This window comes from Microbacterium sp. NPDC055357 (assembly GCF_053644835.1).
This window is the reverse complement of sequence record NZ_JBSHLZ010000010.1, coordinates 57,019-106,645: the sequence shown is the minus strand read 5'-3', so window position 1 is coordinate 106,645 and position 49,627 is coordinate 57,019. Positions and strand designations below refer to the sequence as shown.

The 49,627-nt window shown below is 68.2% G+C and carries 46 protein-coding genes, 3 tRNA genes and 1 other RNA gene (1 of these 50 cut by a window edge); 28 read left to right on the top strand and 22 right to left on the bottom strand.

Going from position 1 to position 49,627, the window contains the following annotated elements; translation table 11 throughout:
* Positions 1–99: 99 nt before the first annotated feature.
* The 3 genes from ACWICD_RS12700 to ACWICD_RS12690 form a co-directional block, all read right to left on the bottom strand.
* Positions 100–513, bottom strand: coding sequence for a DUF2255 family protein (locus ACWICD_RS12700; RefSeq protein ID WP_454140378.1), 414 nt, complete (start codon positions 511–513; stop codon positions 100–102).
* Between the two features lie 81 nt (positions 514–594).
* Positions 595–2,025: a DUF222 domain-containing protein gene (locus ACWICD_RS12695; protein ID WP_454140377.1), complete on the bottom strand. Its 1,431-nt coding sequence runs from the start codon at positions 2,023–2,025 to the stop codon at positions 595–597.
* A 172-nt stretch (positions 2,026–2,197) separates the two neighbouring features.
* Positions 2,198–2,827 (bottom strand): hypothetical protein, encoded by a 630-nt coding sequence (locus ACWICD_RS12690; RefSeq protein WP_454140376.1) that lies wholly within the window; start codon positions 2,825–2,827, stop codon positions 2,198–2,200.
* Positions 2,828–3,033: 206 nt separating this feature from the next.
* Here ACWICD_RS12690 and leuA point away from each other — a divergent pair, with 206 nt between their 5' ends.
* Entirely contained in the window at positions 3,034–4,794 is a 1,761-nt protein-coding gene (gene leuA / locus ACWICD_RS12685) for a 2-isopropylmalate synthase (protein ID WP_454140375.1), read from the top strand.
* A gap of 83 nt (positions 4,795–4,877) precedes the next feature.
* Here leuA and ACWICD_RS12680 read toward each other — a convergent pair whose 3' ends face one another.
* The gene (locus tag ACWICD_RS12680; RefSeq protein ID WP_376125630.1) at positions 4,878–5,564 is read right to left on the bottom strand and encodes a trimeric intracellular cation channel family protein; all 687 of its coding nucleotides are present in this window, start codon (positions 5,562–5,564) and stop codon (positions 4,878–4,880) included.
* 36 nt (positions 5,565–5,600) lie between these two features.
* Between ACWICD_RS12680 and recO the strand changes: the two genes are divergently transcribed.
* The 3 genes from recO to ACWICD_RS12665 are packed head-to-tail and all read left to right on the top strand — an operon-like array spanning position 5,601 to position 7,869.
* Positions 5,601–6,335 (top strand): DNA repair protein RecO, encoded by a 735-nt coding sequence (recO, locus tag ACWICD_RS12675; protein ID WP_376125632.1) that lies wholly within the window; start codon positions 5,601–5,603, stop codon positions 6,333–6,335.
* Complete coding sequence (locus ACWICD_RS12670; RefSeq protein ID WP_376125635.1) at positions 6,332–7,156, top strand: isoprenyl transferase; 825 nt, start codon at positions 6,332–6,334, stop codon at positions 7,154–7,156. The genes recO and ACWICD_RS12670 overlap by 4 nt, the downstream gene beginning before the upstream one ends.
* A 29-nt stretch (positions 7,157–7,185) precedes the next feature.
* Positions 7,186–7,869, top strand: coding sequence for a DsbA family oxidoreductase (locus ACWICD_RS12665; protein ID WP_454140374.1), 684 nt, complete (start codon positions 7,186–7,188; stop codon positions 7,867–7,869).
* Here ACWICD_RS12665 and ACWICD_RS12660 read toward each other — a convergent pair whose 3' ends face one another.
* Positions 7,870–8,373, bottom strand: coding sequence for a glutathione peroxidase (locus ACWICD_RS12660; protein WP_454140373.1), 504 nt, complete (start codon positions 8,371–8,373; stop codon positions 7,870–7,872).
* Between the two features lie 50 nt (positions 8,374–8,423).
* Here ACWICD_RS12660 and dusB point away from each other — a divergent pair, with 50 nt between their 5' ends.
* From dusB to ACWICD_RS12635, 5 genes are all read left to right on the top strand, one after another.
* On the top strand, positions 8,424–9,599 hold the full coding sequence (gene dusB / locus ACWICD_RS12655) for a tRNA dihydrouridine synthase DusB (RefSeq protein ID WP_454140372.1): 1,176 nt from the start codon (positions 8,424–8,426) through the stop codon (positions 9,597–9,599).
* Positions 9,589–10,935 carry a deoxyguanosinetriphosphate triphosphohydrolase gene (locus ACWICD_RS12650; RefSeq protein ID WP_454140371.1) on the top strand — a complete coding sequence of 449 codons (1,347 nt, stop codon included), beginning with the start codon at positions 9,589–9,591 and terminating at the stop codon, positions 10,933–10,935. Before dusB ends, ACWICD_RS12650 begins: the two co-directional genes overlap by 11 nt.
* Positions 10,935–12,791, top strand: coding sequence for a DNA primase (dnaG, locus tag ACWICD_RS12645; RefSeq protein WP_376125648.1), 1,857 nt, complete (start codon positions 10,935–10,937; stop codon positions 12,789–12,791). Before ACWICD_RS12650 ends, dnaG begins: the two co-directional genes overlap by 1 nt.
* 53 nt (positions 12,792–12,844) lie before the next feature.
* A complete protein-coding gene (locus tag ACWICD_RS12640; protein WP_376125651.1) occupies positions 12,845–13,630 on the top strand; it encodes an ATP-binding cassette domain-containing protein in 786 nt (261 codons plus the stop codon).
* 62 nt (positions 13,631–13,692) lie between these two features.
* Positions 13,693–13,765 (top strand) — tRNA-Asn (locus ACWICD_RS12635).
* A 91-nt stretch (positions 13,766–13,856) separates the two neighbouring features.
* On the opposite strand, the gene def is transcribed toward ACWICD_RS12635, so the two are convergent.
* Entirely contained in the window at positions 13,857–14,423 is a 567-nt protein-coding gene (gene def / locus ACWICD_RS12630; RefSeq protein ID WP_376125653.1) for a peptide deformylase, read from the bottom strand.
* Positions 14,424–14,474: 51 nt separating this feature from the next.
* Here def and ACWICD_RS12625 point away from each other — a divergent pair, with 51 nt between their 5' ends.
* The 9 genes from ACWICD_RS12625 to ACWICD_RS12585 all read left to right on the top strand — a co-directional run bounded on the left by ACWICD_RS12625 (position 14,475) and on the right by ACWICD_RS12585 (position 22,510).
* Complete coding sequence (locus ACWICD_RS12625) at positions 14,475–15,476, top strand: DMT family transporter (protein WP_376126114.1); 1,002 nt, start codon at positions 14,475–14,477, stop codon at positions 15,474–15,476.
* Between the two features lie 122 nt (positions 15,477–15,598).
* Positions 15,599–15,672 (top strand) — tRNA-Ile (locus tag ACWICD_RS12620).
* 273 nt (positions 15,673–15,945) lie between these two features.
* Entirely contained in the window at positions 15,946–16,908 is a 963-nt protein-coding gene (locus ACWICD_RS12615) for an ABC transporter substrate-binding protein (protein WP_454140370.1), read from the top strand.
* A 6-nt stretch (positions 16,909–16,914) separates the two neighbouring features.
* On the top strand, positions 16,915–17,529 hold the full coding sequence (locus tag ACWICD_RS12610; protein WP_376125659.1) for a TetR family transcriptional regulator: 615 nt from the start codon (positions 16,915–16,917) through the stop codon (positions 17,527–17,529).
* Position 17,530: 1 nt separating this feature from the next.
* Complete coding sequence (locus tag ACWICD_RS12605) at positions 17,531–18,388, top strand: ABC transporter permease (protein ID WP_376125662.1); 858 nt, start codon at positions 17,531–17,533, stop codon at positions 18,386–18,388.
* Positions 18,385–19,161 (top strand): ABC transporter permease, encoded by a 777-nt coding sequence (locus ACWICD_RS12600; protein ID WP_454140369.1) that lies wholly within the window; start codon positions 18,385–18,387, stop codon positions 19,159–19,161. Before ACWICD_RS12605 ends, ACWICD_RS12600 begins: the two co-directional genes overlap by 4 nt.
* Positions 19,158–20,276, top strand: a complete 1,119-nt coding sequence (locus ACWICD_RS12595) for an ABC transporter ATP-binding protein (RefSeq protein ID WP_454140368.1) — start codon at positions 19,158–19,160, stop codon at positions 20,274–20,276. Before ACWICD_RS12600 ends, ACWICD_RS12595 begins: the two co-directional genes overlap by 4 nt.
* On the top strand, positions 20,273–21,670 hold the full coding sequence (locus tag ACWICD_RS12590; RefSeq protein ID WP_454140367.1) for a 3-hydroxyacyl-CoA dehydrogenase NAD-binding domain-containing protein: 1,398 nt from the start codon (positions 20,273–20,275) through the stop codon (positions 21,668–21,670). Before ACWICD_RS12595 ends, ACWICD_RS12590 begins: the two co-directional genes overlap by 4 nt.
* Positions 21,671–21,673: 3 nt before the next feature.
* On the top strand, positions 21,674–22,510 hold the full coding sequence (locus ACWICD_RS12585) for a 3-keto-5-aminohexanoate cleavage protein (RefSeq protein ID WP_454140366.1): 837 nt from the start codon (positions 21,674–21,676) through the stop codon (positions 22,508–22,510).
* Between the two features lie 96 nt (positions 22,511–22,606).
* On the opposite strand, the gene ACWICD_RS12580 is transcribed toward ACWICD_RS12585, so the two are convergent.
* The 6 genes from ACWICD_RS12580 to ACWICD_RS12555 all read right to left on the bottom strand — a co-directional run bounded on the left by ACWICD_RS12580 (position 22,607) and on the right by ACWICD_RS12555 (position 29,154).
* Positions 22,607–23,356: an anti-sigma factor gene (locus ACWICD_RS12580; protein WP_454140365.1), complete on the bottom strand. Its 750-nt coding sequence runs from the start codon at positions 23,354–23,356 to the stop codon at positions 22,607–22,609.
* Positions 23,343–23,921 carry an RNA polymerase sigma factor gene (locus ACWICD_RS12575; protein WP_376125676.1) on the bottom strand — a complete coding sequence of 193 codons (579 nt, stop codon included), beginning with the start codon at positions 23,919–23,921 and terminating at the stop codon, positions 23,343–23,345. Before ACWICD_RS12575 ends, ACWICD_RS12580 begins: the two co-directional genes overlap by 14 nt.
* 3 nt (positions 23,922–23,924) lie before the next feature.
* Positions 23,925–24,578, bottom strand: coding sequence for a class F sortase (locus ACWICD_RS12570; RefSeq protein WP_376125679.1), 654 nt, complete (start codon positions 24,576–24,578; stop codon positions 23,925–23,927).
* 11 nt (positions 24,579–24,589) lie between these two features.
* Positions 24,590–25,414, bottom strand: coding sequence for a DUF4397 domain-containing protein (locus ACWICD_RS12565; RefSeq protein ID WP_454140364.1), 825 nt, complete (start codon positions 25,412–25,414; stop codon positions 24,590–24,592).
* Positions 25,415–25,517: 103 nt separating this feature from the next.
* Complete coding sequence (locus tag ACWICD_RS12560; protein WP_454140363.1) at positions 25,518–27,071, bottom strand: SDR family oxidoreductase; 1,554 nt, start codon at positions 27,069–27,071, stop codon at positions 25,518–25,520.
* A gap of 70 nt (positions 27,072–27,141) precedes the next feature.
* Positions 27,142–29,154 (bottom strand): DUF262 domain-containing protein, encoded by a 2,013-nt coding sequence (locus ACWICD_RS12555; protein WP_454140362.1) that lies wholly within the window; start codon positions 29,152–29,154, stop codon positions 27,142–27,144.
* A 215-nt stretch (positions 29,155–29,369) separates the two neighbouring features.
* Here ACWICD_RS12555 and ACWICD_RS12550 point away from each other — a divergent pair, with 215 nt between their 5' ends.
* Complete coding sequence (locus tag ACWICD_RS12550) at positions 29,370–30,143, top strand: hypothetical protein (protein ID WP_376125688.1); 774 nt, start codon at positions 29,370–29,372, stop codon at positions 30,141–30,143.
* 183 nt (positions 30,144–30,326) lie between these two features.
* Positions 30,327–30,830: a DUF3145 domain-containing protein gene (locus tag ACWICD_RS12545; protein ID WP_376125691.1), complete on the top strand. Its 504-nt coding sequence runs from the start codon at positions 30,327–30,329 to the stop codon at positions 30,828–30,830.
* Positions 30,831–30,960: 130 nt separating this feature from the next.
* Here ACWICD_RS12545 and ACWICD_RS12540 read toward each other — a convergent pair whose 3' ends face one another.
* The 6 genes from ACWICD_RS12540 to aceE all read right to left on the bottom strand — a co-directional run bounded on the left by ACWICD_RS12540 (position 30,961) and on the right by aceE (position 38,538).
* Positions 30,961–32,199 (bottom strand): beta-ketoacyl-[acyl-carrier-protein] synthase family protein, encoded by a 1,239-nt coding sequence (locus ACWICD_RS12540; RefSeq protein WP_454140361.1) that lies wholly within the window; start codon positions 32,197–32,199, stop codon positions 30,961–30,963.
* Between the two features lie 59 nt (positions 32,200–32,258).
* Positions 32,259–32,507 carry an acyl carrier protein gene (locus ACWICD_RS12535; protein ID WP_039399213.1) on the bottom strand — a complete coding sequence of 83 codons (249 nt, stop codon included), beginning with the start codon at positions 32,505–32,507 and terminating at the stop codon, positions 32,259–32,261.
* Positions 32,508–32,578: 71 nt separating this feature from the next.
* Complete coding sequence (locus ACWICD_RS12530) at positions 32,579–33,580, bottom strand: beta-ketoacyl-ACP synthase III (RefSeq protein ID WP_454140360.1); 1,002 nt, start codon at positions 33,578–33,580, stop codon at positions 32,579–32,581.
* Entirely contained in the window at positions 33,577–34,491 is a 915-nt protein-coding gene (locus ACWICD_RS12525) for an ACP S-malonyltransferase (protein WP_454140359.1), read from the bottom strand. Before ACWICD_RS12525 ends, ACWICD_RS12530 begins: the two co-directional genes overlap by 4 nt.
* 97 nt (positions 34,492–34,588) lie before the next feature.
* Positions 34,589–35,800, bottom strand: a complete 1,212-nt coding sequence (locus tag ACWICD_RS12520) for a PucR family transcriptional regulator (protein WP_376125703.1) — start codon at positions 35,798–35,800, stop codon at positions 34,589–34,591.
* An 8-nt stretch (positions 35,801–35,808) separates the two neighbouring features.
* Positions 35,809–38,538: a pyruvate dehydrogenase (acetyl-transferring), homodimeric type gene (gene aceE, locus ACWICD_RS12515; RefSeq protein ID WP_454140358.1), complete on the bottom strand. Its 2,730-nt coding sequence runs from the start codon at positions 38,536–38,538 to the stop codon at positions 35,809–35,811.
* A 153-nt stretch (positions 38,539–38,691) separates the two neighbouring features.
* Here aceE and ACWICD_RS12510 point away from each other — a divergent pair.
* From ACWICD_RS12510 to ACWICD_RS12490, 5 genes are all read left to right on the top strand, one after another.
* A tRNA-Val gene (locus ACWICD_RS12510) sits at positions 38,692–38,764 on the top strand.
* A 337-nt stretch (positions 38,765–39,101) separates the two neighbouring features.
* Complete coding sequence (locus ACWICD_RS12505; protein WP_454140357.1) at positions 39,102–39,881, top strand: hypothetical protein; 780 nt, start codon at positions 39,102–39,104, stop codon at positions 39,879–39,881.
* Positions 39,882–40,416: 535 nt separating this feature from the next.
* The gene (gene mgtE, locus ACWICD_RS12500) at positions 40,417–41,763 is read left to right on the top strand and encodes a magnesium transporter (RefSeq protein ID WP_376125709.1); all 1,347 of its coding nucleotides are present in this window, start codon (positions 40,417–40,419) and stop codon (positions 41,761–41,763) included.
* 37 nt (positions 41,764–41,800) lie between these two features.
* Positions 41,801–42,532 carry a zinc ribbon domain-containing protein gene (locus tag ACWICD_RS12495; protein ID WP_454140356.1) on the top strand — a complete coding sequence of 244 codons (732 nt, stop codon included), beginning with the start codon at positions 41,801–41,803 and terminating at the stop codon, positions 42,530–42,532.
* Between the two features lie 3 nt (positions 42,533–42,535).
* On the top strand, positions 42,536–44,248 hold the full coding sequence (locus ACWICD_RS12490; RefSeq protein WP_376125714.1) for a bifunctional 3'-5' exonuclease/DNA polymerase: 1,713 nt from the start codon (positions 42,536–42,538) through the stop codon (positions 44,246–44,248).
* A 7-nt stretch (positions 44,249–44,255) separates the two neighbouring features.
* Here ACWICD_RS12490 and ACWICD_RS12485 read toward each other — a convergent pair whose 3' ends face one another.
* The 3 genes from ACWICD_RS12485 to ACWICD_RS12475 form a co-directional block, all read right to left on the bottom strand.
* Positions 44,256–45,950, bottom strand: a complete 1,695-nt coding sequence (locus ACWICD_RS12485; RefSeq protein ID WP_376125717.1) for a DUF4012 domain-containing protein — start codon at positions 45,948–45,950, stop codon at positions 44,256–44,258.
* A 73-nt stretch (positions 45,951–46,023) separates the two neighbouring features.
* Positions 46,024–46,698 carry an LPXTG cell wall anchor domain-containing protein gene (locus tag ACWICD_RS12480; protein WP_376125720.1) on the bottom strand — a complete coding sequence of 225 codons (675 nt, stop codon included), beginning with the start codon at positions 46,696–46,698 and terminating at the stop codon, positions 46,024–46,026.
* 142 nt (positions 46,699–46,840) lie between these two features.
* Positions 46,841–47,515 carry an LPXTG cell wall anchor domain-containing protein gene (locus ACWICD_RS12475; protein WP_376125723.1) on the bottom strand — a complete coding sequence of 225 codons (675 nt, stop codon included), beginning with the start codon at positions 47,513–47,515 and terminating at the stop codon, positions 46,841–46,843.
* 144 nt (positions 47,516–47,659) lie between these two features.
* On the opposite strand from ACWICD_RS12475, the gene rnpB reads away from it, so the two are divergent.
* Positions 47,660–48,029, top strand: an RNA gene (gene rnpB, locus ACWICD_RS12470) — RNase P RNA component class A.
* A 133-nt stretch (positions 48,030–48,162) separates the two neighbouring features.
* On the opposite strand, the gene ppgK is transcribed toward rnpB, so the two are convergent.
* Positions 48,163–48,924 carry a polyphosphate--glucose phosphotransferase gene (gene ppgK / locus ACWICD_RS12465; protein ID WP_376125726.1) on the bottom strand — a complete coding sequence of 254 codons (762 nt, stop codon included), beginning with the start codon at positions 48,922–48,924 and terminating at the stop codon, positions 48,163–48,165.
* 110 nt (positions 48,925–49,034) lie between these two features.
* Here ppgK and ACWICD_RS12460 point away from each other — a divergent pair, with 110 nt between their 5' ends.
* Positions 49,035–49,262, top strand: a complete 228-nt coding sequence (locus ACWICD_RS12460) for an SPOR domain-containing protein (RefSeq protein WP_376125729.1) — start codon at positions 49,035–49,037, stop codon at positions 49,260–49,262.
* Positions 49,263–49,264: 2 nt separating this feature from the next.
* On the top strand, positions 49,265–49,627 hold the 5' portion of the coding sequence (gene glnA, locus ACWICD_RS12455) for a type I glutamate--ammonia ligase (RefSeq protein ID WP_376126117.1). It continues 975 nt past the right edge of the window; the window shows 363 of its 1,338 coding nt (coding positions 1–363); the start codon lies at positions 49,265–49,267; its stop codon lies off the right edge, out of view.

Here is a 49,627-nt window from a genome sequence, read left to right as displayed (position 1 = left end):
GATCAACGACCACTGAGCATCCGAAAGCAACTGGAACCGCGACACGCGTCCAGACTCTCAGCCCACCCTCGAACAATTTGTCAGACACGCCCTAGGCGCTCAGCGCGCTTCCTCGACGCGCAGAGTGCATGCGCGCGCGTCGGCGCTCAGCATCATCCGCACCGAGTCGGGGCTCGAGGCATACTTGCGCCACAGCTCGTCATCGATCTCGGCCTGCACCGCGTCGTCGGCGGGAACATACGAGGTGGTGACCTCCTCGCGCTCGAGAGCCAACGCGGCGACGCGATCCCGCTCGGCGATCGATCCGTCACCGAGCGCGAAAGCGACCGGCCGGCCAGCACGAACATGGCGATACCACGCGGCCTCGGGGCCGTTGACCGATCGGATGTACGGCACGCCGTCGATCACCATGGACCAGATCGGGGTGGCGACCGGCTGCCCGTTCGCCTTCGTCGTGACCACGGCGACGACCGCGGTCTCATCCAGTACCTGCAGGATGTTGTCGAAGCTCATGCTGCCGAAGCTACCCCACCCGATGACGCGTCGCGTCAGCCCGGTCGAGTCGCGGCACTCCAGCCGAGCCACGACCGCGTGTCATGTGCGCCGGCCGCCGATGAGATCGAGAATCCGGGTCGGAGATTTCGTGACCGCTCGCCATCGAGGTCGGGTCTCGATCCAGTCGGGTGCGAGCACCTCGGGAACGCCCCTGTTCATGCGGATCCGCCACCCGATGTGGCCGAGGAACCGATGGTGTGCCCAACAGAGGAGCACTCCGTTGTCGCAATGCGTCGGGCCGCCCTCGGCGTGTTCCATGACGTGATGCACTTCGCACCAGCCTGCGGGCACACCGCAGCCGGGAATGATGCAGCCACCGTCGCGAAGGGCGATCGCCCGGCGCTGGTGGCGATTGAAGACACGTTCCTCCGTGCCGATCTGCTTGATTCGACCGTTGCCGCCAAGGAGGACGCGCTGGATGACGCCAGCGCAGCCCGCGTGCCGTGCGCTGGCCAGCGATACGGGTTCGTCACTCCCGTCGACGTGCGCCCAGCCCGTCTGCGAGATGAGATCGCGGTCTCGGACCGACACCACGAGCGTCGGAGCAGCGCCGCCGATCGTGGGCAGTTGCTCGCTGGATGCTGCGACGAACAGGGCCGTCGCCAGAGCGTCATGCTGCTTCTGCGTCCACGTGCGCGGGTCGACGGGGGCGAACTCGTCGTCGGCATCGCCGGTCGCGTCGGCTGAGGGGCGGAATTGCACTCCGGCGCTGCCGTCGACCCGGGGCGAGATCACCGCATCGCTGATGCGCCGAAACTGAGCCGCGACTTCGGGGAGCAGCATCCCTCGGATCGGCACGAGGCCGTCGCGCACGGTGCCGAGCGTGATTCCGCGCAGTCGGATCGCGCGCTCTTCGCGCGGTTCGGCGCCGTCCTGGTCGAGGTAGGCCGACCACGCGAGCGCCTGCACGCGCAGCAGCTCGGCACACGCTGGCGGCGCACCTTCCGGACCTTCGCCGCGCGCTTCGGCCGCAAGCACGGCATCCGCCGCGAGCAGGTCGTCACGCCCGACCCGGCGCCCCATTCCCTCGAGCGGACCGGAGACGGCGAGAAGCCCGTCGACGCCGACCTCGCCGTCGAGCAGCGCGTCGCGCAGAGCGGGCAGCCGGGGTTCGATCGGCGACCCGGCGAACGAGATCCCCACCATGGTCGGCTTCGCTCCGCGGATCAGACGAGCTGCCGTGGCTGGGGCGAGACGCGTGTGGCGCTGGACGAGTTCACTCACGTCATGGCAGCCCCTGCGCGTCGTCAGCCGCAGATCGCGGTCGCGCTGAAGTGACCGTCGGGACACTTCGCCCACCGTCTCGACGAGAACCGCGTCGGTGAGTCGCTGGAGCTCGGCCGCGAGCGTCATGGCCGTCACGACGTGGGTGTCGGACGCATCGATGATCCGACCCGAGCCGAGGGTGTCTGACACGACCCCGCGAGACTGCTCGATGACCTCTTTCAGGTGATCCAGCAGTGCATCCATACCCACGATTCTGCCAAGGGCCTCCGACATTCCCGTCTGGTTTCCACCGGTACTGCGCGGGCAGTTTGCGCGACGCAATCTGCGGCGATCCGACCGCGTCACAGTGCATGCCCGTACCCCGTGGAAGCCAGGCGGGGTACGGGCATGCACGGCGTCGCGGAAACCCGGTGCCTCACCCCGCGACGGGGGTCAGCGCCGATCGGATCAGCACGATGTCCTCGCCGAAGTCGTCGTCCGCGGCCTTCTGCCACGTGCCGTCGTCCCAGACGACGTCGACCAGCAGCCACCCGTTCTCGGGCATCGACATCAGGTAGGCATCGCCGAGGCGCTGGGGCAGCTCGTCCTGCAACTCGGTGAGCTGCGGCTCCGTGCCCGTCCCGGGTTCGCCGCCGGTCGGATCGGGCGCGACCATCGGGTCGTACAGCGCCAGCATGACGGGGTCCTCCGTGAGCACGAAGGTGTCGCCGTCGTACGTGCCCTGCACGGCATACGCGCCCCATGTGACGCCGCTCGCCGTCTCTTGTCCGTCGAGCCCCTCCCAATCCCACCCTTCGATCGGGATCCCGCTGCACTGCGGGGGATAGGACTCGGCGATCGCGCCGAGACACAGCTGGGGGTCGCCTCCCGTGTCGAGCACGGTGCCCTGCGCCATGACGTCGCCCTCGGGCGGCGCCGGCCAGACCGAGCCCAGCGAGGCGCCCGGGGGAGCATCGGACGCGGAGGGCGTCGCGCACCCCGCGAGTACGAGAGCGGATGCCACGCCCACGACGAGGGCGAGGAGGTATCGGCGGTGACGTGTCATGTCGTTCTAGTGTCGCGCGCGGCCGATTCGTCTCATCCCGATCCGGTCCTGTTACCATCTATCCATGCGCTTCGGCGGGCTCCTTCTTCTTAGCCGCCGCGACGAGTCCTCGATCTAGGACCTTCCTCGTCGCGGCGATCGTCGTTGGTCCGCTATCCATCCGGCACTCAGCCAGCCCGATCGGGCGATGAAAGAAGCGACGAATCATGAAGAACACCCAGCAGCCCTCCGGAATGCCGATCCACAAGTATCGGCCGTACCACGAGCAGATCCGGGTCGATCTGCCCGACCGCACGTGGCCGTCCAACCGGATCACGACGGCCCCGCGCTGGTGCGCCGTCGACCTGCGCGACGGCAACCAGGCGCTCATCGATCCGATGAGCCCCGAGCGCAAGCGCATCATGTTCGAGCTGCTCGTGAAGATGGGCTACAAAGAGATCGAGGTCGGGTTCCCCTCCGCGAGCCAGACCGACTTCGACTTCGTGCGCCAGCTGATCGAAGACGACCTCATTCCCGACGACGTCACGATCCAGGTTCTGACGCAGTCGCGCGAGCACCTGATCGCGCGCACGTACGAGGCGATCGCGGGGGCCAAGCAGGCGATCGTGCACCTGTACAACTCGACGAGCATCGTGCAGCGCGACGTGGTGTTCCGCACCGACAAGCAGGGCGTCAAGGACATCGCCCTGTCGGGTGCGCGTCTGTGCCGCGAGTACGAGAAGCGCATCCCCGAGACGACCGTCTACTACGAGTACTCGCCCGAGTCCTACACCGGAACCGAGCTCGAGTTCGCTCTGGAGATCTGCAACGACGTGCTCGAGGTCTTCGAGCCGACGCCCGAGCGCAAGGTCATCATCAATCTGCCGGCGACCGTCGAGATGGCCACGCCCAATGTGTACGCCGACTCGATCGAGTGGATGTCGCGTCGCCTGAATCACCGTGAGAACGTCATCCTGTCGCTCCACCCGCACAACGACCGAGGCACGGGGGTCGCCGCCGCCGAGCTGGGGTACCTGGCCGGCGCCGACCGCATCGAAGGATGCCTGTTCGGCAACGGTGAGCGCACGGGCAACGTCGACCTCGTCGCGCTGGGGATCAACATGCTCACACAGGGCATCGATCCGCAGATCGATTTCAGCGACATCGACCACGTCAAGCGCACGGCCGAGTACTGCAATCAGCTGCCCGTGCCCGAGCGCAGCCCCTGGGCGGGAGACCTCGTCTTCACGGCGTTCAGCGGCTCGCACCAGGACGCCATCAAGAAGGGCTTCGAGGCGATGCAGGCCCGCGCCGACGCCGCCGGCGTCACGGTCGACGAGATCGACTGGGCCGTGCCGTACCTGCCGATCGACCCGAAGGACCTGGGCCGCTCGTACGAGGCCGTCATCCGGGTCAATTCGCAGTCGGGCAAGGGCGGCGTCTCGTACCTGCTCAAGACCGACCACGCGCTCGACCTGCCGCGTCGTCTGCAGATCGAGTTCTCGGGCGTCGTGCAGGCCAAGACCGACGAGCACGGCGGCGAGGTGACGAGCGACCAGATCTGGTCGGTCTTCACCGACGAGTACCTGCCCGCGGCGGCCGAGGCCGACCGCTGGGGTCGGTTCGAGATCCTCGCGACGCGCAGCTCGAGCGACATGACCGGCGACGTCGAGCTCGCGGTGCGTCTGCGCGACGGCGACGAAGTGCAGGATGCCACGGCTCACGGCAACGGCCCGATCGCCGCATTCCTCGAAGTGGTCCGGGCGCACGGGTTCGACATCTCGCTCTACGACTACGTCGAGCACACGCTGAGCGCCGGCGGCGACGCGCAGGCGGCCGCCTACGTCGAACTGCAGGTCGACGGCGACCGGCTCTGGGGTGTCGGCATCGACGGTGACATCTCGACGGCGTCGCTCAAGGCCGTCGTCTCGAGCGTCAACCGCGCGATCCGCACCCGCGAGCGCTCCGCGTCGCTCGTCACCGCCTGACCCTGACGGCGAGACTGCAACGGGCGGCCGAGACTGCGGGGTTCACCCGCAGTCTCGGCGCTCCGTTGCAGTCTCGCGGACGATCAGGGCTTGATGATCGGGATGGCCGAGGTCTCGACGGCGACCTTGCGGCGATGCAGAGCGCGCTGCTCGGGCAGCGAGATGTCGAAGACGACGGCGAGCAGGCGGATCACCGCCGTCACGACCATTCCGGCGATGGATGCTGCGATGAGCGGCGCGCCGAGCGCATGCGCCCCCGCGAGCACGACGCATCCGGCTCCGGCGGCCACGGCGTACAGCGACCCCACGTGCATGATCGCAACCGGCAGGCCCATGATCATGTCGCGCAGGATGCCGCCGCCCACCGCCGCGCACACCCCGACGAAGATGGCGGGGATCTCGGGAAAGCCGAGCGCGAGCGCCTTGCTCGTGCCGAGCGCCCCGAACATGCCGATCACGAGGGCGTCGAGCCCGACGATCACCCGGTTCAGCCGCTGGAAGATGCCGGCGAGGAGCATGCCGACCAACGCGGCCCCCGTCGCTGTGATCAGGTACCAGTTGCTCTGCAGCGTCGCCGGCGGGACGTTCAGGAGCATGTCGCGGATGAGACCGCCGCCCATGCCCATCACGATGCCGATGATGGCCACGCCGAGCAGGTCGAGGCGGCGCTGGCCGCGGAAGCCCGAGGCGAACAGGGCGCCCTGAACGCCTCCAAGACCCACGGCGGTGAGGTCTGCCCAGAGCGGGATCACGAAGAGCGGCTCGTTCACGCGTCCATTCTCTCGCCTGGACGGGATAATCGAGTGGTGCCCACCTACCGCGACGAGGTCGTGATCCTGCGCACCCACAAACTGGGTGAAGCAGACCGCATCCTCACGATGCTCAGCCGCCGCCACGGCAAGATCCGCGCGGTCGCGAAGGGTGTCCGGCGCACGTCGTCGCGGTTCGGGGCACGTCTCGAGCCCTTCATGGTCGCCGATGTTCAGCTCTACCAGGGCCGATCGCTCGACATCGTGCAGCAGGCCGAGTCGCTCGGATCCTACGGCGCCGACATCGCCGCTCACTACGACCGTTACACATCCGCCCACGCGATGGTCGAGGCCGCCGACCGGCTCAACGAGGCCGACGCGACACGCCAGCAGTACCTGCTCCTCGTCGGTGGCCTGCGCGCGCTCGCGCGCGGCGAGCATGCTCCGCGCAGCATCCTGGATTCGTACCTGCTGCGCGCGATGGCTCTGTCCGGGTGGGCGCCGGGTCTGTCGGAGTGCGCTCGATGCGGCAGACCGGGCCCGCACGACGCCTTCGTCGCTCAGGCGGGCGGCACGGTGTGCACCGGGTGCGCTCCCGTCGGCTCGGCCCGTATCGGCTCGGCGACCTCCTCCCTCCTGCGGTCGCTCATGGCGGGGGAGTGGGAAGCGGTGGATGCCGCGACGCCGGCCTCGACCGCCGCGGCGTCCGGCCTCATCGCGGCGTACGCGCAGTGGCATCTCGAGCGCGGCATCCGCTCGCTCGCGCATGTCAGCTCGGAGGGAGCCCGATGAGCCCGAAGCCGTTCACGCACCGCGACGCCGTGGCGTATCGTCCGCTGGATTGGACCGGACAGCATCCGCCCGAGTTCCCGAAGGGCGCCGTGCCGAAGCATGTCGCGATCGTCATGGACGGCAACGGCCGGTGGGCGAACCGGCGCGGCCTCACCCGCGTCGAAGGGCACAAGGCGGGCGAGGCGGCTCTGCTCGACGTCGTCGCCGGCGCCGTGCAGGCGGGCGTCACGCATCTGTCGGTGTACGCCTTCTCGACCGAGAACTGGTCGCGCTCGCCCGACGAGGTGCGCTTTCTCATGGGGTTCAATCGCGATGTGCTGCACCGACGCCGCGACCAGCTCAACGAGTGGGGGGTGCGCGTACGGTGGGCGGGCCGCAAGCCGCGCCTGTGGGGCTCGGTCATCAAGGAGCTGCAGTTCGCCGAGCAGCTCACCCGCGACAACGACGTGCTCACCCTCACGATGTGCGTCAACTACGGCGGGAGGATCGAGCTCGTCGACGCGATGCGATCGATCGCGCAGGACGTCGATGCGGGGCGCCTGCGTCCGTCGGCCGTCACCGAACGTCTGATCCGCAGCCGTCTCTATCAGCCGGATATGCCGGATGTCGATCTCTTCATCCGCTCGAGTGGCGAGCAGCGCACGTCGAACTTCCTGCTGTGGGAGTCCGCGTACGCGGAGTTCGTGTTCCTCGACACGCTTTGGCCCGATTTCTCGCGCACCGACCTGTGGCAGGCGATCGGCCTGTATCTCGACCGCGACCGTCGCTTCGGTGGCGCCGTCGACACCCCGCGAGATTCCCAGAAGCATTCGCCGGAATAGACGCCGCACGGGCGCCGTTGCACCGTGCTGTGAGTGAATCCATCAAGATCGACGTCTGGTCCGACATCGCGTGCCCCTGGTGCTACATCGGAAAACGCAACCTCGAGAACGGTCTCGCGGCGACCTCCGCCGACGACGACGCGCCGCGAGTCGAGGTGACCTTCCACTCGTACGAGCTCTCGCCCGACACCCCCGTCGACTTCGACGGTGACGAGGTCGACTTCCTCGCGAATCACAAGGGGATGCCGGCCGACCAGGTGCGTCAGATGCTCGATCGCGTGACCGGTGTGGCCTCCGAGGTCGGACTCGAGTACCGCTTCGACCTGCTCCAGCACACCAATACGCTTAAGGCGCACGAACTGCTGCACTTCGCCAAGGAGCAGGGCCGTCAGCCCGAGCTCGCCGAACGGCTGATGGCCGCGTACTTCACCGAGGGCCGGCACGTGGGGCGCGAGGACGAGCTCGTCTCGCTCGCCGCCGATGCGGGTCTCGACGCGGATGCCGCCCGCGAGGCGCTCGAGTCGGGACGGTTCGCCGAGGCCGTGCGGGCCGACAAGGCTCAGGCTGCCGCCTACGGCATCACCGGCGTGCCCTTCTTCGTCATCGACGGCAAGTACGGCATATCGGGGGCGCAGCCGGCCGAGGCGTTCAGCCAGATCGTCCGCCAGGTGTGGACCGAGTCCCGCGGCGGCGCACCCGTCGCGGGCGCCTGATCAGCGCGGCAGGTTCTCTTCGATCACGGCCACGACGGCCGGGTCGTCGGGCTTCGTGGTCGGGCGGAACCGGTGCACGTCGCCCGAGGGCGTGATGACGAACTTCTCGAAGTTCCAGGCGATGCGCCCCTTCTTGCCCTCGAGGTCGCGCGCCGCCTTGAGCGCCTGGTAGAGGGGTGCGGCATTCTTGCCGTTCACCTTCACCTTGTCGTGCACGGGGAATGTGACGCCCCACGTGGTCGCGCAGTAGTCGAGGATCTCGTCCATCGAGCCCGGTTCCTGCCCCATGAACTGGTTGCACGGAAAGCCGACGACGGTGAATCCTCGGTCGCCGTAGGCCTTCTGCAGCTGCTCGAGCTGCGCGTACTGCGGGGTCAGCCCGCACTTCGATGCGACGTTGACGACCATGACGACGTCTCCCTCGTACTCCGCGAGCGTCGAGGTGCCGCCGTCGGCGGTCTGGAAGGGGATGTCGCGCAGGTCAGGCGTGGTCTCATCGGTCATATCCCCAGGCTAGAGCCTGACCGAGCAGCGGGATCGAAAGGGATGGGAGAATGGTCGACGTGACGACTGCCCTCGCTCCCGCACGGACGCTGCGCATCGGGCCCATCGAGCTCGATGCGCCCGTCGTGCTCGCGCCCATGGCGGGGATCACCAACACCGCCTTCCGGCGCCTGTGCCGCGAGTACGGTGCGGGGCTGTACGTCAGCGAGATGATCACGACGCGGGCGCTCGTGGAGCGCAACGCCGTGACGATGCGCCTCATCACGCACCACGAGTCGGAGACGCCCCGCTCGATCCAGCTCTACGGTGTGGACCCCGCGACGACCGAAGCCGCCGTGCGCCTGCTCGTCGACGAAGACCGGGCCGACCACATCGACCTGAACTTCGGATGCCCCGTGCCCAAGGTCACCCGCAGGGGCGGGGGAGCGGCTCTCCCGTGGAAGCTCGGCCTGTTCCGCGACATCGTGACGCGCGCCGTGCGCGCCGCGGGCGATGTGCCGCTGACGGTCAAGATGCGCAAGGGTATCGACGCCGATCACCTGACGTATCTCGACGCGGGCCGCATCGCCGAAGACGCGGGTGTCGCGGCCGTCGCTCTGCACGCGCGGACGGCGTCGGAGTTCTACTCGGGTCAGGCCGACTGGTCGGCCATCACGGCGCTCAAGCAGGCCGTCACGAGCGTGCCGGTGCTCGGCAACGGCGACATCTGGTCGGCCGACGACGCGGCGCGCATGATGGTCGAGACCGGATGCGACGGGGTCGTCGTCGGACGCGGCTGCCTCGGGCGGCCGTGGCTGTTCGGAGACCTCGCGCGCACGCTCGGCACCCCCGATGCCGCGGCGGGTGACCCGGTCGATGCGACGCTCGCGTTCGTCGCACGCGCCTTCCGCCGTCACGCCGAACTGCTCGTCGACTTCTTCGACGACGAAGGTCGAGGCTGCCGCGACATGCGCAAGCACGTCGCGTGGTATTTCAAGGGCTACCCCGTCGGCGGTGAGACCCGGGCGGCGCTCGCAGCCGCCTCGACGCTCGCCGAGATCGACGACCTGCTGGCCACGCTCGACCTGACCGCACCGTACCCCGGGGCGGGCGCCGAGGGTCAGCGCGGTCGCGCCGGTTCGCCCAAGCGACCCGCGCTGCCCCAGGGCTGGCTCGACTCGCGCGAGCTCGGCTCGGCTGCGACCAGCGCCCTCGCCGAAGCGGAGCTCGACCACAGTGGCGGGTGAACGGACCCCGGTCGAGCCTCTCGCGCGACCGCTGGGGTACGACGACCGCGACGCCGAACGCCTCTTCACCGAACGACACCGGTCGCTGCGCGACGATTTCGCGCGCGATCGTGCCCGCGTGCTGCACTCCGCGGCCCTGCGACGGCTCGCGGCCAAGACGCAGGTGCTGAGTCCCGCGAGCCCGGCCGACTTCGCGCGCAACCGGCTGACGCATTCGCTCGAGGTCGCGCAGGTCGGGCGCGAGCTCGCGACGGCGCTGCAGCTGTCGCCCGACGTCGTCGACACCGCGTGTCTCAGCCATGACCTCGGGCATCCGCCGTTCGGACACAACGGCGAACGCGCGCTCAACGACTGGGCCGAGGACATCGGCGGCTTCGAGGGCAACGCGCAGACGCTGCGCATCCTGACGCGTCTCGAGCCGAAGACGATCGACGCCGACGGAACGACGTTCGGCCTCAACCTGACGCGTGCCAGTCTCGACGCGACGTGCAAGTACCCGTGGACGGCCGCGCACCCCCTGCCCGATCCCGGCGGCCGGCTGAAGTTCGGCGTGTATCCCGACGACGAGCCCGTCTTCCACTGGATGCGCGCCGACGCCCCCGGCCGCGTGCGCTGCATCGAGGCCGAGGTCATGGACCTCTCCGACGACATCGCCTACTCGGTGCACGACTTCGAGGACGCCATCGTCAACGGATACCTCCGCCCCGACTGGCTCGCCGATGCCACGCAGCACGAGGCGCTGCTGAACGGCATCCAGGCGTGGGTGGGCTTCGACTTCCCCCGCGATGCTCTCGCGGACGCGCTGTACCGACTCATGCGGATGCCGGAGTGGATCACGTCGTTCGACGGCACGCGCGGCGACCTGGCCCGGCTGAAGAACCTCACCTCCGACCTCATCGGCCGGTTCGCGCGCGCCGCGACGGCGGCGACGCGCGACGCGTACTCGGCCAGTGCCCTGACCCGCTACCGTGCGCACGTCATCGTTCCCCCCGTCGTCGAGGCCGAGATGGCGGTGCTCAAGGGCATCATCGGCACCGCGGTCGTGTCGATCGAGGGGCGCAAGGAGCTCTACCGAGAGCAGCGGCGCGTGCTGAAGCGGCTGGCGACGGCGCTGTGGGATTCGCCGGACGTGCTCGACGCCCTGCACGCGGCCGACTTCGCCGCCTGCGACACGGATGCCGCCCGGCGACGGGTCGTCGTCGACCAGGTCGCGAGCCTCACCGACCAGCTCGCGATCGCCTGGCATGGGCGTCTCGTCGGAGACGTCGATGCGGCATCCATCGGAGTGTGGGCGCCCGGTGCGAACGCGCCGTCGACGCGCGCCGAGGCGACCTGATGGCGGGACGCATCCGTCAAGCCGACGTCGACGAGGTCAAGGCCCGCACCAACATCGCCGACATCATCGGAGAACGCGTCGCCCTCAAGAACGCGGGCGTGGGGGCGATGAAGGGGCTCTGCCCCTTCCACGACGAGCGCAGCCCCAGCTTCAACGTGCGCCCGCAGGCGGGCTTCTACCACTGCTTCGGATGCGGCGAGTCGGGCGACGTCTACTCGTTCCTGCGCGCCATGGACCATGTGTCGTTCCAAGAGGCCGTCGAGCGGCTCGCGGGGCGCATCGGCTTCACCCTGCACTACGAAGACGGCGGTGCCGCCCCCGAGACGAGTGGCCGCGCACGCCTGTATGCCGCCAATGCCGCGGCGGCCGAGTTCTTCCGCGAGCAGCTCATGACGCCCGAGGCCGAGACCGCACGCCGGTTCCTCGGAGAGCGGGGCTTCGACGCGGGAGCGGCGGCGCATTTCGGGGTGGGCTACGCGCCACGGGGTTGGTCAGGCGTCATCGCGGCGCTGCGACCCCAGGGGTACACCGACGAGATCCTGAGCCAGGCGGGCCTCGTCTCGCAAGGACAGCGCGGTGTCTACGACCGATTCCGCGGGCGCTTGGTGTGGCCCATTCGCGACGTGACGGGGCAGGTCATCGGCTTCGGGGCGCGGCGACTGTTCGACGACGACAAGGGGCCCAAGTACCTCAACACCCCCGAGACGACGATCTACAAGAAGGCGCAGGTGCTCTACGGTCTCGACCTCGCCAAGCGCGACATCTCGCGCCAGCACCGTGTCGTCGTCGTCGAGGGCTACACGGACGTCATGGCATGCCACCTCGCCGGCATCACGACCGCGGTCGCCACGTGCGGCACGGCGTTCGGCACCGACCACATCACGGTGCTGCGCCGCGTCATGGGCGACGATTCCACCGCCGGCGAAGTCGTCTTCACGTTCGATCCGGATGCCGCCGGCCAGAAGGCGGCGCTGCGCGCCTTCGCCGACGCGAAGCGCTTCAACGCGCAGACCTACGTCGCGACCGGACCGGAAGGGCTCGATCCGTGCGATCTGCGCCTCGAGCGCGGTGACGGTGCGGTGCGCGCCCTCATCGAGCGCAAGACGCCCATGGTCGAGTTCGTGCTGGACCAGCGCATCGGCGGCTTCGATCTCGCCGCCGTCGAAGGTCGCGTCGGAGCACTGCGCGCCGCCGCACCGGTCGTGGCGGACCTGCGCGACGCGCTGCTGCAACCGGAGTACATCCGCGTGCTCGCGCGGCGCCTGGGGATGGACACGGAAGACGTGCGCCGTGAGGTGGAACGCGCGGGTCGGAGCGCACGACGCGGCGAGGAACAGGTCGCGACGCGCGCGGGTGGCCGACCCGACGCCGAGCCGCCCGTCGAGCGCGTGACGATCGCCTCGCTCCCGCGTGTGAAGGACGTCACGCTCGAACGCGACGCGCTGATGGGCTTCCTGCAGTTCGGCCACCGCCTCGACGAAGCGCTCGTCGCACGGGCGACGGCGCTGGAGTTCCGGCATCCGGCGCTGGATGCGGTGCGGCAGGCGATCGCGTCGGCACCGGATCGACAGCGGATCGGATGGGCTGCCGAAGCCGTCGCCGCCGTGCGCGAGCCGTATCGCTCACTCGGGGCCGAGCTTCTCGCCGCCGACTTTCCCGCGCTCGACGACGACGTGGCCGTCGCCTCGGCCGCCGACCTCGCGCGTCGCCTCATCGGCCGCGCGCTGGAGTCGGAGAAGAGCGAGCAGCTCGGCGCGATCCAGCGTGTGCCACCGGACTCCGAGGCCGGCCGGGTGATCCGGCTGCGACTGCGCGAGATCGATGCGGAGCGCCGCCGGCTCGCAGAGGAGTCCTGACCTCTCAGTCGTGTCCGCTGGCTGCTCGCGCGCGCAGCGGGCAAGATGGCGTCATGAGCTCCCACCGAGAAGCCGACGTCGCGATCAGGGCCGGCGATCTCTCGATCGCCCAGGCAGGCCGACTCGGCTCGGAGCGGCTCGTCGACGGGGTCTCGTTCACTCTGCAGCACGGCAGCACTCTCGCGCTCATGGGGCCGACCGGCTCGGGCAAGTCCAGTGTGCTCGGAGTGCTGGCCGTCGATTCCGCAACGGGATTGGCGATCGTCGGGGGCGACGCCTGGATCGACGGCATCTCGGTTCGTCGCCCCGGTCGTTCGCAGCGGCTGCTCGACTACATGACGGGATATCTGCCGCAGTCCGCCGGCGCGGGGCTGCCCGCCCGCCACACGGTCGCCGAGGTGATCGGCGAGCCGATCACGAGCCGTGACCGGCACATCAACCAGCGCGCCCTCGCCGTGCGGGTCGCCGCGCTGCTGGACGAACTCATGCTCCCGCTCGGAGCCGCCGGCAAGTACCCCTATGAGCTCAGCGCCGGAATGCGCCAGCGCGTGGCGTTCGCGCGCGCCCTCGTGCTGCAGCCCAAAGTGCTGCTGGCCGACGAGCCGTTCGCCAATATGGACGTCGAGGTGCGCGTCGCGGCGCGCGAGGCCATCATGCGCCGTCGTGACGAGTACGGCATGTCCACGCTCGTCGTGACGAACGAACCGGATGTCGCGACGGAACTGCGTGCCGATGTGCTCGTGCTGCACTCGGGTCACCCCGTCGCATACGGACCGAGCCCGGACGATCTGCTGTGGACGCCGGGCATCGAATCCGATCGGCGATTGATCGCCACCTGATGTCAGAATCGGGCCCGGAGTTTTGGTAAGCTATCGGAAGTGCCTCGCGAAAGCGGGGCTCTTCCTCGGTAGCTCAATTGGCAGAGCAATCGGCTGTTAACCGATAGGTTCTTGGTTCGAGTCCAAGCCGGGGAGCGAGGACCTTCGCGCTATCTACGCGGAACCTCACCAAGACCCGGGCTTCCACCCCGGGTCTTACCTTTTTCCCGGGTGCCGGGTCTGGTGTTCACCCCTCGAGGTCGTCGATCCCGGGCGTCCATGCCTGACCCGGACGGCCCCACCCGCGCTTGCGGGCGATCTTCTGCACGGTCTTCCAATCGCCGTCGTCGAGTCGATCGATGTAGAGGACACCGTCGAGGTGGTCGAACTCGTGCTGCACGATACGGGCTCGCCAGCCGTCGACCTCGATGCGGACGGGCTCGCCCTCGAGATCCGTGCCCGTCACGAGAACGGCGTCGGAGCGGCGCAGCGGAAACCGTTCACCCGGGAAAGACAGGCAGCCTTCGGATTCCTCGTCGGGATCGGGGTGCCCGGGCAGCGGAGGACGGATCCACAGATCGGGGTTGATGATCACGCCGCGCCAGGGGAGACCCTCGTCGTCTTCGTAGTTGTAGGTGAAGATGCGCAGCGCCACGCCCACCTGCGGAGCGGCCAGCCCCACACCGGGTGCGGCATCCATCGTTTCGTACATGTCCGCGACGAGGGTGCGGATCTCGTCGGTGATGTCGGCGACGGGGGCGGCGGGGGAGTGCAGGACGAGATCGCCCATGATGCGAATCGGGAGAACAGCCACGCCTTGAGCCTATCGAGCGACGGCGGCGGCTAGTGTCGAGGGGTGATTCTGATGGACGGGATGATCGGCGACGTCACCGACGAACTCCTCGGTGTCTTTCGTGACCCGGCGATCCTGATCGGAATCCCGCTCGCCCTGCTCGGCGCCGTCTTCATGTCGTTCGGAGCGCAGTATCAGCACCGCGGCGTCGTGAAGGTCGAGCGTCTCACCGGGTCGTCCGGAAGCGGCGGCCTGTCGGGCAGGCAGCTCGCAAGCCTGCTGAAGAGACCGTCCTGGGTGTTCGGCTCGGCGATGCTGGGCGCGGCGATCCTCTGCCAGCTCGGGGCACTGGCGTTCGCTCCGCTCATCCTCGTGCAGCCTCTCGGGGCGATCTCGCTCGTGATCACGACGCTGCTGAACGCTCGCGTCAGCGGGCACAAGCCCACCCGCCAGTCGATCCGCTCGATCATCGCGTGCGTCGGGGGAATCTTCATCTTCGTCACGATCGCCGCCTTCGTCGCGACCGAGCAGGAGATCGACGAAGGCGAGCTCGTGACGATCCTCGGCCTCCTCGGCGTCGTGATCGTCATCTTCGGCGTGCTGTGGGCGTGGTTGCGCAAGCGCGGACAGGCACTGTTCTACATCGTCGCTTCCGGCGTGATCTACGGGTTCGTGGCCACCCTCGCCAAGGTGGTCATCAAGCGGGTGCAAGCCGGCGACTTCGAGTGGCTCACACTGCTGTGCCTCGTCGCGCTCATCGCCGCGACCGCCGCGGGTGCCTACTTCGTACAGACGGCATACTCGGTCGGCCCTCCCGATCTCGTCATCGCGGGTCTCACCGTGATCGATCCCATCGTCGCGGTGCTCATCGGCCTGATCATTCTGCAGGAGGCCGCGACCGCACCCGTAGGCGCGTTCATCGGGTTCGCCGTTGCAGGGGCGATCGCGATCTACGGCGTCATCACGCTCGCGCGCAATCATCCTCAGATCATCAACGACAGCCAGGAGCTGCCCTTCCGACGCGGCAGCACGGGCACGCCCAAATCCGGTGCCGGTGAGGACCCGCTCGTCTGACACCGGGGCGATCGCGGGGCGCGCGTGCACGAAACCGGCATCCGCGTGTGTTTCCGTCGTGCGCGAATGCAGGCTTCTTACGCGGACGCGTGAGCGATGCCGGTAGGCTCGATGCTCGTCAGGGGGCGGTGGCCAAGCTGGTCAAGGCAGCGGGCTCATAACCCGACGATCGTGGGTTCAAGTCCCACCCGCCCCACAAATGAGGGATGAGCCGCCGTTTCGCGGCTCATCCCTTTTCGTCGCCCGGACATCGGCGCACACGGCCCGATGACGCCGTCTCCGCCTTCCCGGCGAAGCCCCAGCGCGTCTCCCTGTCGCCGGCGGGAGTCGTCCGAACCCGCGATAGGCGGCGTTCAAAACGCGACCCCGCCGAAGCACCGCTTGACACGCAGGAAACTGCGCCGTCTCTACTTTGATTGAACGCTCGTTCAAATCTGAGCGGTCATCAACGAGTCAAGGGAGATCTTCGGTGACAGGTAAAGCTTCGCGTACGACAATCGGGGTCGCGATCTCCGTGCTGGCGCTGCTCGCAGTGGGCTGCAGCAGTTCTTCGGGCGGCGCGTCCGAGGGGCAGCTCACGTTCGTCTCCTTCGGCGGCGCACTGCAAGAAGGCGGCGAGGTCGCCTACTCGGAGCCGTTCACGGCCGAGACGGGCACCCGCGTCATCAGCGACGGCCCGACCGATTACGCGAAGCTGCGCTCGATGGTGGAAGCAGGACAGGTGTCCTGGGATGTCGTCGAGGGCGATCCGTTCTTCGCCATCCAGGAATGCGGCACCCTCTTGGAGCCGATCGACACCGAGATCGTAGACACCTCGGCGATGCCGGCTGCATTCGTCTCCGAGTGCTCTGTGCCATCCATCGGCGTCGCCGACGTCCTGCTCTACGACGAGACCGCCTACGACAGTGCCCCGCAGGGGTGGGCGGACCTGTTCGACACGGAGAACTTCCCCGGAAAGCGCGCACTGTGGAGTGACGTCTATGCCGGCAACCTCGAAATCGCTCTTCTCGCCGACGGTGTCGCGCCGGAGGACCTCTATCCACTCGACGTCGATCGTGCCATCGCGAAGTGGGACACGATCAAGGACGACATCGTCTTCTGGGACTCGGGCGCCCAGTCCCAGCAGCTGATGGCATCCCAAGAGGTCTCGATGCTCTGGGCATGGAGCGGCCGCGCCTACGACGCGATTCAGAACGGCGCCCCGTTCGCCGCGGTCTGGGATCAGAACCTCTTCGTCCCCAACGCGTGGATGGTTCCGAAGGGGTCCGACAACGTCACCGCGGCGATGGAGTTCATCGCCTTCGCCACCTCCGCACAGGCTCAGACCGCCATCGCAGAACTGATCCCTTACGCTCCCACGAACGCGGATGCCTGGTGGGCGGACAACTACGAGGCGACCCAGAAGCTCTGGGACGCTTGGCGCATCGGCTGATCGGACATGTCAACGGACACGAAGAGCCGGATCTACGCCGAGGCGGTGCGCCAGTTCGCGCTCCTGGGCTACCACGGCACCAGCATTCGGAGCATCAGCTCCGAGCTGAAGATCCAGGTCGCGGGGATCTACTACTACTACCCGAGCAAGCAGGAGATCCTGCTCGAGATCATGTCGAGCTTTCTGGATTTCCTCTCCGAGCAAGTCGGCAGCGCGCTGCACGAGGCGAGTCCCGATTCAGGGGCCGCTGCCCGTGAGACAGCGACGGATGTTCTCCGGCGGGCGATCACGACGCACATCCTCTGCCACGCCGAGCGCCAGCCGGAGGCGTTCATCGCCGACACGGAGCTGCGCTCACTGATGCCGGAGAACCGCGCGGCGATCGTCGAGAAGCGCGACCGGTACGAGCTGCTGTTCCGCGGCCTGATCACCGCGGGCGCCGACGCGGGAGAGTTCACCGACATCGACGAGTCGATTGCGGCGAAGGCGATCATCACCATGTGCACCGGCGTGTCCGGCTGGTTCCGACCGGACGGCGCTCGCTCGATCCAGGAGGTTGCGGCCGACCACGTCCGGATCGCCCTCAACGGCCTGGTCCGCACCACACCTCAGAAGGACTGACGTGCTGCACCACCTGTACAGATACCGGTACTACCTGGCGCTCCTGCCTCTGCTGATCTTCCTGGCCGTCTTCTTCCTCATCCCCTTGGTCGAAGTACTGTCGATGAGCGTTCGCGAGGGCGACGGCGGACTCAGCAACTATGCCGAGTTCTTCTCCACGCCGGCGTACGTCGGAGTTCTGCTGCGGACCGTGGGCATGTCGCTTCTCGTCACGGCGGTCTGTTTGCTGCTCGCGTTCCCCTACGCGTACACGATGAGCATCGCAACACCGAACTGGCGCAAGGTGCTCATCGCTCTCGTCCTGCTGCCTTTCTGGACTAGCCTGATGGTGCGCAGCTATGCGTGGGTGATCCTCTTGCAGGACACAGGGGTCGTGAATTCGCTTCTCGAACTCGTCGGGCTGGGGCCCATCCCGCTCATCCGGAACAACACCGGTGTCGTCATCGGCATGGTGCAGGTTCTCCTGCCGTTCCTGGTTCTGCCGCTCTTCTCAACGCTCAGCAACATCGACCGCCGCTACGTGACCGCCGCCATCAGCCTCGGCGCTCGGCCCATCTCGGCCTTCCGCAAGGTCTACCTTCCCCTGGCCGCACCGGGGATCGCAGCCGGAAGCCTCATCGTGTTCGTCCTGAGCCTGGGCTTCTTCGTCACGCCGCAGCTGCTGGGGTCGACGCAGAACATCCTCCTCTCGCAACTGATCCAGCAGCAGACGAACAGGCTCCTGAACTTCGGGATGGGCGGCACGATGGCCGCCGTGCTCCTTCTCAGTACGCTGCTCATCCTGCTCGTCGCGTCGCGATTCGTGAACCCGATCCAGGCATATGCCAGCACGACGACGCCGAAGGGAGCCGGCAAATGAAGGCCCATATCGTCCTCACCCGCGTCCTGACGGCCCTTGTCGCGGTCTTCCTCGTCGCGCCGTCGCTCGTTCTGATCCCGCTGAGCTTCACCGGAAAGAAGTCTCTCGCGTTCCCTCCCGACTCCTGGTCGCTCCAGTGGTACGAGAACCTCTTCGCCCGGCCGATCTGGATCGACTCGATCATGACGAGCCTGCAGGTATCCCTGCTCGTCGCGCTGCTCTCGCTGCTGCTCGGAGTCCCCGCGGCGTTCGCGCTCGCCCGCGGGGGATTCCGGTTCACCACGGCGATCTACGGAATCGTCATCGCGCCGATGATCGTGCCGGTGATGGCCCTCGCCGTCGGAATGTTCTCGCTCTTCCTCAACTGGAAGCTCACGGGATCGGTCGCCGGCTTCGTGCTGGCACACACCGTGCTCGCTGTCCCGTTCGTCGTGGTGACCAGCAGTGCCGCCATCAGCGGCTTCGATCAGAACCTGGAGCGCGCAGCCTCCAGCCTCGGAGCCTCACCCCTGCGCGTCTTCCTGAAGATCACTCTGCCCGGAATCGCCGGCGGCGTCATCGCGGGCGGACTCTTCGCCTTCGTCACGTCGTTCGACGAAACGGTCATCGCGCTGTTCCTGCAGGGTCCGACGGCGCGGACTCTTCCGGCGACCATGTACGCCAGCGTCGTCAACGAGGTGGACCCCACGATGGCCGCCGTCGCCACGCTGCTCATTCTGGCCACCGCGCTCGTGATCGGCGCGACGTTCGTTCCCTGGAGGAAGAAGAAGTGACTACTGATCTGAAGACGACCGGGGCCTCACTCGACCTCGTCGGCCTGTCGAAGCACTACGGAGACTTCGCTGCCGCCAGCGATGTCTCGCTGTCGATCCAGCCCGGGGAGTTCATCACGTTCCTCGGCCCGTCGGGGTCGGGCAAGACCACGACCCTCAGCATGATCGCGGGATTCATCTCACCGGACAGCGGCACGATCGACATGGACGGAAGCGGGATCCTGAAGCTCGCGCCGCACAAGCGCGACCTCGGTGTCGTGTTCCAGAATTACGCGCTGTTTCCCACCATGACCGTGTTCGACAACATCGCCTTTCCGTTGCGCGCACGCCGCGCTGCGAAGGATGAGGTCGCGAAGAAGGTCGCCGCCGTCCTCGAACTCGTCGGCCTCGACCACCTCGGTGCGCGCTATCCGAAGGAGCTGTCCGGCGGGCAACAGCAGCGTGTCGCGTTCGCGCGCGCCATCGTGTTCTCGCCGCGTGTCCTCCTGATGGACGAACCCCTCGGCGCTCTGGACAAGCGACTGCGCGAGCGTCTCCAGGTCGAGATTCGACGCCTGCACCGCGAGCTCGGGATCACTTTCGTCTACGTCACGCATGATCAGGACGAGGCGCTCGCTCTCTCGGATCGAATCGCGGTCTTCAACGAGGGCCGCATCGAGCAAGTCGGCACCCCCGAAGTCATGTATTCGCGCCCGGCGACACCCTTCGTGGCGAGCTTCATCGGCGAGTCGAACATGCTCGATGCCGTCGTCGACCACGTCGACGGGGACACCCTCCGCGCGCGCACCGATTTCGCGACGTTCGAGCTCGACTCTCGGCGCACGCCGCGGTTGGACGTCGGCGATCCGATCAGCGTCCTGATCCGTCCGGAGAAGATCACCGCCGCCCTCACGGAAGGTCCCGGCTCGTTCGACATCCTGGTGAGCGAGACCTTGTTCCTCGGCACCCATTACCGGGTACGCGGGACCACCACGACGGGCCAGACGATCCTCGTGGACGGCGCGGTGGCCGCAGGGCTGCTGCCTTCCGAGGGCGACCGCTTCCGGGTTCGGTTCGACCCGGCTGAGGCTCATGTGCTCGTGCGCGAACCCGCCACGGAAGGAGCGGCTCGATGAGTGCCGGCGAATCTCGGTCCGTCGCGATCGTCGGCGCGGGCACGATCGGCCTGAGCTGGGCCACTCGATTCGCGTTCTACGGATGGGACGTCCGTGTCTTCGACACGAGCGAGTCCCGCCGGGAGAGCGCTCCGCGGGAGATGGCGCCGATGATCGCCGAGCTCGAAGCCGTGACCGGTGCCCGCGCCGGCGAGCGTGTCTCGCTGCTGCAGGTTTCCCCGTCGCTGGCAGAGGCCACGAGCGGTGCGAGTCTGGTCCTTGAGAATCTTCCCGAGCGCCTCGATCTGAAACGGGCCTTCTACGCGGAACTGGCAGACCTCGTTCCCTCGAACGCCGTCGTCGCCTCCAGCACGTCCGCGCTGCTGCCCAGTGCGCTGTTCGGGGGACTCGCCATCGCCGAGCGCGCTCTCGTCGCGCATCCGCTGAATCCGCCGCATCCGCTGCCGGTCGTGGAGCTGGTGACGCATCCCACTCTGTCATCGACCGCGCTCGAAGCTGCACGGGAAGTGTTCGCCTCCCTCGAGATGACGGCGGTGGTGTGCGAGAAGGAAGAACCCGGCTTCCTCGCCAACCGACTGCAGTACGCATTGTTCGGCGAGGCACTGCGTCTTCTGCAGGATGGCGTCGCCTCGCTGCACGACATCGATGCGGTCATACGCGACGGACTCGGTCCCCGCTGGGCCCTGCTGGGTCCGTTCGGCGTGGAGGCTTCCAACGCCGAGAGCATCGAGGACAACTACGGCAAGTACGGCAACACGATCCGCGAGCTCGTCCAGGCGGTCGCGAGCACGCAGCCCGCGCTGGACGATCCGTCTCTCGCCGCCGTCGTTCCGCTCACGGTGGACGCCATGGCGTTGAGCGGCGCGCCCCTCATCGCGTATCGCCGTGCGGCGCTCGTCGGGATCCAGGCGCAGAAGCGTCGCGCACCCCAGCCCTACCGCGAGGGCACCACAGCACCGACAGGCCGCGATATGGAACGGCGCTCTGAACGAATCGCAGACCCGAAGGAAGACATGACCCTCGCCGTCACTCAGAAGCACTACGTCCCCGATTCCGCCGCCCACTACGGCGGAGGGGTGATTTCCGGCGGCTACATCATGACCTGTTTCAGCGATGTCGCCACGGAAGTGTGCATCCGTCACGACGGGACGGAAGGCCTCTTCGCGTCCTACAGCGGTGTCCAGTTCGGCGCTGCACTGTTCGCGGGTGATCTTGTCGAGGTCTCGGCACGCATCACACGGGTGGGGACGCGCAGCCGTGATCTCGCATTCGAGGTCCGCGTGCTCGCGCGGCGGGAGAACCGCGACTCGGATCGCTCCACGCTCCTGGAAGAGCCGATCGTGGCCGCCACCGCGAACGGGACCGTCGTGATCCCCGTGCGTGAGGAGGCCTGACCGATGACGAACCAGAAGACTCTGATCACGGCGGCGATCACGGGCGGCGAGATCGACAAAGCGGACGTTCCGCACCTTCCGGCAACGCCCACCGAGATCGCGCGCGCAGCCGAGGAATGCGAGGCTGTCGGCGCGGCGATGATCCACATCCACGTACGCGATGAGTCGGGGGCACCGACGCTCGATCTCGCGCGCATCACGGAGACGGTCGCGGCGGTGCGAGAAGCGTCATCACTCGTCGTGCAGCTTTCCACCGGCGGCAGCATCACCGACCCCTTCGAGGAGCGACTGGGTGTGCTCGAAGCGCGCCCTGAATCGTGCTCGATCACGCTCGGGACGGTGAACTTCGGCGACGGCGTCTTCTCGAACCCCTGGGGATTCATCGTCGAGCTGTTCCAGGAGGCGAAGCGTCAGGAGGTCGTTCCCGAATTCGAGATCTTCGAACTCGGCCATATCGCCACCCTGCGCCGGCTGATCGACGCTGAGGGCCTGCCCTTCGGAGGCAAGGTGCATTGCGACCTCGTCCTGGGAGTGCCCGGTGCAGCTCCCGGCTTGCCGCGGATCGTGCAGGCCGCGGTGGACATGTTCCCGGAGGAGGTCACGAGCTGGAGCGCGACGGGCATCGGGCGCTCCACCCTCCCCGTCGCACTGGCATCCTTGGCGCTCGGCGGCAATCTCCGTGTCGGCATGGAGGACACGCTGACTTTCGCGCGCCACCGACCGGTCCGGGACAACGCTGAGCTGGTAGAGCGGGCGCGCGATCTCGCACTGCTCGCTCAGCGGCCGCCGCTCACTCCGGACGAGGCACGGTCGCTCCTCGCTGCACGAACGGCCAGGTGAGTCGAAGACTCTCGCCGTGCGAGCGAGGACGCGAGTCCCACCCGCTTGCGACGCAAGGGCCGCCCACCGGGCGGCCCTTGCGTCGTTCCCGGGGAACTACGCGAACGTCAACTGGCCCCGCACGATCGAGTCGCCCGAGTGCGCGGGATCCCCGTCGAGGGGCTCGAACGAGATGTCGACGAGGTCGTAGTCGGCCAGGTCGATCCCGCTCGGGATGTCGAAGCGACCAGTCTCGCCGGTCAGCACGCCGAGGCTCACGAGTGCCTGACCGTCGTTGCGGATCAGCCACACTTCGCGATACGAATCCGGCTCGTCGGCTCGATCGAGGCTCACGGTGAGGAACCGTGCACCGTCACGATCCCGCTCGACCGCGGCCGACCCGACCGAATCCGGGTGGTCCGGGAAGGGGTCGAGGGCGGCGGTCGCGATCGATGTCGGTGCCATACGCACGTTGACCACACCCCAGGTGCCGGCTCCCACCACGGCGATTCCCGCGAGGGATGCCGCCAGGACCCAGGCGGTCCGCCAGCCGGCTCTTCGCGGTCGACGCGGCGGGGAAGCCGCGGCATCCGGCTGGGCAGGAGCGATATCGCTGAGCGGGGGAGTCGCGGTCGGCGCGGGTCGTTCCAGCAGAAGCTCGTCGGCGATTCTCGCCCACACCCGCTCGGGCGGAGCCTCGAGCTCGCCGTCGTCGATCGTGGAGCGCGCGATCGCCGTGACTCGGATCATCTCCGACACTTCCCCCGCACACGCGGGGCAGGAGGCGAGGTGTTCGGTCTGCTCGTGGTCCTCGAGCGGTTCGCCCAGCGCGATGAGCGCGAGCTGTTCAGGATCAAGATGCGACATGGTTCACCTCCAGACGATCGCGCAGGCGATTCAGGCTGCGTCGGATATGGCTCTTCACGGTACCGAGTGGCATCGCCAGTCTTCGGGATATCTGGTCGTGCGTGAGGTCGTCGAAGAATGCCAGACGCATGACCTGCTGTGCGTCGGGTTCGAGATGCTGGAGTTCATCGGCCACGAGGATCTGCTCGGACAGGTCATCATGATCCTGCACGAGGTCATCCGGCCGCGTGAATCGCTCCATCTCCTGTTGGAGTGCCCGCACCTTCGAGCGGGACTCGAGAGTGTCCGCGATCCTCCGACGGGCGATGGCGACGAGCCAGGTCGACAGCTTCGCCTTGCGCGGATCGTAGGACGCGCGTGATGTCCAGGCCGAGACGAATGTGCGCTGCGTGATGTCCTCGGCGTCGCCGCGATCCCCGACCGACCGCAACGCGAGCGTGAAGACGACGGGGGACCACCGACGATACAGCTCTGCCAGTGCGCGCTCATCTCCCGCGACGAAGCGGGTGTTGAGGGCCTCTTCGGCATCCGGATGCGTGTTCACGATCTCCTCGTCGGCGCTCACGGGTCATACCTCCCGGGCGACCGCGACGACATTCTCGCGGTAGCGGCCCGTGGCACTGTCGTAGGCACCGCCGCACGTGATGATCACCACGGCGGGATCACCGTCTCTGCGGAAGAGTTCGGCGGTGGGAAGCCCTGTCTTGTCGTAGTTGACGACGGATTCGACGACGTAGCTGCGTGTCGTTCCGTCGGGTGCGACGAGGTCGACCTGTTCTCCGACGCCGGCGTCACGAAGACGGGCGAGCGGACCGATCGGATAGTCGGGGGCGTCGACATGGGCTGCCAGGACGATGTTCCCCGCGTTGCTGGCGGCGTGGGGGCCGTAACGGTACCAGCCGGCGACAGCGGGATCCACCGGGAGCTCCATCTGGCCGTTCCCTTCGATCCCCACCGGAACGATCGGCATGTCGACTCCGAGTCCGGCCATGACCAGCCGTTCAGGCTGCACGTGGGGCGTGGGAGCCTGCAGCGCCCCGGATCGAACCGGAACGCTGACGGCGGGGGTGGGAGCGGGCGACGACGTGACCGCACGGTCGTCGCTCGGGGGACGCGACCGGGTCGCGTCGCCCGCCCCCACGGGGGTGCATGCGACGAGGCATGCCGCGGCGGTCACAGCGAGGAGTCCGCGAGCGAACACCGCGCCGATCGGTCGCGACATGCCCCTGCTCATCAGCGGCCCGCCTGCTGACGCGTGCGCATGGTGACGACGGCTCCGGCAGCGATCACGATCGCGCCGATCGCCGCGATCCAGCCGACGCTCGCCGCGGTGTCACGAGCGGCGAGGTAGCCGGCCGAACCCGACGGCACGCCGTCCGGGGTGGAGTGCAGACCCGAGATCGTCTGCGAGGCCAGTGCGAGGTTGCCGTCTTCGGCGCTGCCCCAGGCGTAGACGATCGTGAGGACGCCTTCCTGGATCTGCACGTCGGCCGGGCCGATGACGGGGTCCGTCGTGCCGGTGAGCGCGACGGCTGCCGGCACGGTCCCGGCGGCGAGGTTGAGCGTGGCCTCGTCGGGGTTCGAGAGGTCTTCGATGACGGGGCTGCCGCCCGCGAGGACGTCCACGGCCGGCGCCGCGGCGACGTGGCGGACCGTGAGGCGACCTTCGCCGGCTGCGGTGGTGGCGGTGTCGTTCGTGAAGAGGTTCAGCCCCGGGTCACCGGCCTCGGTGAGGTGGGCGACGGCGGTGTAGTTGTCTCCCGCTGCGAGCGTGATCGTGGCGGGACCGAGCACCGGTGAGCTGGCGTCTGCGGCATCCGGCGCGGTGAGGGCGACCTCGTAGTCTCCGGCAGGAAGGTCGAGCGGCCCGGCGAGATCACCCGGCTGGAAGTCATCGAGCGTGAGCTCACCGTTCACATAGACGTCCACCGGCGTCGCGGGAATGCCGTGCAGCACCGAGAGCTGGGCGGAATCGGCGGTGGATGCCGTGGCGGGGATTGCGAGGCCGAGGGCCGCGATGATGCCGACGGTGACGCCGGCAGCTGCTGTCTTTCGCACTGTCTTCCTCCTTATGAGAAGGCGGTGATTTCCGCCTGTGAAAGTGCTTTCTCCTCGAACAGCAGTTTTGGATGCACCTGAATGGAACTTTCTGGAAGAATTTTCACGGCGTCCCCTCTCGCGCGCCTCGACGCGGCGTCGTGTCCGCCTCGGCGGCTGCCGTGATGTGGTTGGCCATGCCCCGGAAGATCACGCCATGGAAGGGCAGGACAGCCAGCCAGTACACCCGGCCGGCCAGGCCGCGGGGAAAGAAGATGGCGCGCTGTCGGTAGCGGGACCCGTCGTCTTCGGCGCTCGCCCGCATCTCGAGCCACGCTTCGCCGGGCACCCTCATCTCGGCCCGCAGGCGCAACAGCGAACCGTGCTCGACGGCTTCGACCCGCCAGAAATCCAGCGCGTCGCCGACCTGCAGACGAGACTGGCTGCGTCGACCCCGTGCGAGTCCGACGCCGCCGACGAGCTTGTCGAGCCATCCCCGCAAAGCCCACAGCACCGGGCTCGAATACCAGCCGTTCGCGCCGCCGATTCCCGAGATGACCCGCCACAGCGAGTCGACCGGGGCGCTGGAGGTCGCCGACCGCTCATCGAGGTGGGCCGTGCGCCCCGCCCGTTCGGGGTCACTCGGCAGCAGATCTCCGGGCGCTGTCAGGACTCCCGCATCCTGCCAACTCGTCTCCACACCGTCCTCACCCAGCCGCCGCAGCGCCAGGCGCACGGCCTGACGATACGGCGTCAAGCCGCCCTCGGGCGGGGGGATGACCGCGTCGATGCGGTGGTCCGCCATGACGCAGTCGTTCTGCAGGGACTCCACGAGTGGCCGCGCCAGCGCCCGCGGAATAGGTGTGACGAGGTTCACCCAGTGCGAAGCCAGACGTGGAGTGAGCACCGGCAGCGCGGCGATCGCACGCTGCGGCAGGCCCGCTTCGACCGCGTAGCCGTTCATCATCTGGCCGTAGCGCAGGACGTCGGGGCCGCCGATGTCGAACTGGCCGCTCACGGGGGTCGGAAGCCGGGCGGCGCTCAGCAGGTAGTGCAGCACGTCGCGGACGGCGATCGGCTGGATTCGGTTGCGCACCCAACGCGGAGCAGGCATGTACGGCAGCACGTCGGTGAGGTGGCGCACCATCTCGAACGACGCGGAGCCGGAGCCGATCACGGTTCCCGCCTGAAGAACGAGCGTCGGCACCCCACTGGCCCGCAGGATCTCGCCCACCTCGACCCGCGAGCGAAGGTGCGGCGAGAGGTCTGCCGCCGGATGCAGGCCGCCCAGGTACACCAGCTGTCCGACCCCCTCCTCGGCGGCCGCGGTGGCGACGGTTCGCGCGATGACCCGGTCGGTTTCCTCGAAGTCACGGCCGGCTCCGAGCGAATGCACGAGGTGGAACGCGACGTCGGCTCCTCGCATCGCGCGCGAGACGGCCGGGCGGTCTTGCGCGGCACCCTCGATGACCTCGACGTCAGCGCCCCACGGGAAGGCGAGGGCGCGCTCCCGAGAGCGCGCAAGGACGCGCACGCGGTACCCGGCGTTGAGGAGGCGGGGCACGAGTCGACCACCGATGTAGCCGGTGGCTCCCAGCACGAGGACGAGCGGGGGCGGAGTACGGCCGTCAGGCGCGCGAAGGTGACGTTCTCGGCCGGAGGGTGACGAAAGATCCATGGTGATCCATTGGTTGATTGCTAGCCAGGCTAGCTATCTCGCCCTCGAATCACCACCGCACGCGCGGTCGCTACATCGCGGCAGCGATATAGGAGTATTTGACGAATACCTCGTGAGCGATGCCCGCCTCCTCGAGGACGCCCTGCACCGCTGTGAGCATGTACTTCGAATCCCACCCCATGTACAGGTGGGTGTCGTCGTCGAGCTGGTCCCACTGTCCGTTCCACGAACGGGTCGGATAGAGGGGGCCGCCGCGGCGGGCGCTGAAGGCGATGACGCTCTCGCGGGAGTCGGCCCACAGCCGCTTGAAGACGCGGTTGAACAGGTACTTCACGTCGTGCACTTCCCAGTGCTCTCCGCGGTACTCGGTGTAGTCGAACTCGCGCTCCCAGCCGCGCGGCCAGCCGCGTCTGCGGACGGCGTCGAGGATCGGCGTGAGACCGTCGTCGTCGATGAGCACCGAGGCGGGCCGCGCCCAGATCTCGAGGAACAGGGCGCCGAGCCGCGCGGTGCGCGCCGTTATCGCAGCGGTGTCCCAGGATGCCTCGTGGGCGAGGGCGCGAGTGTCGTCGATGCCGCTCGCGCGATAGAGCTCGCGCTTGGCCGGGAAGTCGCGATCCAGCGCGCGCTCCGCGAGCGGCTCCTCGAGCAGTGCGAGGTTGCCGAGGGTCTGCGCGAGGGCGCGGTGACTGTTCTGCTCGTCTTCGGAGTACTCCGCCCATGTGCGGGCGCCGTCGCCCGTCCACGCATCCGAGGGGGACAGCGGGAAGAGATGCTCGACGTCGAGTGCGTGCGCAGACGAGATGCCGGCGATTCTGCCGAGGACATAGTGGGCGTGAGGAAGATCGCCGTACTTCAGCGCGACGCGCACCCGCTCGTCCGAGGGCGTGATGCGAGCGATGGCGTGCACGAGCGCCTGCGCACTCTCGTCGCGCGCACGGCAGAGCCGCGCGACGAGGCGTTCGTTCGGGAGGCCCACGATCGTGCGACGCAGCAGGAGCGCCTGCATGTGCTCGAGGGTTGCCAGCAGGTCGGAGCGTTCAGCCTGTCCCGTACTCGCGTCGCGGTAGGCGCGCAGGATCAGGGGATAGGCGATGCGGCCGAAGGTGTTGATGTAGGTCAGGTGGCGCGAGACCTCGGGGTCTTCCTCGAGCGAGGGGTCGAGGAACGTCCGATAGATCTCGGAGTGCGCCCGCCACTGCTCGGCATGCGTGCGCAGGGTCGCGACGTCGATGCGCGGGAACTCCTCGCGAAACGCGCTGTAGACGCCGTGCTCACCGGCGACGGCGACCTCACGACCCGTGAGCATGATGAGGTAGTGGCGCCAGAAGGCGCCGATCGCCGAGCCGGTGTTCTGCTCGATCGGCACCCAGTAGTCCTGCTCGATCTCGGTCTGCTCGTCGTGCGTCAACCCCATCAGCACGTAGTTGTGGATGAGCTCGTGGTCTCGCAGCGGCTCACCCGTCGAATTGAGGCTCGCGAAGATCTGCTGGGCGTTCGCGCCCGCCCCGAGAGTGATCGCGACGTGCTCGAGTCGCTGCAGACCGCGCCAGATGCTCGGCGCTTCACCCGGACTGATCTGGCTGCGGAAGAAGGCGTAGTTGTCGTCGAAGCGCGAGTCGCGCTCACCGATGTCGGTCGAGCGACGGTCCAGGACGACGTCTTGGAAGACACCGGCCCACGCGCGGTGCGGGCGCAGCTTCGTGCGGGTCGGATCGTCGGCGCGCACGAGCACCGCCTGGAGTTCGGCGGCGAGATCCGGGTCGCTCTCGGCGATCGTGTGGTGCAGCGCCGCGACGAGCAGCATGAGCGTCGTGACGCGCTGCTGGCCGTCGATCAGCACGAGGTCGGCGGTATCGCCGGCGGAATCGGCGTCGACCGACGAGAGGATCGATCCGATGAAGTGCATCGTGCGCGACTCGGAGTCGGCGACGGCCCGGATGTCGGCGAGCAGCTGCTCGCACCCGCCGATATCCCAGCGGTACTGCCGCTGATAGACGGGGACGACGATCGTGGTGTCCGGTGCCGAGAGCCACGCGATGGTGTTGACCGCGGTCGCATCGATGTTCGTGGCTGTGGCCATCACGTCGCTTCGTCTCCTGCTCGTCGGCTGTGCAGCATCCGCGGAAGAATCGTCGCGGCCCCGCCGCCGTCGAGTTTAGCCCGGCGCCGCCAGTGCGACTCGGAGGACCCACCCTCCCGCTTGTCCTCCGGGAATCACGCAGATCGCGGAGGTAGGCTTGCCTAAGTTGGGCCTGTTAAAACGTGCTGGCCCCCTACGAAAGGCTGATCCACCTCATGGGTTACATCACCTCCGCCGCTCTCGAAGAGACCGGCTACGTCGTCCTCGACAGCTACAACCAAGAGCTCGACCCCAAGGAATGGCTCGACATCGAGTACAACGATTGGAAGTCCTCGGGCGACACGCGCTTCGCGCCGCTCGCGAGCGCGTTCGGAGAGATCGAATGCAACGGCTTCTGGAACCACAAGCCGCCGCGCACCGACAAGGACGGCGTCTGGATCGACTCGCAGGTGGCCAAGGCGCCCAACCTCGCCCGTCGCGCGCAGGAGCCCGGTGCCAACGTCGGTCGCTGCCGCGTCATCGAACTGCAGCCGACCCCGTACGGGGAGTGCCTCTACAACCTGCACCAGGACGACAACAACCGTCTCAACCCCGACGGCACGGGCTGGGTCGTCCGCGGGTTCTTCAACCTGACCGACGACGCGACCAGCTACTTCGTCCTGCGTGAGAACCGCACCGACCCCGAGGGCGAAGTGCGCATCGCGCTGCCGGCCGGCGCGCAGCTGATCGTGGACACGCAGCGCCTGTGGCACGCGGCCACGCACAACGGCGACGAGCCGCGATACTGCCTCATCACCTCGTGGACCTCGGGGCCCGAACTCGACGCCTACATCGAGAAGTACAACGGCGTGAACCGCGTCGACAACGTCGAGGTCCCGCAGGACGTGCTCGAGGCCGGCTACGCCGAGCAGGCGCGAAAGGATGCCGCGCGCGCGGCCTACTACGCCGCGAAGGGCCAAGCCATGCGCAATGTCATGAGCGAGGCCTGAGTTCTCGTCTCTGCGATGCCCCCGACCGCCTTCTGGTCGGGGGCATCGCTCATGACACGCCGAAATGACACGGTTGTCATTCCGGCGTCGTTCGGGTGATAATGACCACAGCACAACAGAACAAGCCACGATGAACCGAGTCAGGTCGTAGGGGAAGACGCACCTGACGAAACGGAGAACATCATGGCGACACCGCAGGCGCGTGGAGTGGTTCTCATCCACTCTGCGCCACGAGCGTTGTGCCCCCACCTCGAGTGGGCAGTCGGTCGCGCCCTCGGGCGCGCCGTCAACTTCGAATGGAGCGACCAGCCCGTTCTCGAGGGCAGTCGTCGGGCCGAGTTCTACTGGGACGGCACGGCCGGCACGGGGGCTGCGCTGGCGACCGCGATCCGCGGGTGGGAGCACCTGCGTTTCGAGGTGACCGAAGACCCCACTCCGCGCAGCGACGGCGGCCGGTGGATGCACACCCCCGGCCTCGGCATCCATTACGCCCAGACCGACTCCGCCGGCAACGTCGTGATCGGCGAGGATCGCATCCGGTACGCGATGGAACTCGCCATCGGCGACGCGCAGGAGCTGCAGCGAGAACTTCAGATCGCGCTGGGCTCGGCGTGGGACGACGAACTGGAACCCTTCCGGCACGCCAGCGACGACGCACCGGTCGTGTGGCTGCACAAGGTGGGGTGAGATGTGGGCGGCGGCGAGGCGCGACTACCGGAAGCCGGTGACGTGACCCGGTGCTGAGAAGGCGAATCGCCTCCGCCCGATATGAGAAACGCCCCCGTGATCCATCGATCGCGGGGGCGTTCTCGCGCGCTCAGGCAGAAGCGAAGGCGACGACCGCGTTGTGACCGCCGAAGCCGAACGAGTTGCTGATCGCCAGCTGGTCGCCGTCGCCCAGGGGCGTCGGCGTCCCGGACAGCCGGAACGGCACCTCGGGATCCTGTTCGGTCAGGTTGATCGTGGGGGGAGCGGTGCGGTCGCGCAGCGCCAGCACCGTGAAGATCGCCTCGAGAGCTCCCGTGCCGCCGAGCAGGTGACCCGTCGAGGCCTTCGTCGCCGAGACCGGGATCTCATCGACACGGTCGCCGAAGACGCTGCGCAGCGCCTGATACTCGTTCGGGTCGCCCACGGGGGTCGACGTCGCGTGCGCGTTGACATGCGTCACATCGTCGGGGGCGGCATCCGCCATCTCCAGTGCCATCCGCACGGCGCGTGCCGCGCCCGCGCCCTCGGGGTCGTTCGCCGTGATGTGGTACGAGTCCGCTGTCACGCCCCCGCCGACGACGGCGCCGTAGATCTTGGCGCCACGAGCCTTGGCATGCTCTTCGGTCTCGAGGATGAGCACGCCGGCGCCTTCGCCCATGACGAACCCGTCACGGTCGATGCTGCCGGGCCGGGATGCCGTGGCGGGCGAGTCGTTGCGCCGCGAGAGGGCCTGCATCGACGCGAACGAGGCGATCGTGATCGGGTGGATGGCGGATTCGGTGCCGCCCGCGATCACGACGTCGGCCAGCCCTGCGCGCAGATGCTCGACGGCGTTGACGATCGATTCCGTGCTCGACGCGCACGCGCTGGCCACCGTGCGCGCGTAGGCGCGTGCACCGAAGTGGAGCGAGAGGTTTCCCGCGGCCGCGTTGGGCATGAGCATCGGCACCGTCATCGGCATGACCCGGCGCGGTCCCTTCTCACGAAGCGTGTCCCAAGCGTCCAGCAGCGTCCAGACGCCGCCGATGCCCGTCGCGAAGTCGACACCGAGACGCTCCGGGTCGACTTCGGGACTGCCGGCGTCAGCCCATGCCTCGAGTGCGGCGACGAGCGCGAACTGCGACGACGGGTCGAGCCGCTTGGCCATCGGACGCTCGAGGACCGTGTCGGGGCGCACGAGCGCCTCGGCCGCGAAGGTGACCGGCAGCTGGTACTGCTCGACCCACTCGTGCTCGAGGGAGCGGGCTCCCGAGACGCCGGAGAGCAAGGCGGACCAGCTTTCGGGTGCCGTGCCGCCGAGGGGCGACGACGCTCCGATGCCGGTGACGACGATGCGTGACATGGTCATAGAGGGATGTTCCTCGCAAATTGATCCGGTGGGGGCCGAGGCCCCCACCGGTGATCGTGCTACGCCTGGTTCGACGTAATGAAGGTGACGGCGTCGCCGACGGTCTTGAGGTTCTTGACCTCGTCGTCGGGGATCGTGACGCCGAACTTCTCTTCCGCGTTGACGACGATCGTCATCATGGAGATCGAGTCGATGTCGAGGTCATCGGTGAACGACTTCTCGAGGGCGACCTCATCGGCCGAGATTCCCGTCTCGTCCGTGATGAGCTCAGCGAGCCCGGCGAGGACCTCGTCGTTGGTGAGTGCCATGGTTTCTCCTGTTGTTTCGGGATTCGCGGACCGGCCGGCCCGGATTCAGTTTAGAGCGGGGGCCGCTCGCGTCACGGAAGCACGACGACCTGCGCGCCGAACACGAGGCCGGCGCCGAAGCCGATCTGCAGAGCGAGTCCGCCGCTGAGTTCGGGATGCTCCTCGAGCAGACGATGCGTCGCGAGAGGAATGGACGCGGCCGACGTGTTTCCGGTCGTCTCGATGTCGCGACCGACGACGACGCTCTCGGGCAGCTTCAGCTGCTTGGCGAACTCGTCGATGATGCGCATGTTTGCTTGGTGGGGAACGAAAGCGGCGAGATCGGATGCCTCGATCCCGGCGGCATCGAGTGCTTGGCGGGCGACCTTGACCATCTCCCACACCGCCCACCGGAACACGGTCGGCCCCTCTTGACGGAGCGTGGGCCACGGCACTTCGCCGTCGCGGAACTGCGTCAGCGTGGCGTTCATGGTGACGGCATCCGCTTTCGAGCCATCCGATCCCCACACCGTCGGACCGATGCCGGGCGTGTCGCTGGGTCCGATCACGACGGCGCCGGCGCCGTCGCCGAGGAGGAACGAGATGCTCCGGTCCGTCGGGTCGACGACGTCGCTCAGCTTCTCGACGCCGACGACGACGGCGTAGTTCGCGAGGCCGCCGCGGATCAGCGCATCGCCCTGCGCGACGCCGTAGGCGAAGCCCGCGCACGCGGCGTTCAGGTCGTAGGCCGCCGCGGGGTTGGCTCCGATGCGATCGGCGACGATCGCCGACACGGACGGCGTCTGCCGGGGGTTCGAGATGGTCGCGACGAGCACGGCGTCGATCTGGGCCGGGTCGATGCCCGAGCGCTCGACCGCCTCACGCGCGGCATCCGTCGCCATCTCGATGGCAGTCGTCTCCTTGACGGCCCGCGTGCGTGTCACGATGCCCGTGCGCTGGCGGATCCATTCGTCGCTCGAATCGATCGGGCCGATGAGATCCTCGTTCGGCACGGAGATCTCACCGCGTGCGGCGCCGTACGCGTAGATGCGCGTGTGGGCCGGTCCGGTCTGCTGGACGATCGTGCGGGTCATGCGTTGCCTCCTGAGAGCAGGGCGACGGCGGCGTCGAGGTCACCGGGGGTCTTGAGCGCTACCGTCGGCGTGCCGCGCAGTGCGCGCTTGGCGAGCCCGACGAGGGTGCCGGCGGGAGCGAGTTCGATGATGCCGGCAGCGCCCGCGTCGCCGAAGGCCTGCATGCAGAGGTCCCAGCGCACGGGAGAGGCGACCTGGTCGACGAGCAGGCGGGTGAAGTCCGATCCCGCCGCGACCGCGGATCCGTCGTGGTTGGTCCACACGGTGCGGGCGGGATCCGTCGCGTCGACGCCCTCGATCGCAGAGCGCAACGCCTCGACGGCCGGTGCCATGTAGCGGGTGTGGAATGCGCCGGCGACCTGAAGTGGAATGACGCGCGTGCTGGCGGGCGGCTCGGCAGCGAGGGCGGCGAGAGCGTCGAGCGCACCGGCTGCCACGATCTGGCCGCCGCCGTTGTAGTTGGCGGGGGTCAGATCGAGTTCGTCGAGGCGGGCGACGACGGTCGCCTGGTCGCCTCCGATCACGGCGCTCATCCCGGTCTGCTCGAGCGCGGCGGCCTCAGCCATGGCGCGGCCTCTGATGCCGACGAGGCGCAGGGCGTCTTCTTCCGAGAGGATGCCGGCGGCGGCGGCGGCCGCGAATTCACCGACGGAGTGCCCCGCGAAGCCGTGGATGCCGTCCGTCGCGCCGAGCGCGGACCAGGACAGCAGGCTCGCCGCGACGATGAGCGGCTGCGCGACGCGCGTGTCACGGATGCGATCGGCGTCCCACTCCGTCCCGGCGGCGATGAGGTCGACCTCGGCCCATTCGGAATACGCGGCCAGACGGGCGGCGGCGCCGTCGAGCTCGAGCCATGGAGCCAGGAAACCGGGGGACTGAGAGCCTTGACCGGGGAAGACCGCAATGATCACTTACTCATCCTGCCAATCATCGTTGAGGCGGATCTGGCGAGTCTCGCACAAGAATCCCGCGATGGTTTGTGTGCGTCGTACAGATCGTCGACGCCGGTCATGAGGCCGTGCGTCGGGCTGCGGGGCGTCGGCGCACCGAATCCGAGCCGATCGAACCGAGAATGAGCGAGGTCTGGAGGATGAGGGCCTCGCGCGGGCCCGTTGCGTCCCAGCCGATCACTTCGGAGACGCGTTTGAGTCGGTACCGCACCGTGTTGGGGTGCACGAACAGCTCGCGGGCGGTCGCTTCGAGCGAGCGACCGTTGTCGAGATAGCTCCACAGGGTCGCGACGAGATCGGGGCTGTGTGCCTGCAGGGGACGGTAGATGCGCTCGACGAGGGTGATCTTGGCCAGCGGGTCGCCCGCGAGGGCGCGCTCGGGCAGCAGATCGTCGGCCTCCACGGGCCGGGGCGCATGCCGCCAGGCGCGCGCGACGGCGAATCCCGCAAGCGCTGCGCGGGCGCTCTGGCTCGCGTCGACGAGCGCCGGCACGGTCGGCCCGAGCACGAGGTGTCCGGGACCGAATCCGGGCTCCAGGCGTTTCGCGATCTCGACGAACGGCAGATCCATGGGGACGTCCTCACGGCCCGCGGCATCCGCTCTTCCCACGACCAGCACGAGGCGCGAGCCCTGCACGCCGATCAGCACGTCGATGCCGAGTTTGCGCGCGACGCGGCGCAGCTGATCGACATCGAGCTGCGGGGGAGTCGTGCCCACGAGCACGGCGACCTCGCCGTGACCGTGCCAACCCAGAGCCGCGATCCGGCTGGGCAGTTCCTCATCGGCCTCGCCCGTGAGGATCGAGTCGACGACGAGCGCCTCGAGCCGCGCATCCCACAGCCCGCGCGCCTCGGCGGCTCGCGCGTACACGTCGGCGGCGGCGAAGGCGACATCGCGCGAGTAGAGCAGGATCGCCTCGCGCAGATGCTCGCCCTTGCCCGCGACGCGCTCCTCGGTGACACCGACCGTGACGCGGATGAGCTGCAGCGTCTGCTGCAGGCTGACGCTGCGCAGCAGCTCACGCGGCGCGGCGGCGAAGATGTCCGCCGCGATCCACGGCGTCGACGTCGGGTCCTCGTACCACTGGATGAACGCCGTGATCCCGGCTTGCGCGACGAGTCCGACGGCAGACCGCCGCGCGGGCGGCATGTCGGCGTACCAGGGCAGGGTGTCATCGAGGCGCTGGATCGTCGCGGTCGCGAGATCGCCCGAGATGCGCCGCAGCCAGGCGAGCGTCTCGGTCTTGTCTCCTTCTTCGGAGGCGGCCATCGCGCGGGTCAGCTCTCGCCGCCCGCGTTTCCGCTCGTGCCCGCGTTGACGTCGTGCAGACGGTACTTCTCGATCGCCTGCGCCGCGAGCGACGCGTCGACCGTGCCTTCGGCCGCGAGGGCCTGCAGGGTGCGGACGACCATCGAGGGCCCGTCGATCTTGAAGTAGCGACGCGCCGCCGCACGCGTGTCCGAGAAGCCGAATCCGTCGGCGCCGAGCGTCCAGTAGTTGTGCTCGACCCAGGGTCGGATCTGGTCCTGCACGGCGTTCATGAAGTCGCTCACAGCGACGACGGGGCCGGGCGTGCCGCGCAGCTTGTCGGTGATGTACGCCGTCTTCGGCTCGTCGGCGGGATGCAGGAAGTTGTGCTCGTCGACGGCGAGGCCGTCTCGACGCAGCTCGGTCCACGACGTGACCGACCAGACGTCGGCGTGGACGCCCCAGTCCTCGCGCAGCAGTTCCTGCGCCTCGAGCGCCCACGGCACGCCGACACCCGACGCCAGCAGCTGCGCGCGGGGCCCGTCGCCCTCGGACGACGAGATGCGGTGGATGCCGCGGCGGATGCCTTCGACATCGACGCCTTCGGGCTCGGCGGGCTGCACGAGCGGCTCGTTGTACACCGTGAGGTAGTACATGACGTTGGGATCCGGGTGCGCGCCGCCGTACATGCGCTCGAGTCCGTCGCGCACGATGTGCGCGATCTCGTAGCCGTAGGCGGGGTCGTACGACACCGTCGCGGGGTTGGTCGAGGCGAGCAGGTGCGAGTGCCCGTCCGCGTGCTGCAGGCCTTCACCCGTCAGGGTCGTGCGCCCGGCCGTCGCGCCGATGATGAAGCCGCGCGCCATCTGGTCGCCGGCTGCCCACTGCGCGTCACCGGTGCGCTGGAAGCCGAACATCGAATAGAAGACGTAGACGGGGATGAGCGGCTCGCCGTGCGTCGAGTACGAGGTGCCCGTCGCGGTGAACGCGGCGACCGCACCGGCCTCGTTGATGCCGACGTGCATGATCTGCCCCTGCGGGCTCTCCTTGTAGGCCAGGAGCAGCTCGCGGTCGACCGAGGTGTAGTTCTGGCCGTGCGGGTTGTAGATCTTGGCGGTGGGGAAGTACGCGTCCATGCCGAACGTACGGGCCTCATCGGGGACGATCGGCACGATGCGGTGTCCGAAGTCCTTCGAGCGCAGCAGGTCCTTCAGCAGACGCACGAACGCCATCGTCGTGGCGATCTCCTGCGTGCCCGAGCCCTTCTTCGGCAGCGCGTACGCCTCGTCTCCCGGCAGCTGGAGGCCCACGTGGTGCGTGCGGCGCTCCGGCAGGAATCCGCCGAGTTCGCGACGACGCTCGCGCAGGTACTGGATCGTCTCGTCCTGCTCGCCGGGGTTGTAGTAGGGCGGCAGGTACGGGTTCTCTTCGAGCTGCTCGTCCGAGATCGGGATGCGCATCGAGTCGCGGAACTGCTTGAGGTCCTCGAGCGTCATCTTCTTCATCTGGTGGGTCGCGTTCCGACCCTCGAAGTGGTGGCCGAGACCGTAGCCCTTGATGGTCTTGGCGAGGATGACGGTCGGCTGCCCCTTGTGCTCGGTCGCGGACTTGTAGGCGGCGTACACCTTGCGGTAGTCGAGCCCGCCGCGGCGCAGCTTGCCCCAGATGTCCTCGTCGGACCAGTCCTTCACGAGAGCGGCCGTGCGCTCGTCGCGCCCGAAGAAGTGGTCGCGGATGAACGCACCGTCTTCGGCGCGGTAGGTCTGGTAGTCGCCGTCGGGCGTCGTGTTCATGAGACGGACGAGGGCACCGTCGGCGTCCTGCGAGAGCAGTTCGTCCCATCCGCTGCCCCAGACGACCTTGATGACGTTCCAGCCGGCACCGCGGAAGAAGCTCTCGAGCTCCTGGATGATCTTGCCGTTTCCGCGCACCGGACCGTCGAGGCGCTGCAGGTTGCAGTTCACGACGAACGTGAGGTTGTCGAGCCCCTCGTTCGCGGCGACCTGCAGCTGACCGCGGCTTTCGACCTCGTCCATCTCGCCGTCGCCGAGGAACGCCCAGACGTGCGAATCCGACACGTCTTTGATGCCGCGGTTCGTGAGGTACTTGTTGGTCATCGCCTGAAAGATGGCGTTGATGGGGCCGAGGCCCATCGAGACGGTGGGGAACTGCCAGTAGTCGCCCATGAGCCGCGGGTGCGGGTAGGAGGGGATGCCGTGCGGCGCCCGCGACTTCTCCTGGCGGAACCCGTCGAGCTGCGCTTCGGTGAGGCGTCCTTCGAGGAACGAACGCGCGTAGATGCCGGGGGAGGCGTGGCCCTGGATGAAGATCTGGTCTCCGCCGCTCGGGTGATCCAGTCCGCGGAAGAAGTGGTTGAATCCGACTTCGTACAGCGACGCCGACGACGCGTAGGTCGAGATGTGGCCACCGACCCCGATGCCGGGGCGCTGCGCGCGATGCACCGTGACGGCGGCGTTCCACCGGATCCACCGACGGTAGCGCCGCTCGAGCTCTTCGTCGCCGGGGAACTCCGGCTCATTGTCCGGAGCGATCGTGTTGATGTAGTCCGTCGTGGGGACCTGCGGCACGTTGAGCTGCAGTTCACGCGAGGTGTGCAGCAGGCTGAGCATGATCTCGCGACCACGTCCGTGCCCCTTGGCCTGCACGAGCTGCTGAAGGGACTCCTGCCACTCCGAGGTTTCCTCGGGGTCGCTGTCCTGCGGCTCCTGGGAGTAGGGGTCCTGGTCGTTGACAGTCACGCGAGACCTTTCGTCGTTCTGGCAGGTCATGCCAGGTATTCGCTACTGATGGACGCACGACGTTGTCGCTCGTGCACAATCACCGTCTCTCAGCCTAGCGCGGTTGGGGTGCGCGGAGCCGGGGGATGCGTGCACCCTAGAATCGACGAGCAAGGGCCTTTAGCTCAGCTGGTAGAGCGCCACGTTTACACCGTGGATGTCGTCGGTTCGATCCCGGCAGGGCCCACGTCAAGCAGGTCAAGACTGGTGCTCGGAAGATTCCGCGGCTCGGGCGAAGCGACCGCGACGGCGGGGGTTCGTGCCGTGATGATTCGGTGGTGCGTAGGTCGGCCCCGTGCGGGAATGCGCTGGCCAATCGATATCGAACGGCTCCGCTCTCGCGGCGCCGTTCTCATCTCGGACTGGACCATGCCATCCGTGCGCGGCTACCGGTCGCCAGCCGACGAATAACGAAACGGCAACTTGGCGAATGCGTGTCGGACCTCTCTGCCAGGGTGCTTCCTATGACTCAACCACAGCCACCCTCAGCGCCTGCGTCTGCCGCAGTGCCCCCCACACCTCAAATGCCCGGTAAGCAGAAGAACATCGTCGGCCTGGTCGCGTTGATTGCCGCCGTTGTCGGCTTCATCTTCGCCTGCATTCCCGGTGCGCTCATCGTCGGCTGGATCCTTCTCCCCATCGCGTTTGTCCTCGCTATCGTGTCCCTCTTCATGAAGGGGCCCAAGTGGCCCGGGATCATTGGCCTCGTCGTCGCGATCGTCGGCACGGTAGTCGGCTTCATCGTCTTCTTCTTCGTCGTCGCCAATGCCGCCAGCGAAGCGTTCGGCAGCGGTGACACGACTGTGGTCGAATCCTCCCAGGAACCCGTCGCTGAAGAAGCGACCGCTGAAGAAGAGCCCGCCGCTGCCGAGCAGGGAACACGAGAGAACCCCTACCCCCTTGGCACTACCGTCACGAGCGACGACTGGGAAGTCACGATCAACAGCGTGACGCTCGCTGCCACCGACACCGTCATCGCCGCGAACGACGTCTGGAACGAAGCGCCTGACGAGGGCACTGAGTACATCATCGTCAACTACACCGCCACCTATGTCGGCGACGACGCGGACGGTGAGATGGCCGCGTTCGTCGGCGTCGAGTACGTGACGGCATCCGGTACGACCGTCAGCGGCCTCGACAAGATCGTTGTAGCACCCGACCCGGTGCTCGACACCATGAGCACGCTCTACAACGGAGGAAGTGTCACGGGGAATACTGCGATGCAGGTGCCCACGCCGCCGGACGGTGTCCTCGCAGTCCGACCTGGCATGCTCGCGGACAAGGTCTTCTACGCGATCCAGTAGTCATGTTCACCACTTGACGGAGCCCCCGATGCGTCGGGGGCTCCGTCGTCCCGATGGAATGCGGCCACTCCGCCACGTCGACAGGTGACCGTACCGACGACGAAGGACCTGCGCTGCATCCCGAGCAATATCTGAAGATTGCGCTGTTGCGGATCACCGTGACAGCAAGGCACGGCGCTACCAGGTAGTCGATCAAACCGGACGATCCCGTCACGCCTCCGGTTCTGTTTGTCTCCTCCGCACCTGGCGTGCGTCATCGGCGCAATGGATGGCCCGATGGTGCTTCCTGGGGACCGACGTTTCTCACAGCTTCGAAGCCAGGCATGGTGCGTCGGACACGTGCGCGAGCCAGGTCAGCGCGTGTCTCTGCACGGCCCGCGAGCTCCCTGGCCGCCCGAACGCGGTCTCGTGGAGGGGCGGCCAGGAGGGGAATAGTTTTCACCCCAAAACGCAGGGACCACACAGTGGGATGTCGTCGGTTCGATCCCGGCAGGGCCCACCGACATTCCCGCGGCGGTTCTGCGATGATGCGGCAATGGATGACGAGTTCGAAGAGCTGCGTTCGAGGATCGAACCGGTGCTGCGCGATCGTGACCTCGCGGGCCTGGGCGGGCTCCTCGCCGAGCAGGATGCGCACGAGATCGCGCGTCTGCTCGAACGCGAAGACGCCGCCGACCGCGCCGTGCTCTATCGACTGCTGCCCCGGGCGAAGGCCCTCGAAGTCTTCGAGCTGCTCGACAACGGCATCCGTGCGGAGCTGTTCCGGGGACTCCGCGATGAGGACGTCACGCGCGTCTTCGAAGAACTCGATCCCGATGATCGGGCCCAGCTCATCGACGAGCTCCCCGCGGGCGTCGCGCAGAAGCTCATGAGCGGGCTGTCGGCGCGTGAGCGCGAGCTCACCGCGCCCATGCTCGGCTACCCGGGCGGCAGCATCGGTCGCTTCATGAGCACGGAGTACGTGCGCCTGCAGCCCCAGCTCACGGTCGGCGATGCCCTGAGCCACGTCCGACACCGGGGGCGCGATGCCGAGACGGTCTACACCCTGCCCGTCACCGACGCCGAGCGGCGCGTGCTCGGTGTCGTGGGCCTGCGCGACCTCGTGATGGGCCCGTCCGACACGCTCATCTCGGACCTCATGACCGATGCCCGTCACGTGCACGCGAGCGACGATGCTGAAATCGCCGCGCGCTCGCTCGTCGACGCGCAACTGCTCGCAGCACCCGTCGTCGACGGCGAGGACCGGCTGCTCGGCATCCTCACCGTCGATGACGCCGCGCGCATCCTCGAGCGGGCAGAAGACGAGGATGCCGCCCGGCAGGGTGCATCCGAACCGCTCGGCCGCCCGTACCTCACGACACCCGTGCTCGGCATCGTGCGCTCGCGCGTCGTCTGGCTTCTCGCCCTGGCGGTGTCGGCCCTGCTGACAGTCGGCGTGATCGACGTCTTCGAAGCGACGCTCGAGCAGGTCGTGACGCTCGCCCTGTTCATTCCGCTCCTCACCGGCACGGCCGGCAACACGGGCGCGCAGGCGGCGACCACGGTGACGCGCGCTCTGGCCGTCGGCGAAGTGTCCACGCGGGACGTGCTCGCCGTCGCCTGGCGCGAAGTGCGTGTCGGCGCGCTGTTGGGCGGCATGCTCGGCGTGCTGGGATTCGCAATCGCGGGTCTCGTCTTCGGTGCGGCCCTGGGCCTCGTGATCGGTGCGACGCTCTTCGCGATCTGCACGCTCGCGGCGACGGTCGGCGGCATCATGCCGATGCTGGCGCGCACGCTGCGGGCCGACCCTGCCGTCTTCAGCACACCGTTCATCTCGACGTTCTGCGATGCGACGAGCCTCATCATCTACTTCCTGGTGGCGACCTGGGTCCTGCAGCTCTGACCCGCGAGGCGCCGATCGGGCGGGGTAGGTTTGAGGTGTGAATGCCAGCCCCGCAGACCAGCGTCGCCTCTTGGATCTCGCCGACCTCGACGTCCGCATCCGCCAGTCCGAGAACCTGCGCCGCAATCCGCCGCAGGCGGCGCGTGTGAAGGAGCTGATCGCCCGTCGGCAGGAACTGTCTCAAGAGCTCACGACCCGCCTCGGCGTCCGCGACGACGTGCGCACCGAGATCTCGCGGCTGGAGTCCGATGTCGCCATCGTCGACGCGCGGGCCGCACGCGACTCCGAACGGCTCGGGGCGACGTCGAACGTGAAAGAGGCGCAGGGTTTCGAGAGCGAGCTGCAGGCGCTCGCCCGCCGCAAGAGCGAGCTCGAGGACGCCGAACTCGAAGCGATGGAACGTCTCGAGCAGGCCGACGCCGCCGTCGCGGAACAAGAGGGCCTGATCGATGCGACCAACGCCGAGGGTGCCGAGCTGAGTGCCGAGGCCAAGCGGGTCGTCGCCGAGGCAACGGCCGCGTTCGATGCCGCGACGCGCGATCGCGCCGCGGTCGCCGGCGATGTCCCGGCAGAGCTCCTCGCCCACTACGAACGGCTGGCCTCTCGCGGGATCGGTGCGGCACTCGTGCACGCGCGCACGTGCGAAGGATGCCGCATGGTGCTCTCCGGCACGGATCTGCAGACCCTGCGCACCGCGCCCGATGACGCCGTTCTCACCTGCCCCGAGTGCGGCTGCATCCTCGTGCGCACGGAGGAATCCGGCCTGTGAGCAGTGACGGGCGCTGACGCCCCCGCCTGGATCGTCGTCGGCCGCGCGGGCGACGACGTCGGCATCGTCACGCTCGACGCCGGGGGAACAGAGCTCGAACGGCTCACCCTGGCCCGGTCCGAGTTGGGCACGTGGGTCGCCGCGCAGGAGCGTCTGGGCCATCCGCGCTGGGTGTGGAGCGACACGCCTGCCTGGTACGCACCGCTTCTCGGGAGCGGCGTGCGCGTCGAGCGCTGTCACGACCTGCGCCTGTGCCGCGCGATCCTGCGGGACAGCGAACTGGTGACGGATGCCGCTTCGCGGGCACCGTCGCCATGGGATGCCGCCCCGGTGCCGGTCGATGACACACCGGCGCTCTTCGACGTCGTCGACACGGCGGCATCCGCCCTGCCCGACCGGCTCGACGCGGCGCGCGACGAGCTGCTGCGTCAGCGCGCCGCGATGGCGACCTCTACCGACCCCGCGCGCCTGCGCCTGCTGACCGCCGCGGAATCGGCCGGGGCGCTCATCGCGGTCGAGCTGCGTGCCGCGGGAGTTCCGTGGGACGCCGCCGAGCACGATCGCATCCTGACGGGAGTGCTCGGCCCGCGCCCCGCGAGCGGCGGATCGCCCGCCCTCGTCGTGCAGGCGGCGCAGCGCGTGCGTGAGGGTCTCGGCGATCCGCACGCGAACCTCGACTCGCATCCCAAGCTGCTGCGGGCCCTCCACCGCGCGGGTGTGCTCGTCACGTCGACGAGCCGCTGGGAGCTGGCCGAGCACACGCATCCCGTCATCGAGCCGCTGCTGGAGTACAAGAAGCTCACCCGGCTGCTGTCGGCCAACGGCTGGGCGTGGCTGGACGAGTGGGTCGCTGACGGCCGCTTCCGGCCGGTCTATGTGCCCGGGGGCGTCGTGACGGGCCGGTGGGCGTCATCGGGCGGGGGAGCGTTGCAGCTGCCGCGGCAGCTGCGCGCCGCCGTGCGCGCCGACCCGGGCTGGAAGCTCATCGTGGCCGACGTCGCGCAGCTCGAGCCTCGCGTGCTCGCCGCAATGTCGCGCGACACCGCCCTGGCGGCTGCGGCGAACGGTCGCGACCTGTACGAGGGCATCGTCGACGGCGGCGCCGTGCCGACCCGCGCCGAGGCGAAGCTCGCGGTCCTCGGCGCGATGTACGGCGCGACGACGGGGGACTCGGGCCGTCTCGTGCCGCGACTGCGTCGCGCATACCCGCGAGCGATGGGGCTCGTCGACGCGGCAGCCGCGACGGGCGAGCAGGGCGGCGTCGTGTCGACGTGGCTCGGCCGCACGTCACCGCGCCCGTCGGCCGAGTGGGCCGATGCGCAAGCGCGCGCGAGCGATGACGGCGCGTCCGCCGGTCAGCAGTCGCACGCTCGCCGAGCGGCGCGCGACCGCGGGCGCTTCACGCGCAACTTCATCGTCCAGGGGACGGCCGCCGAGTGGGCGCTGGCCTGGCTGGCCGAGATCCGCCGGCGCCTCGCGGCGATGCCCTCGGCGACGCACGCTCCGGCTCCGCGGTCCGGCGCCGTGTTCGCGCGCACACCGCACCTCGCCTTCTTTCTGCACGATGAGGTCATCGTGCACGCGCCCGCGGCGATGGTGGACGACGTCTCCGTGGCCGTCACGGATGCCGCGGCTGCGGCGACCCGGCACCTCTTCGGCGACTTCCCGCTGGATTTCCCGTTGGATCTGCGCGTCGCCGACTCGGCGCAGGAGTAGGGCCGGGTCAGCGGCAGGTGGGGGTGTAGTCGCTCACGACGAGCTCTCGCATGAGCGGCGTGTGCAGCACCGTCGGCGATGAGGCGTGCGCATCCTCCGCGATGAATCGGAATTCCACAGCGCTCGATTCGCCGGGCGCCACGGTGATCCTCGCTCTGCTCGCCGCGTAGGTGTCATCCTCGGCCTCGACCGAGGGCACGATCTCGCCATCGACGGTCACACCTCCGAAGAACGCCGTTCGTGGTGCCGCCGCCGTGACGTCGGTCGCGATATGACCGGGTGGTACGCCTTCGATGCCGCCGCCCGTGACCCACCACGGCCAGTCCGCGGCTGTCGGCGGCGCCGTGTTGGTGAGCGTGACGGCGATCGAAGTCTCTGCACGACCGTCGCTGCGACACATGACCTCGCCCGCCTGGATATCGACGTCGAGGTTGCTGCTCATCTTTCCCGTCGTCGCATCGTTGAGCCAGACGGCGTACGCGGCGTCGCCGGCTGAAGCCAACCGCGAAGACGGCCCCCCGAACTCCGTGCCGGCGATCACAGCCTGCTCACCGGGATCCGGGCTCCACAGCGAGATCCGTCCGTCGCGAAGCGGCGACATGAGTCGCTCGGCCCACGAGATCGGATCCGCGCCCTGCGTGAGCGCACGCGAGATCGCCGCGCCCACGACGACCCTGTGGAACTCCGTCTGCGCGTCACGGTCGAGCTCGAAGTAGCTGTCGACGAGCATCTTCTGCACGAGGTCTTCGCTGGCAAGCTCCGATCCATCGGCGAGGACGAGTGGATCGGACGTGAGGAGGGCCGCGACCGCGGGCACGTCCAACGACAGCACGAGGTCGGGAGCCTCGCCCGAGTACTCCTCCCACCACGCGCTCGCGAGCTCCCCGGTCAGGGCGAAGTCCGGCGTCATCGAGATGTTCTGGACGTAGCGCTCGAAGACATCGCCGTAGAGCTCGCCCGACGGATCCGACGCCTCGATGACCGGCTTCGACCTGCCCTCGAAGGAGGACGAGTCCGCTTGATCCACAACGGTGATCTCGCCGCCGTCCGATCGCAGGAGGACGAACGACCCGGCGACACCTCCGGCGGTCCGCAGCTCCGCACTGTTCTGCAGCATGACGAGGATGGTGCGCGGCTGATCGGCACCGAGGGCGCGGGGCAGCACGTCAGCGCTCTGGGCCAGCGTCGTGACGAGCGGCACGGCGGCTCGGGTGAAGCTCCGGATCGCCGTGACGCCTTCCGTGACCTGGTCGATCAGGTCGTCGCCCGGCACCGCACGCAGGTCGCCATCGGCCCTGGTGAAGGCGTCGGCCGCGTCACGCAGCGGTTCCCGCGCCTGCGCGAGCAGCTTGACGGAGGAGACGGTCGAATCCGAGGCGGTCGCCGACGCCAATTCGAGCAGCGGCTGCCCTGTGCGCGACATCTCGGCGAGGCTGTGCGAAACGAGACGGACTGCCGTCATGTTCGGGCCGAGCATCGGCACGGCCTCTGCCAGTCGCCACACCGGATCGCCCGTCAGAGACTGCGCGTGGGCGGAGTGGGTGTGAACACGGCCGACGAGCTGCTCCAGGCGATCGACATCACGTGCGTCCGCGGCTTCGCCAACCGGACCCATGAGCTCCATCATCGATTCGAGCTCGTCCTTGACCAGGACTGCGCGGACGCCGACCCACACGACTGCCCCGACGAGAAGCACCGACACGGCGACGCATGCTCCGACGATCCAGCGTCGCGAACGAGACGGCGTCCGCGTGCGCGACGACCGTCCGGAACGCTCAGGCACGCGCGCGGCGCCGGTGGATCGCCAGCAGGCCGAGCCCGGCGATCGCGACGAGCGCCCCACCGATCCCGAGGGGGATCACCGCGGCGCCGACTCCCGTCGCCGGCAGCCCCGCAGAGAAGACGGCAGGTCGCGGGCCGAGCACGCAGTTCGGTGACGCATCGGGGTAGGACAAAGGCACCGCCAGTTGCGGATTGACCTCGATGTACGCCGTGATCGGGCCACGTGTCCAGCCGAAGTTCGCGTCGGTTTCCCGCCACTCGCCGCCGGGCAGCTGCTCCCAACCGGGCCATCCGGTCGCCGTGCCATCCGAACCGACGGATGCCCCAGGCCACAGGACTCTCCCGGCGAGCCTGTCGTCGACCAGCTCTCCGAGTGGAATCTCGACGGTGTTCCCGCCCCCGGCCAGAACCATCGTGGCGGTCTTGTCCGTTGCGAGATCGTCCGGATCCGTGAGCGCGATCGAGAAGTTGATCCACGGCACGTCCGCCTCGCATTCGCCCACCGCGGTGGAACCTGCAAGCGTCGGCGCCGTGGGTTCATCCGGCGTGTATCCGTCGGCGTCTGCGACCGGCGCTGGACTCGCTTCGGAGTCCTGGGCGGCCGCAGTGAGTGGTCCGGTGATGATGAGTGCCGCTGCGATCGTCGCTGCAGCCATGATCGTTCGCATGGTCGCCTCCCCAAAGGCTTCGCGACCGCAACGCGTTTCCCCTCCGCGCGCGGTGCACCACAGGCTACTCCTGTTCGGCGCGATTGTGGCTGTGACTTCGCCGTACGAGCTGGTCCGTCGCGGCGCGGTGTGCGAAGACGTCTCAGACGCGACGGCGGCGCTGCATCACCAAGAACCCCACGCCGGCCAGGAGCGCGATCCCACCGACGATCGCGATCGGCATGACCGCCGCGTCGAGCCCCGTCAGGGGAAGCTGCGCGGGGGATCCGTCGCCGTCGGTGAGCGGCAGGCTCAGGCACTCCGGAGTCGACAGCGGGTACGACAGCAGCACGGCGAGTTCTGCATCGGCACGGATCACCGAGCGGATGTCATCGCGGGTCCAGGCGTAGTTGCCATCGGTCGCGACCCATGCGCCGTCGGCATTCTGAACCATTCCGGTCCAGCCTGTGACGGCACCCGACGCGTCGACGGTGGTTCCGGGCCAGAGCACGCGACCGCTCACACGGTCGTCGACGAACTCACCGAGATCCAGGGTGACCCGTTCGACGCCGTTGGTGATCTCGAGTTCCGCCGCGGTCGTCGTGGCCACACCCTCAGGGTCGTGCCGGACGACGTCGTAGCCGATCCACGGCACACCCTGCACGCATTCACCGGTGACGACGGTTCCCGCGAGCGAGGGCTCCGTCGGCACACCCGGCGTGTAGCCCGCATCGATGTCGACAGTGATCGTGACCGGCGCGTTGCTCTCGGGTTCATCGGCGAAAGCCGCGAGAGGTCCGACCAGAATGAGTGCTGCTGCGACCGTCGCAGTAGTCATGATTTTTCGCATGCCTGTTATGCCTCCCCAAAGGCTGACGACCACGGGGCGATCCCAGTTCGCTTCCGTGGTGACCCACAGGCTATCGGATTCGGAGCCGGTGAATCGGCATTTTCACGAGGAAGGTAGAATCATTCCTGCGAATGGGTCGGCTGGACGGTCGCGTCGCGCACGGTTCGCCGTGTCGCGCCGAGGAACGTCCGGGCTCCACAGGGCAGGGCGGTGGATAACACCCACCCGGAGTGATCCGCGAGACAGTGCCACAGAGAGCAGACCGCCCCGGCGCGAGCCGGGGTAAGGGTGAAAGGGTGGAGTAAGAGACCACCGGGTTCGCGGTGACGCGAATCGCACGGCAAACCTCGCCCGGAGCAAGGTCATACAGGGGATGATGACGCGGCCCGCCGAGTCCCCGGGTAGACCGCTGGAGCGGCACGGCAACGTGTCGCCGAGAGAGATGACCGTCCACGGGGCTTCGGCCCCCGGACAGAACCCGGCGTACAGGCCGGCCCATTCGCACCTGAACTGCCCACCGGTCCCTGAGCACGCACCGGTCCCTGAGCGCGCACCGGTCCCTGAGCGCGCACCGGTCCCTGAGCTTGCACCGGTCCCTGAGCGCGCAACCGGTCCCTGAGCTTGTCGAAGGGTCGTCAGCCCAGCGCGAGCGCAGCCGCGCCGATGATTCCGGCGTTGTTGCGGTGCACGGCCGGCACGATCGGCGTGTCGAGATCCAGCAACGGCAGAAAGCTGTCGGCGTGCTTCGACACGCCTCCGCCCACGATCAACAGGTCCGGGCTGAAGAGGGACTCGATGTGGCCGTAATACCACTGCAGCCGGCTCGCCCATTCCTTCCAGCTGAGGTCGTCGCGCTCCATCGCCGAATAGGCGGCATACGCCTCGGCATCCTTGCCGTGCTTCGCACGCTGGACATGCCCGAGCTCGGTATTGGGCACGAGCACGCCGTTGTAGAGCATGGCGGTGCCGATACCTGTTCCGAGCGTCGTGAGGATCGTGAGTCCGGCTTGCCCCTTCGCCGCGCCGTAGCGCAGCTCTGCGACCCCGGCGACGTCGGCGTCGTTCGCGAAGTGGATCTCGCGACCGAGTCCGTCCTCGAAGAACTTCTCCGCCTCGAACCCGATCCAGGCATCGGACACGTTGGCGGCAGACAGGGTGCGCCCGTGCTTGACGACCGCGGGGAAGGCCACGCCGAGCGCGGTGTCCTCGTCTCCGATCCCGAGCCGGTCGAGCACCTCACGAACGGCGGCCAGCACATCATCGGGCTCGGCTCCCGCAGGCGTCGAGACCTTGATGCGCTCGCTCGCGAGCGCTCCACGATCGAGATCGACGACGCCGGCCTTGATCCCGGTGCCGCCGATGTCCACGCCGACGGCCCGTGTCGCGAGTTCTGCCATGCCTGCCAGCCTATCCAGCAGCATCCGCCGCATCAGTAGGATCGACCATGGCGGATCCGTCCACACACGCCCGGGAATCCGGGCGCGGCCGCCCCATGGGAGGAGCCACGGTGTCCAGCGAGAACGAGAAGTACTGGTACAACCTCACGACGGGTGACGTGGAGAAGGGCTTCGAGTCTCCCGCGATCGACCGGGCAGGTCCTTTCGACACGGCCGAAGAGGCCGCACGGGCACCTGAGGTCCTGCGTGAGCGTTCGCGCGCGTGGTCCGAGGACGAAGCCCGCGAGGACGGCTGGGGTTCGGGGCAGAGCGAGTCCTCCGAGGACACCGGCAAGTGACATTGGACAAGCAGCGCGACTTCGTCCTGCGGACGATCGAGGAGCGCGGCGTCAAGTTCGTCCGGCTGTGGTTCACCGATGTGATCGGAACCCTCAAGTCGGTCGCCATCGCACCCGCCGAGGTCGAGGGAGCCTTCACAGAGGGTCTGGGGTTCGACGGGTCGGCCATCGAGGGTCTCACCCGTTCGTACGAGTCGGATCTGCTGGCACACCCCGACCCCTCGACGTTCCAGACGTTGCCCTGGCGCGGCGAGATCGATCCGACGGGGCGGATGTTCTGCGACATCACGACCCCCGACGGCCAGCCCGCCGTCGCGGATCCTCGGCACGTTCTCAAGCGTGCGCTCGCGAAGGCCGCCGATGCG

What these genes read in the sequence shown, in the direction of transcription:
- ACWICD_RS12625 (WP_376126114.1), top strand. Translation starts at nt 14,475, where the DNA reads ATGGACGGGATGATCGGCGACGTCACCGACGAACTCCTCGGTGTCTTT.
- ACWICD_RS12610 (WP_376125659.1), top strand. Translation starts at nt 16,915, where the DNA reads ATGTCAACGGACACGAAGAGCCGGATCTACGCCGAGGCGGTGCGCCAG.
- ACWICD_RS12640 (WP_376125651.1), top strand. Translation starts at nt 12,845, where the DNA reads ATGAGCTCCCACCGAGAAGCCGACGTCGCGATCAGGGCCGGCGATCTC.
- ACWICD_RS12555 (WP_454140362.1), bottom strand. Translation starts at nt 29,154, where the DNA reads ATGGCCACAGCCACGAACATCGATGCGACCGCGGTCAACACCATCGCG.
- ACWICD_RS12700 (WP_454140378.1), bottom strand. Translation starts at nt 513, where the DNA reads ATGAGCTTCGACAACATCCTGCAGGTACTGGATGAGACCGCGGTCGTC.
- dusB (WP_454140372.1), top strand. Translation starts at nt 8,424, where the DNA reads ATGGTCGACGTGACGACTGCCCTCGCTCCCGCACGGACGCTGCGCATC.
- ppgK (WP_376125726.1), bottom strand. Translation starts at nt 48,924, where the DNA reads ATGGCAGAACTCGCGACACGGGCCGTCGGCGTGGACATCGGCGGCACC.
- ACWICD_RS12520 (WP_376125703.1), bottom strand. Translation starts at nt 35,800, where the DNA reads ATGGCCGCCTCCGAAGAAGGAGACAAGACCGAGACGCTCGCCTGGCTG.
- ACWICD_RS12660 (WP_454140373.1), bottom strand. Translation starts at nt 8,373, where the DNA reads ATGACCGATGAGACCACGCCTGACCTGCGCGACATCCCCTTCCAGACC.
- ACWICD_RS12535 (WP_039399213.1), bottom strand. Translation starts at nt 32,507, where the DNA reads ATGGCACTCACCAACGACGAGGTCCTCGCCGGGCTCGCTGAGCTCATC.
- ACWICD_RS12580 (WP_454140365.1), bottom strand. Translation starts at nt 23,356, where the DNA reads ATGTCGCATCTTGATCCTGAACAGCTCGCGCTCATCGCGCTGGGCGAA.
- ACWICD_RS12570 (WP_376125679.1), bottom strand. Translation starts at nt 24,578, where the DNA reads ATGTCGCGACCGATCGGCGCGGTGTTCGCTCGCGGACTCCTCGCTGTG.
- mgtE (WP_376125709.1), top strand. Translation starts at nt 40,417, where the DNA reads ATGGATGACGAGTTCGAAGAGCTGCGTTCGAGGATCGAACCGGTGCTG.
- ACWICD_RS12695 (WP_454140377.1), bottom strand. Translation starts at nt 2,025, where the DNA reads ATGGATGCACTGCTGGATCACCTGAAAGAGGTCATCGAGCAGTCTCGC.
- ACWICD_RS12550 (WP_376125688.1), top strand. Translation starts at nt 29,370, where the DNA reads ATGGGTTACATCACCTCCGCCGCTCTCGAAGAGACCGGCTACGTCGTC.
- leuA (WP_454140375.1), top strand. Translation starts at nt 3,034, where the DNA reads ATGAAGAACACCCAGCAGCCCTCCGGAATGCCGATCCACAAGTATCGG.
- ACWICD_RS12670 (WP_376125635.1), top strand. Translation starts at nt 6,332, where the DNA reads ATGAGCCCGAAGCCGTTCACGCACCGCGACGCCGTGGCGTATCGTCCG.
- ACWICD_RS12690 (WP_454140376.1), bottom strand. Translation starts at nt 2,827, where the DNA reads ATGACACGTCACCGCCGATACCTCCTCGCCCTCGTCGTGGGCGTGGCA.
- ACWICD_RS12475 (WP_376125723.1), bottom strand. Translation starts at nt 47,515, where the DNA reads ATGACTACTGCGACGGTCGCAGCAGCACTCATTCTGGTCGGACCTCTC.
- ACWICD_RS12540 (WP_454140361.1), bottom strand. Translation starts at nt 32,199, where the DNA reads ATGACCATGTCACGCATCGTCGTCACCGGCATCGGAGCGTCGTCGCCC.
- ACWICD_RS12585 (WP_454140366.1), top strand. Translation starts at nt 21,674, where the DNA reads ATGACGAACCAGAAGACTCTGATCACGGCGGCGATCACGGGCGGCGAG.
- ACWICD_RS12590 (WP_454140367.1), top strand. Translation starts at nt 20,273, where the DNA reads ATGAGTGCCGGCGAATCTCGGTCCGTCGCGATCGTCGGCGCGGGCACG.
- ACWICD_RS12600 (WP_454140369.1), top strand. Translation starts at nt 18,385, where the DNA reads ATGAAGGCCCATATCGTCCTCACCCGCGTCCTGACGGCCCTTGTCGCG.
- ACWICD_RS12530 (WP_454140360.1), bottom strand. Translation starts at nt 33,580, where the DNA reads ATGACCCGCACGATCGTCCAGCAGACCGGACCGGCCCACACGCGCATC.
- dnaG (WP_376125648.1), top strand. Translation starts at nt 10,935, where the DNA reads ATGGCGGGACGCATCCGTCAAGCCGACGTCGACGAGGTCAAGGCCCGC.
- ACWICD_RS12545 (WP_376125691.1), top strand. Translation starts at nt 30,327, where the DNA reads ATGGCGACACCGCAGGCGCGTGGAGTGGTTCTCATCCACTCTGCGCCA.
- ACWICD_RS12560 (WP_454140363.1), bottom strand. Translation starts at nt 27,071, where the DNA reads ATGGATCTTTCGTCACCCTCCGGCCGAGAACGTCACCTTCGCGCGCCT.
- ACWICD_RS12480 (WP_376125720.1), bottom strand. Translation starts at nt 46,698, where the DNA reads ATGCGAACGATCATGGCTGCAGCGACGATCGCAGCGGCACTCATCATC.
- ACWICD_RS12505 (WP_454140357.1), top strand. Translation starts at nt 39,102, where the DNA reads ATGCCCGGTAAGCAGAAGAACATCGTCGGCCTGGTCGCGTTGATTGCC.